Source organism: Chryseobacterium foetidum (assembly GCF_025457425.1).
In the GTDB taxonomy this organism is placed as follows: Bacteria; Bacteroidota; Bacteroidia; order Flavobacteriales; family Weeksellaceae; genus Chryseobacterium; species Chryseobacterium foetidum.
Map to the genome: position 1 here is coordinate 921,272 of NZ_JAMXIA010000001.1, position 57,671 is coordinate 978,942.

Consider the following 57,671-nt stretch of genomic DNA (forward strand, 5'->3'; position numbering starts at 1 on the left):
GGTTTACATTCCGAAAGATATTGCGAAGTCTAAAAAATATCCTTTCCTGATGCAGCGTACCTGCTACAGCGTCGCTCCGTACGGAGAAAATGAATACAAAAGAAGCCTCGGCCCCAACAAATATCTGATGAATGATAAATATATTTTCGTTTATCAGGATGTTCGCGGAAGGTATATGAGCGAAGGTACATTCACGAACATGACTCCGCAGGTGGAGAGAAAAACCAAAAAAGATGTCGACGAAAGCACAGATACCTACGACACCATCGAATACCTCATCAAAAATATCAAAAACAACAACGGAAAAGTGGGACAGTTCGGGACTTCCTATCCCGGATTTTATACTGCTGTCGGCACTTTGTCTCAGCATCCCGCTTTGGTAGCTTCTTCGCCTCAGGCACCGATTTCAGATTTCTGGAATGATGATTTCCTGCACAACGGTAGATTTATGTTGGGCTATTTCAAAACATTTCCCGTGTTTGGAGTTCAGAAAACAAAGCCTGAAAATAAAGCGTGGTACACGGATTCGATGATTAAATCTACTTCGGAAGATGGTTTGAAATTTTACCGTGACATGGGAACTTTGAAGGATGGCTATGAGAAATATTACAAAAACAATTTCTTCATGACCGAAATTATGGAGCACACCAACTATGATGAATTCTGGCAAAAACGAAACCTTCTCCCCCATCTGAAAAATGTGAACCACGCTGTAATGACCGTCGGTGGCTGGTTTGATGCCGAGGATCTTTCAGGACCATTGAATATTTACAAAACGATTGAAAAAACCAGTCCGAAAGCCAAAAACACGATTGTGATGGGACCGTTTTCTCATGGCGGTTGGGGAAGAGAAGAGGGAAAACATTTTCACAATCAAATCTATTTTGGGGACAGCATTGCGACGTATTATCAGAAAAATCTGGAGACGAAATTCTTCAGTCATTACCTGAAAGGCGACACCAAAAAAGATGCAGGCCTACCTGAAGCAATGATGTACGACACGGGCTCGAAAGAGTGGAGAGAATTTTCAGAATATCCTCCGAAGAATACTCAGAAAATCAATTTTTATTTAGCAGATAAATCTTTAAAAAACACTGCCGGACAGGGATCTTCAGAATATTACAGCGATCCTAATAATCCTGTTTTAAGTTCTGATAATCTGAAAGATTTTAACGGATTTACACCAAGAAATTACATGTCGGAAGACCAGAGATTTGCTGTCGGCCGGCCTGATGTTCTGACTTTCACAACAGATATTTTAACCGAAGATCTGACTTTTGCCGGAGAAATTTTAGCAAAATTAAATATCGCTTCAACTTCTACAGATGCTGATTTTGCGGTAAAACTGATTGATGTTTATCCTGAAGATTTCAAACCGAAAGAGAAAAAAGACGGCGTGATTTACGGAAATTATCATCAAATGGTTAGAAGTGAAATAATGCCTGCGAGATTCAGAAATTCAAGAGAAAAAGCGGAAGCCTTACAGCCAAATCAGAAAACTGCTGTGAATTTCAGATTGCAGGATGTGGTTCATACTTTTAAGAAGGGACATAAAATTCAGATACAGATTTCCTCAACGTGGTTTCCTCTGTTTGCTGTAAACCCGCAGAAGTTTATGGATAATCCAAATTTTGCAAGTAAAGAAGATTACACGAAGGCTTTTATTAAAGTTTTTGAAGATTCTGCGATTGAGGTGCAGGTGTTGAAATAATTTTTTCTCACGCAGATTGAGCAAATTTAGCAGATAATCTAATCTGCGTCATCTGTTTAATCTGCGTGAAAATTTTTATTTAATTATTGGAAACCATAATACCTCGCACCAAGTAAAACAGGATTTTCTGCCTCAACAGATTTCAATCCGAAACCTTCGTAGCTTGGGTTTATTGAATGTTCCAGTTGTTTTCTGTGAAGTTTCTCGTAAGTTTCAAAATCGATGGCCAATCTGTTTTTTAAAGTTTCAAAAAGATTCCATTTTGAAACGACGTTTTTCCAGTTTGCGGAAACTTTTCCGGCAAATACTTTAGATTTTGAGCCGCTACCATACCCAAGAAAACCAATTTCCTGTCCGGCTAAATCTTCATTTTCATTGAATGAAGTTTGTAATGCAGACAGCAACGCCATAAAAATAGAAGCCGTGTACATATTTCCGATTTCAGATGAGGCACGCTGGGATTTTTCAATTTTTTCGTTGATGAATTTGATATAGTCTTCAGACTTTGCTACCTCTTTTTGTTCGTCAGGATTGCTGTATGATAGTCCGTTTTCTAAGCTGTAAATTTCAGTAAAAACCCTTTTCCCATGGAAGGCATAAGGCAAGTGGAAAATGAGATATTTCCAGTTCTCATAAGGTTTTTCTATTCCGGTAATTTCTTTGTAATGTTGGTACGCCTCCCTGATTCTGTCCTGATAACATTGGTTGGAATACTGTCCGTCAAATACAGGTTCATCAGTAAAAATTTCAATTTTGTCGGGGAAATTTTCGGGAGCGTTGGTTAAGTCTTCTTTTTTAAAATGTCTGCGGGGTTTAAAGAAATCAAAAACTGATTCTGTGGCAACACCCCAGTTATTTTCAATTTCGATAAGATCGGGATTTGACGAGACTAAAAGTGCTACAGCACCGCCACCTTGAGTGTATTCTCCTGATGAAGCCAATTCGTATTTTGCATAATCGCTTGCAATAACGACTGCTTTTTTATCAGAGTTTACCCTAACAAAATCAAGGGAATTGTGAAGTGCATCTACGGCTCCGATGCATGCGAAAGTCATATCTACAACGTCACAGTTTTTAAAACATCTTTCGCCAAACTCCTCAGCCAAAACGTTTTCAACCATTTGCATGGCATAACTTGCGGTAGGCTTAGCGGCATCGATTGCGCTTTCGGTTCCCAAATAAATTCTTGAAATTTCTTTGGGATTTATATTGTAATCTCTGACTAATTTTGATAATGCTTCTGCTGCGAAGGTTGCTGCATCTTCGTGCACATCGGGAAATCCCATTTTATGAAGTCCTAAACCTTTCTCCAATTTTGCCGGTTCTATGCCTCTTTTTTCGGCTAAATCTTTAATTTCCAAGTACAGAGAAGGCACATAATAGCTCGCTGCTTCAATTCCAAAACTCATAATTTTTTAAATTTTAAACTAATTTAGGGAAGATAATGCAACCATAATGTTAAAAACATGATGATTTTTGTTAGCTCTTAAAAATTATGAAACAACAATACTAAATTCTAAACTGAACTTTATATAAAAATTATATCCGAAAGTTATTTACATTTTAAGATTTTTTTAAAATAAACTATAGAATTAAATGTATAGTTTTACGAAAAACAGGCAGACATGGAAGACATCTCCGAATTAATTAACCATTTTAATTTTACTCAAACAAAAAGATCTAAACAATACCTATTTTCTTTCTTCGGGCAAAAGTCTTTTAATAAAAAACAGACACTTTATACCCAGCAAAAACTTCAATTGTTTATTGACAACTCTCACATTACCGAAAATTATAAAATCAGAGAAAACAATGTGGCTGCAATTCAAAAATTATTAGATGAAATAGATGTTAACAAATATACTTATCTAAACAGCTTTACGTACAGAGAATACTTCAAAGAAATAAATACAAACCTCTCACTCCTGATTGATTTTTTTTATCATTTCGGATTAGTTTTGAGAAATTTTTCAAAAAATGAATTTTGCCCCGAATATATTCAGGAAATTGAAAAAACCGTAATTTTTATCAACTCACTGCATATCAATGAATATTATAAAAAAGAACTCGATTTTAAACAAAGAAAAAAAATTTTATCTGATATCACACCAAAAATACACGACGGAGATTTCAATGTCTTTTGGGATTTTTTCTATATGTTTGACGTATTCTCAAGCATTGCTAAAGGAATTAAATTCAACAATCTGATATTTCCTCAATTTAACGGGAAGAGGTCATTTACAATTAATAATTTCTATCATCTTAATCTTAAAAACGCTGTCAGAAACACACTGATTGCTGACGATAAAAATATAATTGTGTTCACGGGAGCCAATATGTCTGGTAAATCCACTACAATGAAATCTATTAGTACAATTGTGCTGCTCGCTCATCTGGGAATTGCCGTGCCCGCACAATACTGTAATATTCCGTTTTACGAAAGTATATTTCTTTATTTTTCTGTAAATGACAATCTTACAAAAGGTTACAGCCATTTCGTTCAGGAAATAATGAATGTAAAGAAAGTTTTAATGGAACTTAAATCAAAAAAATGCTTTGTAGTTTTTGATGAATTATTCAGCGGAACCAATATTAATGATGCTTCACAAATTACAGTCAGTACAATGAATGGTTTGTCTAAGTTTAAAGATTCTCTGTTTATTTTTTCCACTCATTTAAATATTATTGAAGACAAATTATCTTTAAATGAAAACATTTTTTTACTGAATTTAGAATGCCGTTTAGATAACAGTGAGTTGGTTTTTACTTATAAATTAAAGGAAGGATGGTCTAAACTTGAGGTAGGAAAAATTCTATTTAATAATTACGGTTTAACTGAACTTTTGAACACATGAAATGAGAAAATAAAATTGCAAAAGAGAAAATAATCAAACTTCCACAAAAAAAGCCGACATCATCTGCCGGCTTTCTAAGTAAATTTTAAAAAATTTATTTAAAATCTTCAATTGCTTTATTAATCGCATCGATTTGTTTGTTGATGCTTGAAGCGTTTTGAGGGTTTTGTTTTAAAACTTCCATTTTTTTGTTGAGACCGTCTTTCAGCATCTGGGAAATCATCATTTTTACCTGAGGATTGTCGCCCATCTGTCCTTTTGCCTGACCTAAAATTTTGGTAATGCTTTCAGTAGCCTTTAGATTGTCTGAACTCATAATCCAGTTGTAGCCTTCTTCAGCATTTTTCCCCAATTCAGGATTCTGGAATTTGATGAAAGGATAGAACGCCACCAACTGTCCCAAATGATGCATCTGCGAAGTCACTTTATTCTTTACTATGATTGGAAGCATCTGAGTCAGCATTTCTTCCGAAGCACCTTCCAAATCAATTTTTTCAGCGTACGAAGCCGCTTTCGAAGGATCGATTGCCAGGATTGCACCTACAGAATTCCCTTTTACAGCATTTGAAACGGCATTTACACCTTTCTCAAAAAGCGGAATGTATTTTTTATCTTTTGTTTTCGCCAAAGCTGCAATAGCTGCTGCCTGAACCAAAGTTTTTGGATCGTTTGAAGCCAGCTTTTCAACTTCAGCACCCATTGCTTTCATCTGCTCAGGATTTGAAAGATCTACCAGTTCCAAAGCCTTCATTCTCACTCTGAAATACGGATCTTTGATTGCAGCTGCCAACAATTTTGTAGCAGCAGGATTTTTACCAACCTGATCTTTAATTCCGTTTAAAGCTGAATATCTGCTTTTAAATTCTTTAGAACCTGTGAACTGCAGAAGGTTTTGCTCAGGTGTTTTCTTATCGCTAATGTCTGCCACTAAAATTCCATCTGCATTAGGATTAACCAAATCCGGAGTTTTGGAAGCATCAAAATCAAATGTATTTTTAGCAGTTGCTTTTACCCAAACCTGCTGTCTTTTTGGCTTCCCGTTATCGTAAACATCGATGGTTAAAGGAAATTCAAAAGGCTGATCCTGAGATTGAGTGATGGTAACCGAAACCTGCTTTTTTACAGGCTCATAAGATGTTGTGTAGGAAATTTTCGGGTGACCGCTTCCGAAATACCACTGATTGAAGAACCAGTTTAGATCTCTTCCTGAAACTTTTTCAAAAGATAATCTTAACTGATGTGCTTCGGCATTTTTATACTCGTACGTTTTAAGATAATCTGTAATTCCCGCAAAGAAAGCATCGTCGCCAAGATAATTTCTCAGCATGTGAAGAATTCCTCCACCTTTTTGATAAGTTACCAAATCAAAAACGTCTTCTCTTGATTTATAATCAAATCTAACTAAATCTTTTTTGAAATCTGACGGATTGTGAATGTACATATTCACATCGGTCATCTGGTGGTAATCTGCCTGATCCTTTCCGTATTTGTACTCATTCCAAAGGTATTCTGAGTAGTTCGCAAAAGATTCGTTTACAGTAAGATTGCTCCAGCTTTCTGCAGTAACCAAATCCCCGAACCAATGGTGGAAAAGTTCGTGAGCGATGGTATCTTCCCAGCTGTTTTCGTCAATTAACTGTCCGGGCTTCTGAAGAACAGCGCTTCCGTGAAGGGTTGCCGTAGTGTTTTCCATGGCGCCGCTTACATAATCTCTTCCTGAAATCTGAGCATATTTTGCCCAAGGGTAATCGTAGCCTAATTTTTTAGAGAAAAACTCCATCATTTCCGGCGTGTTTCCGTAGATCTGTTTTGCGTAAGGTTCGTATTCTTTTTCGATGTAGTAATCAACAGGAATATTTCTCCATTTATCTTTTACAACGGCATATTCACCAACTCCCATGAAGAAAAGGTAGGTAGAATGCGGTTTATCCATTACCCAGTGGTCTGTTCTTAAACCATTTCCGGATTTCTCAGAACCTTTCATAATTCCGTTGGAAAGGGTTACGTATTTCTCAGGAACCGTCATGAAGATTTCCTGAGTTGTTTTCTGATTGGATTTATCAATAGTCGGAAACCATGCAGAAGAAGATTCAGTTTCTCCCTGAGTCCAGATTTGCGTTGGCTTGTCAGCATCTTTTCCCTGTGCGTTGATAAAATAAAGACCTTTTGCATCGCTGATGGCAGCACTTCCCTCCTGCTTTACCTCGTTCGGACGTGATGTATATTTAATGTACACCGTATAATCCTGATTTTTCTGATATGTTTTATCTAAAGTAATTTTAAGAACATCATTTTTATAATCAAATTTTAACGGAGATTTTTTACCATTCTGATCTAAAGCCACTTCGTGAATAAGCATTGATTTTGCATCAAGAGTCAGTTCGTTGGTTGGGTAAAAATAAGGAGATGCGGTAAGCCATTCTTCGCCGTTCATCTGCTCTTTTTGGTAGTCGAAATTGACTTTCAGTTTTGTATGTTTCAGTTCAGTTACTTTGGCGTGTGTTGCTCTGTACACTTCCTGTCTGCCTGAAGTTTCGGTTTGTGCAAATGCATCTGCCGAAAATAGAATCCCTCCCAAAAGAGCGACTGATAAAATGGCTTTTTTCATTATAGATCTAAAATTATTTTTTTGTTAAAATGGTAAAAATATCATTCACCAATGTTTCGTAATCTCCTTTTTTGAACTGTTCTTTTGTTTTTTCGAAAGCTTTTTTCAGTTCGCTTTCAGGGTTTTCTTCGTCGATAATTTCAACGGATGATATTCCTTTAATCTGCGAAAGCAACAATTTAATGTTTTCTGCATCCACATTTTCTTCCAAGGTGATTTTGATTGATTTCATACTCGATAAGTAGTAAAATCAAGGATTTAGTTACAAAAAAAGTGAAGTTTTCAGCTCCACTTTTATATTCTTTTAAAATTTAATTTATATCGCCACCGGAGCTTTAATTCCCGGATGCGGATCGTAATTTTCCAAGGTAAAATCTTCAAAATTAAAACTGAAAATATCTTTAATTTCAGGATTTAATTTCATTGTAGGTAAAGGTCTTATCTCTCTTGAAAGCTGTTTCTGAACCTGCTCAAAATGGTTATTGTAAATATGAACGTCCCCAAAAGAGTGTACATAATCTCCGACTTCCAAATCACAAACCTGCGCTACCATCATTAAAAGTAAAGCATAACTTGCAATGTTGAATGGAACTCCCAGAAAAACATCTGCACTTCTTTGATACAACTGCAAAGACAGTTTGCCATCAGCTACATAAAACTGAAACAGAGCGTGACAGGGAGCCAAAGCCATATTCGGGATTTCAGCGGCATTCCATGCAGAAACGATTAATCTTCTGGAATCGGGATTTTTTTTGATTTGGTCGATTACTTCTGAAAACTGATCGACTACTTTTCCGTCTGCACCGTTCCAGCTTCTCCATTGTGCACCGTAAATAGGACCGAGGTCGCCGTTTTCATCAGCCCATTCGTTCCAGATGGTAACTCCATTGTCTGTAAGATATTTGATGTTGGTATCACCTTTCAGAAACCACAGTAATTCGTAAATGATAGATTTCAAATGAACTTTTTTCGTTGTTACCAAAGGAAATCCTTGTGACAGATCGTAACGCAGCTGGTATCCGAAAACGCTTCGTGTTCCCGTGCCTGTTCTGTCGGTTTTATCGGTTCCGTTATCTAAAATATGCTGAAGTAATTCGTGATAGTTTTGCATTTCTGAAGAAAAATATTGGGCTCAAATTTATGAAAAATCACGCAGAAAGTCCGCGTGATATTAATTTAAAAAACAGATTCCTTTTATTTATTTCATCTGAAAATCTTTATCGCCACACTGCCACAAAAGAAACGAATATTCTTTAGCAACTTGCACAAACTGCTCATCAACAGTACTTCCCCCAAAATGCCCGGCTTTGTAATCTACATAAAGCAATACGGGATTATTTGAACCATTATCAGCCTGCATTTTAGCAGCAAATTTTGCGGGAATATAGCTTTCCACACGGGAATCATTGAAACCAGTTGTGATTAACTGTGCAGGATATTTCGTTCCTTTTTTAATATGATGAAAGGCATCCATTTCCCAAAGGGCTTTGAATTCCGTCTCATCATTCACTGTCCCGAATTCAGGAATGTTGGCTGGACCATTGGGTGAAAATTCCATTCTCAAAGCATTTAGGCAACCTACTTTCGGGATGGCAACTTTGTAGAGATCAGGACGCTCTGTAATGGCTCTTCCTATTAAAATTCCACCAGCGCTGGCTCCCGAAATTCCGAATTTATCTGATGAGGAGTATTTATTTTTAATTAAATATTCTGCGCAGGCATTAAAATCTTTCCATGTATTGGGTTTAGTCTCTTTTTTACCGGCAAGATACCAGTCCTGTCCCTTTTCACCACCGCCGCGGATGTGTGCAAAAGCCATCACCACTCCCCGATTCAGTAAAGGTAAATATCTCGTCGAAAAATAAGGTGTAGAAGAACTTCCGTAAGCACCGTAACCCTGCATGAATGCGATATTGCTGCCATCTTTTTTCAGTTTGGTTTTATCATACATAATGCTCAGCGGAACCATTGCACCATCGTGGGAAGGAACTTCAATGTCCTCAAAAACAATATTTTCAAGATTAGGAAAATTGATATTCATGTTGAAAGGTCCTTTTGAAAATTCCTTTTTGTCTATATCGTAGGTGTAAAAATTCAGCGGCATATTCCAGCCGAGATTGATTAAAGTGATTTCATTGGAATTTTTTGAAAGTGCCGCAGCTTCTACATTTCCTTTTAAAGGTGTTGAAATTTTTGTGGTTTGTCCGGTCTTTAGATTACAATAATAGGGCTCAACCACCAATTCATTTTTAGTTTTAAAATAAACGAGATAATCTTTCGATTGCGTCACTGAAGAGATTTTCCAGTCTTTGTCACCAGAGGCGATTTCTTTGGCGTTGCTGAAATCAGGTTTAGAAAGCGAGGTTTTGATTAAGCGGAATTTTGAATTTCCTTTTGTTGTTAAAAGATAAACATCATTTCCCTGAACGAAAAAATCCCATATCTCATCTGCTTTTGAACAGAAAGGCTTCCATTTTATTCTTTCATTATTCATCTCCGAAGCAGGCGCAAAATACAAATCTCTGTAATTTTCAACCGTTGATTTTCCTAAAAATATATAGGGAGAATTTTTAAAAGTATAAAAGTCAGGATATTCTGCAGGCAAAATATTGAGCTCAGGATACTTTTTTGAACTCGCCAGTAATAAATCTTTGGCATTATCTGTGCCTGTCACGTGAAGTTTTGTATTGGAATTCAGCCAAACTTCAGGGTCGTGCGTATCATAACTTTTAGCTTCACTGTAAATGATTTCAGTGGAACTTCCATCTGCAAAATTTCCGATGCTGTGCGGGATTGTATCGGGCAGAAACTTTCCTGTTGCCACATCCATCACCTTCACGTCGCCCAATTCTGAGCCTACTTCGCTAAGGTTAAAAATTACTCTTTTGCCATCGTCACTCACACTCACTTTATAATCCATCACTTTTCCGGGAATATAATTCTGTGGGTCGAATAAAAGAATTTCCTTTCCGTTTTTACCCTCTTTATAGTAAAATTTGATAACTGATTCTTCAGGCAAACGTTTTTTAAAAAAATATCTGCCGCCTTCCAATGCCTCGGGGGCATATTTCACAGACACTACTTTATCTAAATCTTTTAGTTCCTGCACAATTTTATTCTGATTCGGAATTTTTGAAAGCTCATTATTGGTAAAGTTTTCCTGAATTTTGAACCATTCCAGAACTTTTGGGTTTTTGATATCTTCAAGCCAGCGGTAGGAATCTTCAATTTTTGTCCCGAAATACGTGTCGGAAACCAGTTCTTTTTTAGTTTCAGGATATTTGAGCTGACCGAAGGACAAAATGCTGATGAGCAAAACGCTCAGAGTAACAGATTTTTTCATGATAATTAGTTTTTTGTTAATGATTAAATAGAAAAAACATCAACCTACACAAATATAAGAATTTGACAGTCAGACTTGTTAAAAATTTTAATCTTATCCGCCTTCTTCTTTAACGGATAAATATTTAACCTTAAAAACAGAGCGGTTACGCAACATACCATTTATTTTATTTAAGACTTTTTATAAATGATTCGTGAAATAAAAAAACAGGCTTCAATGAAACCTGTTTTCTATTTTAAATTTTAAATTAAATCTTAAACTGCAGTGTAACCGCCGTCAACAAGATAATAACCGCCAGTCATGAAAGAAGATTTGTCGGAACTCAGGAAGAGAACCAATTCTGCAACTTCCTCCGGTTTTCCTAATCTTCCCATCGGATGTTTGGCAATTAGAGCATCTTTCATATCGCCACTTGCACTTTCCAAAAGCGGAGTTTCGATGTAAGCGGGACCAACAGCGTTACAGCGTATGTTTTTCTGTCCGTATTCTGCGCCGATGTTTTTGGTTAAGCCTACCACAGCGTGTTTTGAAGTGGTGTATGCGGAAGAGAGCTGTGCGGCAACCGTTCCGTGAATGGAAGCGATATTGACGATTACGCCACCACCATTTTTCTCCATCTGCTGAAGCTGATATTTGCATCCGTAGAAAACACCGTCAAGATTTACATTCAGAACTTTTTTCCAGCTTTCGAGACTGTAATCTCCGGTCAGTGCCTGTTCGCCACCGATTCCGGCGTTGTTGCAGGCGATATCCAGTCTTCCGTAAATTTCAGCCGTTTTGCTGATCAGAGCTTCGACCTGTTCAGAATTTGAAGTGTCTGCCTTTACAAACGAAGCCTCGCCACCGTTTGATTTTATTTTTTCAACCGCCTGATTTCCGTGCTCTTCATTGATGTCTGAAACGACCACTTTTGCTCCTTCTTTTGCATACAACTCTGCAATGGCAAGGCCGATACCTGAACCGGCACCTGTTACCAATGCTACTTTATTGTCTAAAATTCCCATTGTAATAAATTTTGATTGATTTTTGAATAATTTGAATACTTAAATTTACGATAATTTCAGTTCATTGTTTCATTTTAAAACATTAAACTTTTATTAAAATTACGTTCCAAGTTTTATTCAAAAAAGATTCCGAAATCTATCAATATTTTGATTTTCAGGAATATTAAATAGTGGCCTAAAAAATTTGTAAAATTTTCTGAGCGACGTTATTCAAACTGATGGTTTCTGATTCCGTTTTTCCATCCAAGACTTTTGCCAAGGGTGAATCGGGAGAAATACAGAAAATTTTGCTGCCGTTGAAGTCGATGTTCGAAAGAGAAACCGAAATGTAGAAAAGACCTTTATCCGTTTTTACCAAAGCTCCTTTTTCTGCTTTTAAAGAAGGTTTGGCAGACAAATTTTTAAGAAAATCTCTCTGTTTTAAGACTTCATTCAGCTGAATCTGGAGATTGTTGATTTCCTGCTGGAGCATTTCTCTTCCTGTTTCGTATTTGTCACCCATTGAACTTTTGGTATCGTTGCTTGAAGCGCGGGTTTCGGCAATTAGATTTTCCAAAGTCAGGATTTTTTCTGAGATTTTATCTTTTAGAATGTTTAGTATTTCTTCTTTTTTCACCTTGAAAGCAATCGTTAAATTTATAAATGAAATATGATTTAAAAAAGGATGATGATCAAAGTTTTTAAAATATTAAATTTCGGCTGAAGCCAACTCTGACATCATAAAACAAAAGCGGGCTGAAGCCCGCTCCTATTGATATTTTAATTATTTATCTGATCTTACTTTTCAAAAACCGCAAAGTCCGAAACTTTAAAATTAAAATCTTTTCCATCACTGAAATCTCTTTTTGTCTTATCAAAAACATTTTTGAAAGTACCACTTAGATTTTCATCCTGAATAGAGAAATTCACCGGCTCTTTTGAGAAATTTAAAACTACTAAAACCTCATCTTTATCATTCTTTCTAATATATGCCAAGATTTTATCACCCGCGGTTGTGTTGAGAAGATAGGTGGAAACTGCAGAATCTCCTCCTCGCAGCGCTGGGTTTGATGATTTTAAATTTAATAATGTTTTATAGAAATCAGCCATTTCATATTTTCCATTCCACTCGATGACATCTTTTTCAAAAAACTCCAGTCTCTTCATGTTGGGAAGTTCCTGACCGGAATATAAAAGCGGAATACCGTTCCATGTTGCAGAAAAAACGGCCATTGGTTTGGTGATGTCGCCGTACTTTTCGAATTCGGTACCATTCCATGAATTTTCGTCATGATTCGTTGTAAACCACGCTCTCATCGATGCATCGCCGATTGCAGAATACTGTCTGAGCAAATCCGTCAGTTCACTGATAGGCTCATTTTTTTTATAGTAATCTTCAGATTTGTGCATCCACTTCCACGAGTAACTTGCGTCGAAAACTTTTCCGTAATCCGGATTTTCCAGTTCGTCGTACTCGCCGATGAAGAAAAGTGGTTTTATTTTTTCCACTTCCGGTCTTGCCTCTTCCCAGAAATCTACTTCTACCCAAGAAGCAAGATCACATCTGAAACCATCGATGCCTGTTTCTTTTACCCAGAATTTCATTGCATTGATCATTTCCTTTCTCATCTCCTTGTTTTTATAATCAAGCTCGATGATATCATCCATTCCTGAGGCAATGTGAAATTTGCCATCCGGATCTTTTAAATAAAATTCGGGATGGTTTTTTGTCCAGACGTGATCCCAGCCGGTGTGATTGGCTACCCAGTCGATGATTACTTTAAAACCTAAACGGTGAGCTTCGTTGACCATGTGTTTGAAATCATCCATGTTACCAAATTCAGGATTGATGGATGTATAATCCGCTGCTGCATACTGACTGCCAAGGCTGCCTTTTTTATTTTGCTGAGCAATAGGGGTGATGGGCATAAACCACAGAGTTTTCACGCCCATATTTTTGAGGCGCGGCATTTCTTTTTCGAAGGCTCTGAAGGTTCCTTCTTTGGTGTACTGCCTTAAATTAACTTCGTAAATATTGGTCGTATGTTTCCAGTCTTGAGGTAAATTCATATTCTGAGTTATTTTTTGAGTGCCGCACGATAGCAATGTGCAACCAATCGTGAATGACAAAAGATATTTTTTCATCCTTATTCTTATTTCAACAAAAATAGGAATTGCTTCTTTAAGAAACGGTATTCCGCTGTGAAATTAATCTATGTTTTGCATTTTAAATAAAAGAAAAACCCCAAACTTTCGTCTGAGGTTCTGTATTTTAAAAAAAAATTATCTTTCGTCGTCCTGATCATCTTCATCGAACACATCGTCATTGTAGTCGTCTTCGTCTTCATCATCGAAGTTGTCATCGTCTTCGTCTGCAAAATTTCCTGTGGCCCCGAAGTCGTCATCGAAACCGAAATCATCATCCATTATTGGTTTTGCTGCTTTTTTCTTGCCTCCACCCACTGCATTTTTCACAGGTGCTTTCAGCGGAGCATTTCCAAATCTGTAAGCAGTAAGCGGATAATTTACCCCTTTTGTTTCTTCATTGATCTCTACCAACTCGCAGAAAAACTCCCAAAGATCAAGAAGACCGTACTGGAACTGGGCTTTATCGCCAATTTCTGCGAAGGCTTCGTCGATATAAATATCAGACATAATTTCGCCGTCACCATCATCACTCATATCTTCCAACGGAACACTTTTAATGACTGTACCGTCGCTCTCCAGCATATTGAATGCAGAAAGCTCGTCACCCTGCAAATTGAAAGCACTTTTGATACCCAAATGTAAGTTCCAAAGCGTTTGTTTTCCCTTAACCTCGACGTCTCTGAAGACATCTTCTTTTGCATCTAAAATTACACGAATCTTGTAAACCATACCAACTTGAATTTCTTTTTTTTCTTTTACTACTTAATCTATTTCTGTTGCAAATATAAAATAAATGAAAGTGGACAAAAAAATTTTTCAGAATTTTTTAAAAGATTTTTTTTTCATACATTTTGAGCCGCATTACTTCCCTTTTTCAAGCATAAAACTGAATTTTGTGCCTTCAAGATAGACACTTTCTACAGTGATATTTTCGTTGTGTGCTTCTAAAATATGTTTTACGATCGCCAAACCGAGTCCGGAACCGCCCTGTCTTCTGCTGCGGCTGGTCTCTACACGGTAAAATCTCTCGAAAATACGGGGAAGAAGTTCGGCTTTTATACCCATTCCGTTGTCGATCACTTCTACGAGTACTTTATTTTTGACCATGCTCGTTTTTACGATGACCCTTGCCTCCTGACGGTTGGCGTAATGAATGGCATTTGAAATTAAATTGATAAAAACCTGTGATATTTTCCCTTTATCTGCATCCACAAAAATCTGCGTCTGCGGAGTCTGAATCTGAAGCGTCGTGTTGTGTTTTTCGGCTTCGAGGTCGAGTAAGTCGAAAATTTCTTTAATTAAAAGATTAATGTCGAATCTTGACACTGAAAGATTAATCTCGCCCGCTTCGAGCCTGTTGATCATATCAAGATCTTTTACAATCGCAATAAGTCTTTCTACCGACTGATCAATTCGCTCCAGATATTTATCCCGAATGGCAAGATTTTCCACACCGCCGTCCAGCAAAGTTTCCACATAACCCTGAATGGAAAAAAGCGGAGTTTTCAGCTCATGAGATACGTTTCCGATGTAATCTTTTCTGTAGCTCTCCATTTCTTTCATCAGATCTATTTCGCTCACTTTTTTTTGATTTAAATCTGAAAATCTTTCACCCAATTCTTTCAATGTAAGATTATCCTGATCATCATACACCATTTCATCAGGAAGAATTTTAGAAATATTCCTGATTTGTTTTTTGGCATAGGAATTAAAAAGCAATTCCAAAACGGTATAGTTAATGAGAAACATGATGATGATGCTCACCGCAATTCCTAAATTGAAAACCGAGGAGTTGGCGTAAACATCCTTTACAGAATCAAATAAAATAACAAGGATAAACATCACCAGTGTGATGAGAAATGAGGAGACGAGTGTGAGTCTGTAAAACTTCAATTTTACAAAATTTTAATTGTTTAGAAATTAAAGGTAATGAATTTAACCCTGAACTATCAGTTTATAACCAATTCCTTTTAAAGTCTGAATCGTATTGATTCCTAATTTTTCTCTAAGTCTTCTGATGTGCACATCGATCGTTCTTTCACCTACAATCACATCATTACCCCACACTTTCTCAAGAATCTCTTCTCTTTTGAAAACTTTTTCGGTGTTGGAAGCCAAAAGATAAAGAAGATCAAATTCTTTTTTAGGAAGCAGAAACTGCTGTCCGCCTTTTGACACTCTGAAATTGTCTTTATCGATAATTAAATCCCCTATTTCTATCTGCTTTGAAGTATCAGAAACCTGAGAGGTCAGTTGCAGCAAGGCATTAACTTTAGAAATAAGAATTTTCGGTTTGATCAGCTTCACGATGTAATCGTTTGCACCTGCCTGAAATCCTGCGAGCTGAGAGAACTCTTCGCTTCTTGCTGATAAAAAGACGATCAGCGTTTTCTGAAGTTCTTTAATTTTGCGAAGTTCCTGACAGGTTTCAATACCGTCTTTCTCGGGCATCATCACATCAAGAAGAATAAGATCCGGAACAATTTCCTTTGCCTTATCAATTCCTTCGTTACCGTTTGTAGCGGTGTAGATATCGTAACCTTCTTTTTCCAGATTGTAAGAAAGTATCTCCAGGATATCCATTTCATCGTCAATTAAGAGGATCTTTTTTGAGTTCATTTTTGAATTTTGCTGGTCAAAGTTAATCATTTTTAAATCACATGTTAATGTTGGTGTCATCGTTCACATAAAGTTAACAATAATTATCGAATGGTAACATTTCGTTAAAGAAAATTTAAATTTAACTAAACCAAAGCAGGCATAATTGTTTAGTTCCTTTGCACCGAAGAAATTAGTAAAAAAGAAATGAACTTTAGAAAAATCAGTATTGCAGTTTTGTTTTTAACATCAACAGGAGCTGTAATGTATGCTCAGGAAAGCAAATCAGACACCGTAAAATCTGAAAAGAAAATTGATGGTGTTGTTATCCAGGGAACTACAAGAAAAGGTGCAGAATCAAACATTATCGGTCTGCAGAAAAAATCCGTAGAAGTAATAGAGCGTGTAGGATCTGTGCAGTTGGAAAAACAAGGTGTAGGCGATGCGTCTGTAGCGGTAACGAAAGCGACCGGTTCCCAGAAGCAGGAAGGCAGCGGCCAGATTTTCATCAGAGGTCTTGGTGACAGAAACAACTCTACAACGATCAACGGACTTCAGGTTCCTTCAAATGATCCTTTATACAAAAACATCGATTTGAGTATCATCAAAACTGATATGATCGATTTCATTGGTTTGGAAAAAGTGTACAACCCAAGACTTTGGGGAGATATGTCTGGTGCCAACGTAGACATCGTAACTAAAGTTTATACAGGAAAGCCATATTTTAAAGTTAATTTAGGATCTTCTGTAAACTTTAATGCAGTTCAGAAAAACAATTATTTTCTGCAGGACGGGCCAAATTATTTTGGAACCAAAATGCTTGAAAAGCCTTCTAAAAATGCTGTTTTGAACAGAGGTTATGTTTTCAAAACATCCTTACAAAACCAGGAAATTAATAATCCGATAAATTCTAATTTAAGTTTTGATTTTGGAACTAATTTTAAAATTGGTGAACAAGGTAAACTAAGCATCTTCGGATACGCAGGATTTGATAACAGCTACGATTACTTTCAGGGAATTACAGGTGGATCTTTTGATACTACCACCGGACCTAACAGAATCTACAACAATTCTGAAGAATTTAAATACACAACCAACAGTACAGGCTTACTTAATGTAAATTATAAAATTAACAGTAATCACAACATTAATATCTCTTCCAACTATATTCATACTACTGAACAGAAACTGGGGAATTACAATGGTTACAACAGAGATTACTATGATGTAGATGTTGCTCAGGAGAGATTTACGACTCAGCTGAGAAGAGCAACTTACAAGACAAATGACTTACTTGTCAATCAGCTTAGAGGGGAGCACAAAATTACTGAACCTTTAAAAATCAGCTGGAACTTAGGTTATAACAGACTGGACAGCAGAAGACCAGACAGACAGCAGAATGTAACTATTCTGGATAAGGTTCAGAACTACAGCTTTTTTGCAAGCTCAAATCCTGGAGCAAACAATAGATACTATGACAGATTATTGGAGAATGATTTCACAGGTGACGTACATGCTGACTATAAACTGGGAGAAAACACGAAAGTCACATTAGGTTACAGCGGAAGATATAAAGACAGTGATTTTAAAGCTACTCAGTATAATTTCAGAGTTTTACCTCTTCAGGGAACTTACTTTGTAGATCCAAACAACTATGATTCATTTTTCAACAATACCAACTATCAGGCAGGTGGATTCTTTGATATTGTAACCTTCAGAGGAGACATTAAATCAAGTCAAAACGCATTTGTACCTCAGGCATTTACTTCAGAAATAATGAATAATGCAGGGTATGTAAACGTAGATTACAAATTCTCAGAAAAATTCACTGCACAGGTTGGTGTACGTTATGATAACCTGAAACAGGAGATTCTTTACAACACAACATTGTATCCTGACGGAGGTAAAGTCAATAAAGATTATTCTAAAATTTTACCAGCTTTCAACTTAAAATACAGCCTAAACGACCAGCATAACTTAAGATTAGCCGGATCAAAAACATACACTACTCCGTTGCTATTGGAAGTCGCTCCATTTGAATATGAAGATATCGACGAGTCCAGCTTAGGTAACCGTGATGCTTATCTCGCAGACAACTACAATGTTGATTTGAAATGGGAATGGTTTCCAAAAAAGAATGAGCTGATCTCAGTAACTGCTTTTGGTAAATACATACAAAATCCATTGGCAAGAATCGTAATCGCATCATCTTCAAACAGCGTTTCTTTCCTGAATATTGGTGATACCGGAAGAGTCTTAGGTTTAGAAGCGGAAATCAGAAAAGATATTTATGATTCTGGTAAAACGAGATTATACACATTCGTCAACGGAACCTATCTGAATACAGAGCAGGATCTTGACGAAGATAAAGTAAGAAGAGAAAACACGAAGTTCGCTATAACTTTGAATGATGGTGTTACCAAAGACAAAATTCAGGGAGCCTCAGAATTCCTTGCAAATGCTAATTTAGGGCTTGAGCAAAAATGGGGTAACAAAAACACTGCTGATTTGGTAGTTTCTTACTCTTATATTTCAGATAATATCTACGCAATCGGTACTCAAAACAAAGGAAATTTAGTTGATAAAGCTTTCAGTACTCTAGATACCACTTTGAAAATAAAACTAGCCAACGGAATGGGCTTCTCTCTTTCAGGCAGAAATTTACTAAACCCTTATTTCACGAGAGTACAGGATAATAAAGTTGGAGAACAAATTTCAAGAAAATACAAAAGAGGTGCTGGTATTGGAGCAAGCGTTTCTTATGAATTCTAAAAAATCTAAATAAAAATTTAAAAATATTGTAAAATGAAAAAGAACACTTTAAAATTATTAGCTGCAGCATTCATTATGTCTACAACAGCAGTAGTATTTCACTCTTGTAGTGATAGCAGTGATGATGAAGAATTAATCATCAATCCAGCAACCGGTATTGCATCAGACCCAGCTAACTTCAAAGGAGAAGTTAAATCTGGAGAAAACATTACTTTGGATGCAACCAAACTTTATAAACTGACAGGTTCTGTATTCGTAAGAGCTGGAGGCACCTTAACTATCCCTGCTGGAACAAGAATCGAAGCTAACGGAGGTACATCAGCATACATCGTTGTTGAACAAGGTGCAAAAATATTTGCTAACGGTACTGCTACAAACCCTGTAGTATTCACTTCACCAAACCCTACACCTGGAAGTTGGGGAGGTTTAGTAATCTGCGGTAAAGCTCCTATCAATAGAGGAACTACTGCTACTTCTGAAGTGGGAGAATCAATCTACGGTGGAACTGTTGCTAACGATAACTCTGGTAGCCTAAAATTCGTAAGAATTGAATACGCAGGAGCGATCTTCACAGGTGTTAAAGAATTCAACGGTCTTTCTCTTTTCGGAGTAGGTAACGGAACTATAATCGATAACGTTTCTTTAGTAAACGGATCTGATGACGGTATAGAATTTTTTGGTGGAACAGTAAACGTATCAAACATCGTTTCTATCAATAACGAAGATGATGCTTTTGACTGGACTGAAGGATGGAATGGTACAGCTACAAACATCTACACAAAGAGAAGAGCAGACGGAGTTGGAAACAGAGGTATTGAAGCTGACAACAATGCTGATAACAAAGATGCGAACCCAAGATCTAACCCTACAATTAAAAACGCAACCTTCATCGGTGGATCTGCTGGAGAATCAGACGGTATGAAACTTAGAGAAGGTACTTATGCAACAATTGATAATGTAGTATTGTCTAACTGGACTACAGGTATAAACGTAGAACACAATCAATCAGTTGCTTATTTCAACGGACAAAACAAAATTACAAGAGTAAAATTTGACAATGTAGCTACAAAAGCTTCTGTGAAAGCTACTACAGGAAGTGCAGCAGCTACTTTATTGCCAAACACATACACTGAAGATGCATCTGCAACAGGTGCCGGTAACGGAACAACTGCTCCTACATGGGCTGCAGGATGGGCTGGAATTCAATAAGAAAAATTAGTTTCTTCATATCAATTGAGAAAACCTCTTCAGATTTTTTTCTGAAGAGGTTTCTTTTTTATTCTTCAATCGTTCTGAAAGTTAGATTGATTCTCGGATTTTTCACTTTTGTTGTTGGCGGAAGGCGGTGCAGCCAGTTTTCCTGCGTAGTCCCTTTCATTACGAGCAGACTTCCGTTTTCCAGGAAAATATCGATTGTTTCTTTGGTGGTTTTATGTTTAAATAAAAACTTTCTTTCGGCACCAAAACTTAATGATGCGATAGCACCGTGTTTCTTCAAATCCTTTTCGCCGTCGCTATGATAGGCCATTCCTTCGCTGCCGTCGTGATATAAATTGAGTAAACAGGAGTTGTAGGTTTCCCCTGAAACTTCTTCACATTTTTGTTTTAATTCCAATAATTCAGGAGTCCAGATTTTGGCGTATTTTGTCCGTTTGGAGTAAGTGTATTCAAATTCTTTTTCTCCAAACCAGGCCACTTTTCTTTTCGTTAAAATCAATTTCCCAAAAATAACTGCTTCATCATTTTCCCACGGAATTTGGTTTAATAAATATTCGTAATATTTCAAGCATTCATCTTGCGTAAATATTTTCCCGTAATATTCTGTAATTCCATCTTGCGGAAGAATATTGACTGGAAATTTTGGTGTTTCGTCGAAAAGATTGAGCATTTTTTTAGTTTTATTAAATCTTAAATACAGTTATTTTCAAACTTAAAAACTTAAATCATTAAGGTTTAATAAGTTATTAAGTATTTTTAAGGAAATACCTAAAGATATTCATTAAGGAGAGTGCTTAATTCAAATTTATTTGATCTTATTAAATCTTAACCTCTAAAATTTCTTAATGGTTCAGTGATTCGAAAAACGAAATTCAATGGTAAACCTTAGCACTCTCCCACCCGATCATTAGCTGCTTTCTGTCGCTTCCCCACATGTAACCGCCAATTTTACCACTCGACTGTATCACACGGTGACAGGGAATTAAAAACGCCACCGGATTGCTTCCAATCGCTGTTCCAACGGCTCTTGACGCATTGGGATTTCCAACATCGTGAGCCAGATTTCCGTAGGTAGACAATTTTCCCATTGGAATTTTAAGCAGACTTTCCCAGACTTTTAACTGAAAATCAGTTCCTTTTAAATGAAGTTTAATTTGATTTAAATTGTTCCAATCTTCATTAAAAATAGACAAAGCATCTCTCTGCAAATCATCTTTTTTTTCAACAAATTCTGCATTTGGAAATCTCAGTTTTAAATCTGAAAAAGCTTTCGTCTGATCATCATCAAAAGCGATATAACAAACTCCTTTTTCTGTGGAAGCCGAAATTAAATTCCCAAAAAGACTTTCTGAGAAACTGTAGTTGATTTTTAAATTTTTCCCGCCGTTTTTATATTCTGCAGGCGACATCCCTTCAATTTTTACAAACAGATCGTGTAGACGACTCGTACTCGACAGTCCGGTTTCCAAAGTCGTATCAAAAAGATTTGTTTTTTCTTCTTTTAAAAGATTTTTAGCATGACTTAAACTGATGAACTGCAAAAATTTCTTCGGACTCGTCCCTGCCCAATCCGTAAACATTTTCTGAAAATGCGCCGGACTCAAACCCACAAATTCAGCCACCTCATCCAGATTTGGCTGAAGCTGAAAATGATTCTGGATATAATCTATTGCCTTTACAATTCTCTGATAATCTAAAATATTTTGGGCAGACATGTTTTTTTTATTTAAAACAAATTTCAGAAGAAAAATCGGAAGAAAAAATCCGTTTCATGTGGAATTTCAAATCTCAAACATCCAATTTCAAATCTTCAAAAATCCCTACCTTTGCAAAAACAAAAAATATGTCATTAAAAGCTGTGCTGTTCGATATGGATGGCGTGATTGTAGACACAGAACCGCTGCACAGAAAAGCCTATTTTAAAACCTTCGATCAGCTTGAAGTTGCTGTTTCAGAGGAATTATACACTTCATTTACAGGCGCTTCCACCAAAAGAGTTTTTGAGACCATCATTAATCATTTTGATCTGTCGGGAACTCACGAGGAAATGTCAGTTATCAAGCGGGCTCATTTTAAAGATTATTTTTACAATGATGAGGAATTTGATCTGATTACCGGAGTACGAAAGTTGATTGAACACTATTACGACAACGGAATTACCTTAATTTTGGCATCCTCAGCAACAATGACCACCATCGACATGGTTTTTGAAAAATTCGGACTGGAAAAATATTTCAGCGGAAAAATAAGCGGAGCCGATTTAAAGGAATCAAAACCTCATCCTGAAATCTTTTTGAAAGCAGCAGAAATGGCAGGTCAGCCTATCGAAAACTGCATGGTAATCGAAGATTCCACCAACGGAATTCTGGCCGCTCACAGAGCAGGAATTTTCTGCGCAGCTTACAAAAGTTTTCATACGCACAATCAGGATTACAGTTTGGCGAATATTATTGTTTCGGATTATGCTGAACTGGAAGTTGGTAAGATTTCGAAATTCTTTTAAAAATAAATACAAAAGTTCTCAGAATTTTGAGCTTCTAATGTATGCATTTCCTGCATTGGCGATGCTGGACAAATCGAAGCCGAAACTTCAATTAAATACAAATTTCAACCGAAGCACAAAACGTAAATTAGTTACGTTACGCCCGCTATTTCCAGATCCTTCCAATGTTTGGTTTTTACAAAGTTTATGTTAGCTATGGTTATTTTTCGCTGTTATAGATGTCCGGATTCCCAATTTTGCCAACTATTATTTGGTTTTTGTGTGGGTTTCCAATTTGTTACTTTTTTAGTTGTCAAAATCTTTGCAATCATTTGGTAAGTTTCTTGTTGGCTTGGTGGATTTGTTTTATCGTAAGCACTTACAAAATGAAACTCGTCAATTGTCATAAGTTTTGGAATGTCTTTAGGAATATGTTTCCGAATTTCCTCTTCAGTCGCACTGATTAGCTCTGGATTTGTTTCGTGTAAATATCTGATAAAGTCTCCAAAACCAATTAGGTTTTTAGGATTGTCATAATCTCGTATATCAATTCCTAATTTTTCATAATTATTATGGTTATTGTCAAATTGAACAGCATTGTCTCGGATTTTTATTTCTTTGATATTTTGTCCAATTAGTTCAAATGTTTCCATTTCTTCGCCATCTTTGTTTTCAATCCTTTCAAATTCTGTTGGGTCAATTAGAATTATATTATTTGAATTTGTAATATAATTTCGTTCAGGATATTTGTAAATTGGATAATCAATACAGTTTCCAATATAATTTAATTCTATTTCCGCAGAAGTTCCTCGATTTTGATAACCGCTTTTTTCAAAAACTACAATCCATCTTGTTGAATCTGCGTATAAATGAATTCTGTTTCCTGCTGTCTCACAGTAACCATGTTCAAGGTCAAGAAAAAAGTTGTATTTGATATCTTCTGGTTGTCCATTTGGATAATATTTACTGGGTTCTCCGTTAAAAGCAAAGTCCAACTGCTCTAAAATTTCAGTCTCGTTAAATATCATTGTTTTTTTGTCATTTTGTTTATTTTTCACTGTTCCCAAACAAGAGATTAAAAAAAGTAATATTATTATGGGTAGTCGTTTCATATAATTACAGCTAACTTCTTTATACACAAACAAACTTTTAAAAAAACATCCTAAAGCGAGTAGATTGACGAAGTTTATTTACCATTATTTATTTCAAATATAATTATATTTCACAGATAAGTAACATATTTTCCACTAAAATATGAGCCCAATAGTATCAATAAAAAATAGCCATCAAATTGACGGCTACTGTATTTTTAACAGTGAAAAATCACTGATCTTTTTGGATCAGATTAATACCCAAGAATCTTCAAAATATCCTCAGGCTCCTGTCTTTCCCTGAAAATTTCATACTGAAACTCACCATTTTCACCTTTCTGAATCAGAATATGTCTTGGCTGAGGCATCAGACAGTGGTGAACACCGCCATAACCTCCAATTGTTTCCTGATATGCTCCAGTGTGGAAAAAGCCAATGTACAGAGGTTTTGTGTCGCTGAAAACAGGCAGATAAATAGCGTTGGTATGCTGTTCAGAATTATAATAATCATCAGAATCACAAGTCAGACCGCCTAAGAAAACCCTTTCGTAAGTATCATCCCAACGGTTGAGCGGAAGCATGATAAAGTGTCTTGAAATCGCCCATGTATCGGGAAGTGTGGTCATGAAAGAAGAATCGATCATGTTCCACTTTTCTCTGTCGTTCTGGCGTTTTTGAGATATAATTTTATAAATATTCGCACCGCTTTCTCCTACAGTGAAACTTCCGAATTCTGTATAAATATTCGGTTCTTCCACACCCTCTTCTTCACAGAATTTTTTGATTTGCGATGCAATTTCCTCCACCATGTACTGGTAATCGTAATCGAACTGTAAAGATGTTTTGATTGGGAAACCACCACCGATGTTCAATGAATTAACTTCGGGCGCAATCTTCTTCAAACGTGCATAAACACGAAGACATTTGTATAATTCATTCCAGTAATACGCGGTGTCTTTGATTCCTGTATTAATGAAGAAATGAAGCATTTTCAGCCTTGCATTCGGGTGTTCGGCAATTTTCTGACTATAATAAGGGATAATATCTTTGTATCCGATCCCCAATCTTGAGGTATAAAATTCAAATTTTGGTTCTTCTTCAGAAGCAATTCTGATTCCGATATCGAAAGTAGTGTCGATGCTTTCCGTTAATTTATCAAGCTCACGGTAATTATCTAAGATCGGCGTGATGTTTTCAAAACCGCTGTTGATCATATCTGAAATTTTCGCCAGATAATCGTCTGTTTTAAAGCCGTTGCAGATTACTTCGATGCTTTTATCCACTTTACCTTCGTTGTAAAGAGATTTTACGATGTCCATATCGTAAGCAGAGGAAGTTTCGATGGAAATATCGTTTTTCAGGGCTTCTTCAATGACGAATTTGAAGTGACTCGATTTTGTGCAGTAGCAGTATCTGTAGTTTTTTTTGTAGTCGATTTTCTCAAAAGCTTCTTTAAACCAGCCTTTTGCTTTCTGTATATTCTGAGAAATCTTCGGGAGGTAACTTACCTTAAGAGGCGTTCCAAACTTCTCAACAACTTCCATCAGAGGAATGTCGTGAAAAGACAAATTGTTCTCAGAAACATTGAATTCTTCGGTTGGGAAGTACAATGTCTGATCAATAAGTTCCGAGTACTTTATTTTCATTTTCTAGCAAGTGAATTAAGAATGCAAAATTGCTAAAAAAGATTGATTTTTTAGTTTTAAATTTTCTTAAAGTTTACGCAGATTTAAAATTAGCAGCATCGAAAATTTCTATGTTGAAATTACAGATAATCTTTTCCCACAAAGACCAGCAAATCTCCTTTTTCATATTCTATAGCAACTTCGTCTTCAACGGCAAAATTTCTGGTTCCGATTCTTGAGGTAATGCTCAGATTTTCATCATCTAAAGTCCAGTTGAGTCCCTTTGTATTCACGTTTTCCGCTGTGGGAAAAGGATACAGGGAAACCAGTTTATTTTTGACATTTTTCAGAATGAAATTTTTGGGAATGAAAAAATATTCAGAAAACGCGTCATAAAATGTTATGTTTAAATTTTCTTTAAAGCCGAAAGCTACCGTTAGATTTCCAAGAAAATGATCCTGTTCGCCACCGCTTCCGCCAAAAACATCAATATTCTTAAAACCTTTCTCAGCAATAATTTCCAAAGCTTTGTGAAAATCTGTTTTTTCCTGATCTGGCGTGTAAATGAATTTATCTTTATAAATATTTTCGTCAAATCCGGAATGGGAATCAAAATCCCCTGAAATAAAATCTAAATTCTCAAACGGAAAATTTAAATCTTTCAGATAATGAAAAGCACCGTCGGTGCAGGCAATTAGGGTGTAAATATCCAAATCTGGAAGCGATTTCGGAGCGTCTCCATTGATGAAGAGAAGGCATTTTCCTCTCCCTAAATCCCTCTCCAAAGGAAAGGGACTTTCACTACTATTGTAATCAGAATTACTTGACATATTTTTTAATCTCTTCATCAACATCCATTTTGCAGAGCACAATTTTTTTTGAAAAACTTTGTTTTTTTACTTGACGCTTTTCCTTGGCTCTTTTTACTTTTTCCTTGGCTCTTTTTTATCAGCCTCTTTCACTCGGATTCCAATATTCTTCAGTTTCGTTGTTAATTTTTGAGATGTATCTTGCCAAAACAAATAGGTAATCTGACAGTCTGTTTAAGTATTTAATCAATTCCGGACGCACTTCTTCAGATTCATTTAGGAAAACCAAAGAACGTTCTGCTCTTCTGCAAATGGTTCTTGCTGCATGTAAAAATGTCGCTGACTTTCCGCCGCCTGGGAGGATGAAAAATTGAAGTGGCTCGAGTTTTTCTTCAAAAGCGTCCATCCAGTTTTCGAGTTCTTCGATTTCGGTGTCTGAAATGATGATTGGAAGTCGGGATTTTCCGTTGGCGAGCATGAGTTTGTCAACCGGAGTTGCTGCTTCTGAACCTACGGTAAAAAGATCAAACTGAATTTTTTTGAGTTGTTTTAAAACTTCCTCATCTGTAATATGACTTTTTGAAATTCCTATAAATGAGTTGAGTTCATCGATATTTCCGTAGCTGTCTACTCTTGCGCTGGCTTTTGAAACTCTCGTTCCGCCGTACAGTGCAGTTTGTCCTTTATCTCCTGTCTTGGTGTAGATTTTCATTGTTGTTGAGGTTTAAGTTTCGAAAATAATAAAACTGCGAAAACTATTCTAAATAATTACCTGTTTAAATTTCATCAAAATTATTTTTCTGATCCTTCCTTCGACAAGCTCAGGATGACATGGGAGTTCATTTTGATGAAATTTTCGAGACATTTTTCCGCCCTATAGGGTTGGGGAAAAGAAAAATGTATCGAAAATTTTGTTTTTAATAATTTTAAACAGTCTCTAGGATTTTTCAGATTTAAATGATCATTAAAATTCAGAGAAATCTGAGTTCAGCAACTCATTTCTTTTCGCACGACTAAAGTAGTTCTTTTTACAAAAATTTGAAAATGAAATTCTAATGTTCTGAAAAAGCGAACTCCCCTAGCCCTGATAGAAGCGGCATCCTTTTTTTGTGCCGGACGTAACGAAGTGGAGACCGGCACAAAAAAAGATACAGCGGATAGCAGGATTAAGCTCCTAAAAAATAATCGGGATTCGGGATTCGAGGTTCGAGATTCGGGATTCGGGATGCGAGATTCGGGATGCGGGATGCGAGGTACGTGATTCAAGATTCGGGATTGTACTAATTACCTATTACTCATTACCTATTACTCATGAATAATTGCCCATAAAAAAGACCAACCTGTGAAAGATTGGTCAGATTCAAAATTATCTTTTATGACAACATTCAGCAGCTGAATTTCTGTTATCAACTTCACAATAACGTGAGGAAATTTATTTTATTTTGTGGCAATTTTAAATATTTTTAAAACTTAAAAATCCTACTGACAAACTGTTGTCATAACCCCGGCTTACCTTTGTCTTAACATTAACAAACAAAACAAATACGTTATGACAACTACAGCAACAGCAACAACACAGTTTATCTCATCAGCACAGCTTTTGGAGCACTGGCAGGGACACAGAAACCTGACAAGAAGAGTGATTGAAATGTTCCCCGAGAAAGAATTATTCGAATTTTCAGTGGGCGGAATGAGACCTTTTGCGAAACTGGCAGTGGAATTAATCAGCATCGCCGGTCCGGCTCTGAAGGGAATCGTGGAAGGACAAGTGGAAGAATTTTCTGAAGAAGCTTTTCAGCCAAAAACCAAGGAGGAAATTTTGGCAAAATGGGATTCTGAGACGGAAGTGATCAATCATTATTTCAACCAAATTTCTGAGGAGAGATTTCAGGAAACATTTAATTTATTTGGTCAGTATGAGTTTCCGGTGTATCAGAATATTCTGTATTTTGTGGATAATGAGGTGCATCACCGTGGACAGGGATTTGTTTATCTGAGAGCGCTGGGAATTGAGCCCCCGTTTTTCTGGGAAAGATTTTAGGGTTGCCCCACAGATCGCACAGATTTACACAGATGATTGGGGTTAAGTTTTGCAAATATTTTCTCCCGCAGAATTCGTAGATGAAGCAGATTGATTTAAAATCTGTGAGTATCTGTGGAATCTGTGGGAGGTTTTTTTGACACATGAGTCACATGAGTTTTCAGTTGACAGCTATGAAAACATTTTAGAACACATGAGTTTAAAAATCGAAGATTTTCATTTACTGTCTGTAGAAATCGCTGGAATCTGTGGGAGATTTTTTTTGCGCACGGATTACACGGATTTACACAGATGATTGAGGTTAAATCTTGTAAAGAATTTTTCTCCCGCAGATTTTGTAGATGAAGCAGATTGATTTAAAGTCTGTGAGTATCTGTGGAATCTGTGGGAGGTTTTTTTGACACATAAGTCACATGAGTTTTCAGTTGACAGCTATGAAAACATTTTAGAACACATGAGTTTAAAAATCGAAGATTTTCATTTACTGTCTGTAGAAATCGCTGGAATCTGTGAGAGTATTTTGCGCACGGATTACACGGATTTACACGGATGTTTCTGGATAAATCTTTGTGAAAGAATTTTTTTTCCCGCGGATTTTGCAGATGGAGCAGATTTAAAATCTGTGAAGATCTGTGGAATCTGTGGGAGATTTTTAGCGCCACGAATGCACGAATATATCTGTGAGATTACAGGTTTTTTGAAACTTTTGTGATCAGTTCCTGCATGGTTGTTTTGAGGAATTCTGGTTCGATGATTTGGGCGTAATCGAAAAATGTGATCAGCCAGCGTGGAAATCCTTCGTCGATCCATTCGGTTTCGAAGGTCATTTCGGTGCCGTTTTCGGTTTCTTTTTCTTCAGTTAAGCCGTAATAAATTTTGGAATTGTTCAGGTGACCGATAATTTTTTTATCCACCAAAAGTCGGACAATGGTTTTTTTTCCGTTTGGGCTCTGGCGGTAGTCGTTGATTTGTCCGTACTCCTGCAGATAAGGATTCTGGGTTTTGGTAATGCTTAAAATCCGGTCGATTCTGAACTGTCTGAAATCATTTCTCAACGTGCAGTACGCAATCATATACCAATAGCTGAATTCAAAAAATACACCTACCACTTCGAGGGTTCTTGTTGAGATTTTGTCGTCAACAGTTTTGTATTCAATTGAAATCTGCTGTTTTTCTGCAATACTTTCTAAGATTGTCGGAATAATATTTTTTATCGTGTCTTCCTTCTTCGGATTGTAATTGTAAATACCAATCTGATTTTCAATATTCTGAATTAAGTTTTTATCTGAATTTCTTAAAACCGAACGCACTTTTTCCATAGCGGTCTGATAATGATTTCCTAAACTTTCGTGCGAAAATTTCTGCATCAGTTTTTCGGCAGTGATAAAACTCAAAACTTCTTCTTTGGTAAACATCACGGGCGGAAGTTTGTAGCCATCCATCAGAGAATAGCCGCTCCCCGCTTCGCCAACAATCGGAATCCCGGCGTTTTCCAAGGTTTTTACATCACGGTAAATTGTTCTTACACTCACTTCAAATTTCACAGCCAAATCCTGTGCTCTTACAATCGGTTTTGACTGTAACTGCGTGAGAATTGCGGTGACGCGGTCGAGTTTTTTGAGGTAATGGTCGTTCATTTTGAAATCTTCACAAATTTACTTTAATCTGAATCAAATTTAAACTTAGAAATGCTGAAATTTTAAACCATTAAGATTGGGTTAAGCTGTTAAGTCTTGATTAAGGAAATATCTCAAGATATTCATTAAGCAGACGGCTTAATTTAGAATTATGTAAAGCTAACAAAACTTATCAACTGAGATTCTTATTTTATTTTCGGCTATTGAATATAGTTCGGTATTTATAAAATCTATAAGCCATAAATAATGTACCCAGACCGCCAATCAAACCAATATAAATCAGAAAGCTTTCTTTTCTCTCATATTCATTTTTACTAATTAGAATTTGATCATCTTTTTCAACTTGAATTAAATCAATATTGATATTCTCGGTTTTGTTGTTGCTTTTTTGATAATACACTTTAACCCTTTCACCGATTTTTATCTTTTTAAGCAAATCATCATATTCTTTTGACATCCTGTAAACTCCTAAGTTTTCATCGAGGCCATTTAAAGACAAATAAAAAACATTTGATTTGCGACCTTTGCTACCATAATGAATACCTATCCCTTTGTCAGTAATTACATTTTCATATTGAGCATATTTTGTTAAGTCAAGATTCTGTTTTCCATAACCGATGTAACCAAGAAAAAAATATAAGATTGACGTTGATGCAAATAGAATTGAATTTAATAAATGTTTAGTTTTTTTATTCATAGGTTATTTCAGTTTCGATTTGTGGCTTAAAATATATTATGAGAATAGTATAAATCATTGCTACATTGTTAAACCGTTACATTGGTACATTAATTTTTGAAAGTATTCATCAGTTTATCCAGATTGAGACTTCTCGCGGACGCATCAAAAATCTCACGGTAAGTTCCATTCAATTGCACCAATTCATCATGCGTTCCGCTTTCAACGACGTGGCCTTTTTTCATCACATAAATTTTATCCGAATCTAAAATCTGGGAAAGTGAATGTGAAATAATCACCACCGTTCTTCCTTCTTTAATCGCATCTAAAGAATTTTTAATCTGTTCAGTCGCAATCGCATCCAAGCTTGCTGTAGGTTCATCAAGAAATATAATCGGTGGATTTTTGAGGAATAATCGTGCTATCGCAATTCTCTGTTGCTGTCCGCCTGAAAGTTGGGTGGCGTCATGCTGGTATTTTTCAGGTAAATCTATAATCTGCTCGTGGAGATAGGCCTTTTTGGCAGCTTCTTCGATTTCCTCAAAACTCGCATTCATATTTCCATAGCGAATGTTGTCTTCGATACTTCCCTGAAAAATATGATTTTTCTGTAAGACTAAACCTAAATCGTTTCTGAGATAAGCGTTTTCAAAATTATTTAAATCTACTTGATCCAAAATAATTTCGCCGGAATCGGGAAGGTAAAATTTACATAAAAGATTGATAATGGTAGATTTTCCGGCTCCACTGAGGCCGACCAATGCTGTTGTTTTTCCGTTTTCGATGATCATTGAAACATTGTGCAACGCTTTTGTACCGTTGGGATAGGTGAAATCGATATTTCTGAGTTCAAAATTTCCTTTGATTTTATTTTCAACGAAAGTTCCGTTCGGCTCAGTCTCTCCGTCGGCATTTAAAATTTCAAAATATCCTTCTGCATAAATCATCGCATCATTCATATCATCATAAATTCTGTGAAGCTGTCTGATCGGCGACGAAACGTTATTGAACAACATAATATGAAGCATAATCGCTCCCAAAGTCATCTGCTGATTTAAAACGAGATAAACCGTCAGTAAAATAATCAAAACCACACCAATCTGCTCAATAAATGTTTTCAAACCTTCGTAAATGAAGCTGGTTTTTCGTGTGTACATCTGGCTTTCCATCAGTTGCATCTGGAGGTCGTACTGTTTCTTACCTTCAAATTTTTCACGGACAAAACTTTTAATTACCAAAATGGAATTAATTAGATTTAAAAGTCCCGAAGTTTTCTGCTCACGCTGATTTCGGAGCTGTCTTCTTACGCCACCCAGTTTTTTCGCCTGCATTGAAGTGACATAAAAATAAATCGGAACAATAATCGTGGAAACCAGACCGACATACACATTCTGCATGTACATAATCACCAATGCAATAATGGCATTGGAAAACATCGGCAAAATATCGATGAAAAAGTTCTGAACGAGTTTCGTTAAACTCTCAATTCCACGGTCGATTCTGGTCTGTAATTTTCCGGAAGCATGGTTTTCGTCACTGAAATAGGCAACTTTGTAGGTTAGAATTTTATCAATAGCAGACTGCGCCAAAACTGAACTCACATTAATTCTGATTTTCTCACCGTAAAATTTCTGTCCGAAACTGATAAAAATATTGGCAATTTCTTTTCCTAAAAGTATGGCAGAAATAATTAAAAGCACATGAATTCCTTCCGACATCGGACTGGGAAGTTTAGTCAATTTTTCCACTTCATCAACCGTATATTTCAAAACCACCGCATTGACCTGCGCCGTGATTGCTCCCAGAAAAGTGAGAAACAATGTCCAATAAATCATCAGACGGTAAGGTTTGATAAAAGGTTTTAATTGTCTGTAAATCCCGAAAATACTGAGTGCTCGTGTGAAAGGTTTTGCCATGAATTGGTTTTAAGTGAAAAACGTACCGTTTCTGTGAGAAAAGGTACGTTTTATTATATTTTTTGGCAAGTAACAACTGAATTTAATGCACATTTTTAAAAAGTGAAAAAAGTTTTCTATATTTTTAGTCATATTCTCCTCTGTAAATGAATTCCATTTCATTATTTTTACACTCAGGGCAAAGATTATTTTTCTTCATTAATCTAAATTCCCAAGCGTCAAAGTATTCTTCTAAATTACCTTCGTAAAATAGTGGGTCGGTATAAAAGATGTAATTTTTATGATTACTTTTCTTTCTTATATTTACCATTTCTATCACAGATGAATTATTTCTTAGTGCCGGAACGTGACATTTTCCTTCTTCAGCCTCATCCATAGATGCCCCAAAATTTATTCTTTCATTTTTATAACTACAAATGTTACATTTTGCTGCTAAGAGTGTTCCCATTATTAAGCATCACTTTTCAAACTAATAACTAACTCCTTCATTTTGACTTTGTACTAAATTTTAATTTAATAGATAAAATACAATCATAGGTTTTTAACATTATAAACCATAATGATTTTTTTATTCAAAATAAAGTTTTTTTATTGGCTAATATTTAGATAAAAATTCACAAGAAAATTTTCGGAAAAACTTTTATATGAATCGTACAAACTTGAACTTAAATGCTTTTCTAAGTAACCAGAAATGAAATTTACTTTTTTTTCTAAGTATTTTATATTATGAGCAACATTGAGACTGGGTATAATGTCTGATTTTGCAAACTCCAGATCGATCAGTGAATTTATAAGTTGAGACTTTATATACATTAAATTTTTTTCGTAAATCCATTCATAACTAACTTCATTTGACGGTTGAGAAAGATCAATTTTTATTTCTTTAAATTTAAAATTTGATTTAACTACATTAGTAATTCTATCGATTTGCTTCTTCCTAAATTCATCTTTTAATACTTTAACTTCGGCGTCATGTATTTTTTGATTAATTGTTTTTTTATCAATTAAATTATTTTTTTTAATACACTCAATACAAAAAATTTCGTCGTTAACTAGTCCCATATCTATTTGTTCAAAAATGGTGTTTGTTTTTTTACAAAAACAGCATTCAATACCATCAAATGGTTCTGTATAAATTTTTTCGTAATACATTTCTTCCATAATAAAACTTGCGTTCGTAAGGTTTAACAAAAATCCTCAAATTTTAAATTTATTTTGGCATATTTTAGATTTAGATGATACGGAATTCTTTAAACAAGATATTAGAGATAGTTTAAAAAGTTCGTGAAATCGTTTTTTACCCCTAAAAAACATAAGTCGTCAAATAATGCAACTCAGATTTGCTGGCGGCTTTGGAATCTGCTTCTGCCTGTTCTAATGAATAGTTTGAATTGATTTCTTTCTTTTGGAAGACGAACGAATTATTGGCGTTTTTATCAACTACCTCATTGAAGATATGTTGAATATCTGAATTTCCTAATGATGCAAAACTGATATCTTCGAAACCGTAAAGTAATCTCAAATCATCGAACTGAGTAAAATTATCATTCACAAACCCTTGAAGCTGTGATTTTGAATCGAAATTTCCTGCCCAGATGTTGTAAGCATAAGTTTTCTTGCTCGGCTTGTCGAAAATACTTTGGTAAACGAAATTTTCTCCCAAATAAGCTTCTCTTACCTGCGGATCGTTTGCCAGTTCTTCGGGAAGACCTTCTTTCAGAATCTTTCCTTCAAACATAATGTAAGTTTTGTTGGTAATCGCCAAAGTCTGTTGTACGTTGTGGTCGGTAATCAGAATTCCGATGTTTTTGTCGGTTAAGCTTCGTACAATTTTCTGAATATCTTCTACAGCAATCGGGTCTACTCCGGCAAAAGGCTCATCCAAAAGAATAAAGCTCGGGTCGGTCGCGAGACACCTTGCAATCTCGGTTCTACGTCTTTCACCACCGGAAAGTAAGTCTCCACGGTTTTTACGAACGTGCTGCAGAGAAAATTCTTCAATCAGCTCATCACATTTAACTTGCTGTTGCTTTTTTGAAAGTTTTGTAAGCTGTAAAACACCCATAATGTTATCTTCTACAGACAATTTTCTGAAGATGGAAGCTTCCTGAGCCAGATATCCGATTCCCTTTTGGGCACGGCGGTACATGGCATCGGTCGTGATTTCCTGTTTATCGAGGAAAATTTTCCCTGAAGTGGGTTTAACTAATCCTACAATCATGTAAAATGAAGTGGTTTTTCCGGCACCGTTCGGACCGAGCAAACCTACAATTTCTCCCTGCTGAACCTGTACAGAAACGCCTTTTACTACTTTTTTGGGACCGTATTCTTTGATTAAGTTTTCTCCTCGTAAAATCATAAAGGCAAAGATAAAGTTTTTTTGAATTGAAATGACAGTCTGTTCTCTGGGGAAAATAAATTGACAATATCAAAGCAACGGGATTACAATTTGGTTATGATTATGAAATGATCCTTTATTTTTAAACATATTAAAATTTCTGCCTAAAAAATCAATATCATCGGTTTAGTTTAAAAATTTTTAACGTACCAAACAGTAACAAGCCACCAATTATCAGATATAAACCCGATGCTGACAAAACTGCAAAAATCTCGTCCTGCGTGGAATAACTGCTCCATGCCGAAACTCTGTCACTGAAAACACTAAGGTTTCCAAGAAAAGTAAATATTAAAAAAAGAATAACTACAACCGGAATTGCCAACTTTTTAAAATTTAATTTGTTTGCTGCAAAAAGGATTACGGGTATTATAATTGTACAAGTTGCTGAATAAGAAAGCACTTCCGACCAATAAGAACAATCCATGCACGATGAGGAGACCTCATCAGAAAATGAAAGCATAGAAAGACAGGAAGTCGCGAACAGGAAAACGAAAAAGATAACTGTTGTTGTAATATAATGTTTTATACTCATTGCTTAACCGGTTTTTGGGATTTTTCAAAAATAAACATCACCTACAACATACGAATCTTTGCTCATAATTTTGTACTCCTGGTGATTTTCAGATTTCTCCAGAATTATTTTGAACTTCTTTTTCTGAATGAAATTCATCAGTTCCTTTACTTTGTGTTACAATTTTTCCACTACTTTTTTTAATAAGATCTTTTTTTATCGTACTTTCCTTGTTTTCTGTACTCATTTCGACCATCTTACCGTCAACATTTTTCATTAGATAGCTTCTACAGACAGATTTTTCATCGCACCCAAACTTTGCGTGGCATTCATTCCAATACTCTGGCTTCTGTTCATACCAATGGTGTCAGACTGATCTCTACCTACCGTGGTTGTCATATTTTCTGCAACATTAATAAACGTATTCTTACACTTCAAAGTCATCGTCTCTGGTGCCGTAATATTGATATTGCTTCCCGTTGTATCCAGATGAATTTCATTACCACTTTAATCTGTATTAATAACTTTCATCTTCCATAAAAACCACTTTATGCCCACTTCTGGTCATAATAGATTTCACTCTGTTATCAGCAAAACCGCCTAAAGCAGTGGCCCCCATGGAACATCCCGCCCATGACGAAAGGCCTGTCCGGATGATTGTGGACAAAATCGACCATCACCTGATCACCAACTTCGGGAATGGCTACGTAACCTCTGTTTTGGGTTACCGGATCTGTTCCGCCCGCATCGGGGCTCATCATTCTGATGAAATTGGTGGTGTCATTCATCTGCCAGTCAAATCTCACCTGCACTCTTCCCTGCCCTTCAGGATCGGTGTTTGAAATCACTGTGGCAATCTGAGGCTGGGCAACAGGAACTGTGAAGTCGGGTTTTGGTAAAAATCCTGTATCGGCTGCAATGCCCTGAAAACTTCCGCTGTAATGACCAATGGTGTCGATTTCATGCGTGGTTTCAGTAACCATTATTTTGGTGAAATAAGATGTTTATTTGTATCCTATTTTTGAACTAATACCATATAGCCTAGATATAAAAAAGAAATTATTAATAAGTTAGAAACAGTATCTCTTTATTTTATAAGAGTTCCTGCTGAAACTAATTTTGCTTTTGTAAATTTCTATATCAAATTTTTCAATCATTTTTCTATTTTCTATTTTTAATTGAATTGTCTCTATTTTGTCCATTCCACGAATTTAATAGAATCAAAAGACTAGAAAATACTGTTTTACGTAGTTTATAATTTTCTAAATTTCTATTTGATTGTTTAAAACATTCCATTGCCATAATATGAGTAAAGAAAATCTCTCTATTGGGAGCTCTATAGAAAACAGTTCATTAGAATCTTTAGATTTAAGCTTATCAGTAAACAAAATTTCAATTGACGTATTTATTTTTTTTCGACTAGTATTTGTTGTATAAAAATCTTACTGTTTTTTTGATACTGCAAACACTAATATTCCTAATACATAACCTGAAACAACCCCAAAAAGGGCTCCTACCATAATACAAATATCTTTAGTCCACCAATCATAAATTGAATTTAGTACGCAAAAAAATATTATGGAAAGTACTGAAGTACCTATAATTGAAACTGACAGAAAAAAAGTTCTAAAACCTTTACTAACTGATTTTTGTTGGTAACCTATCAAAACTGAGGCAGAAATTATACCCGCACTTATAAGCCCTATTAATATCAAAATAAAAAGCAAACAAATAATAACTCCCACAATTATTGCTATACAGAAAAATATGGCTCCCATTAAAAGCAACACTACGAGAAAATCATCATCATTATTAAACGAATCAATTATGAAAAAAGTCTGATATAAGTATTGATTTAAAAATTTCAATAATCGTACTATTTTTTTGCTTTTACTTCTTCAAGCTGTTTTTTTACATCATCTGGAAACCAAGGTAACACAGGATCATTTTTATATTGTCCATATACAACATCCGGAGACAAAAGTTCTTCGGGAAGATTGAGTTTTTTTAGTTCTGTTTTGAAATCTGACTCTGACTCAAAACCAGTTACTTCTTCTGTTTCAATATTAATAAGAAACCAAATTCTTGGGATTTTATCTTTTTCATCAAAATCTAATTTTTCCCCTTGATAACCATATATAAACTTTCCTGATACATTAAATTTTTCAATGGGATCAAAACTATTCAAAACTATATTCTTATTATGAAAAGTTTCAATTTTTGGAGTCGCTATATAAGTTTCCATCATCCAATTTCTTGAACCTTGTAATTGTTGCATTTTATAGGGTTTAATTAATGGAACTACCGAGTAATCCCAACCTTCGGAGGACCAATAAAAAATATCAACATTGGCTTTTTCATATGACTGATCCGGAAATAATATATCTTTCATTTTTTTTGTTTTATTACAGTTTGTCATACACATTGAACTCATCAATAGTATAAAAAATAATAAACTATTTTTTTTCATAAATTCTTATTTTAACGTGTTCAATCGATCCATTTCTTTTTAGCTTCTTTTAATTTCTCTCCAATATCTTTCATACCTTTTTCAATGGCTTCTAATTTTTCCTCATCCGTTTTTCCAAGCCATTCAATTTCTCCTTTGCTATAATTATTATTCCAGTTTCCTTTTACTTTCATTAAATCATTGCCTCCAGCAATGTCATGGTAAATGAAGCCCGAAATAATACTTACAACATCATTATCTATGCTTCTTGAACCCTCTTTTGATGCATTCAAATCATATAATAGAGATTATTTTCCTTGTTTCACTTTTACATCTTCTAATTGTTTTTTTATATTTTCTGGAAACCAAGGCAAAATAGGATTTTGTTTATATTGTTCATATACTTCATCAGGATTTAGAAATTCTTCAGGAAGATTGAGATTTTTTAGTTCTATATTAAGTTCTTTTTCTGAATTAAATTTAGATAATGAAACTTCTTTAGTTCCTTTTTTTACATCAATGATGAACCAAAACGGAGGAACAATTACTTCACGATTTTCAAAGTTTCGAATCTCTACAATTTTATGACCATAAATGTAACTACTTGATAAATTAAAATTTTCAATTGGACTAATACTAATTTCATTAAACTTATTGAAACCTGTTGAAATTTGCCACATATCATTGCCTTGCAGTTTTATTAATTGAAATGGTTTAATTAATGGAATCATAGTGTAATCCCAGCCACTATCAGCCCAATAAAACTTATCTATTTTAGCATCTTCATAAGGTCTTTCGGGGAAGAATTTATTTTTCATTTTGTCTGTTTTATTACAACTGAATAAAATTGTTGTAAGTGTTAATAAAAAGATCTTTTTCATTCGTTTATTTTATAATATCTATGACTTTATTTATCAGCCCTTCCATATCACTTCGGATATTATCTCCGACACTTTCAAGATAACCTTTCGGTTTCTCGTTTAATCGGTCTTGTAATTGTTTTTCAGAATAAGTGTTCGTCCAATCACCTTTTACTTTTAACAAATCATTCCCTCCCGCAATATCGTGATATAGAAACCCAGTAATGATACTTACCACATCATATTCAATGCTTCGTGATCCGTCTTCTGACGCCCGCAAATCAAAAGTATCTTCAAATTTATGCTGAATCCTCACATTCCCATTCTTGCCTACACTAACTATAGTTATTACACCAATACTTCTAAGCAACCAAGTTAGTTCATTAGCAGCCACTTTCCAAGTATCTCTGTATTTAGCACTAAAAGGATTTTTAAACTGATCCAACATTTCTCCTTTGGCTCTTTTTCCTCCTAGTTGTATTGCTCTTAATGGAAGATCAATAATTTCAAAAGATTCTTTTCTATATTTAGGATGATTAACAATTTTTTGAGCAATTTCTTTTTCATATTCAACAAATGCAGGATCTTCATTAATTTTTTTAATCAACCTTTTACTCTTGCTGATATCCACTTCGCCACTTTGCAGCATAGAATAAATTCCGGCTTCAAAAAGACTGTTAATATTTCCATCTGTAAGCCCAATAGATTCCGCCAATTTTCTTCTTGCACCATGTGCCCAGCCGGAGCCGTCATATTCTTTGACGCCTTTTGCCCAATCTACAATATTAGTATACCAATGGGGTTCAACTTTCAGTTCTTCTTTAGCTTGGTCTACCCATTTTTTAATCCCTGCAGTATTGGCAATGCTGGTTTTTATCATTAATGCTTTGCCTTTACCTTCTACGAAAGCTTTTTCTTCTTTTCTCTTTTGATCTGAACCCGCGCCTGAAGAGTAATCTAGCCGATAAAACAAATCTTTTCCAGTTTCTTTTACTCTATCCCAAATCGTTTGATCCTGGTACTGATCCCAATCTGAAAGCGTTCCTTTATTAAACATAAACCCAACGGGAGCAAAATGCGCCTGCAATTCCATATTATGAACTTTTTCAAAAGCGATTAATGCATTGAGCTTAAGACGGTACAATTCACTTTTCATGTAAAGAGATTTTTTTGTCCCTTCTGCTTTTGAAATAGCCTGATCTAAAATCGTGTGAAACCAATCTGGTAAAACCTGGCTGATTATAGGGATTTTATATTTTGCAGGTTCATATTTTTTAGAAGGATTGGAAATGACAGAATCACGATAGGTTTTATACTGATAATATGTTTTCCAGTATGTTTTAACGCATTGTCTAAATGTTGGCGCATTTTCATTGATGCTCCCATCAGGATTAAAGGCTTTATCCAGAAGTCTTTTGGGGAAATGATAACCTTCTTCTTCGAAGAATCCTTCCGGAGCATCTTTCTTTACAAACATCCAACTTGCAAACTGCAGATTATCTTTTTCGTTACAAGCATTTTTCACAAAGGGAATATCTCCCATTCTCGTTACAAACAAAGCTCTATCATTGGGAAAAGTGAATTGAACTGCTCGATCAATGAGACCTCCCCAAGAATTATCTCCCAAGAGCTCGTTCATCTTTTCATAAATACCTTGATTTTGATATAATTTTTCTTTGGTAAAAATATCACCAATCCATTCTAAAACCCATTCTTTGATAAAATCTTCAAAGTAATAATTTTTGAATTGCGTATAATCTTCGCCATAAAGTCCTTGTGGCTGATGAGTACCTAAAAACATGATATTGATTGGAATCTCTTCCCAACCTATTTCATAAGCATAATAAATAATTCCAAGAGCTGTCCCTGCAGCAATGGCAGCGCCTTGACTGTGTCCTACAACAGTAACTGGCTTGTAATTTGGAGAATAACTAGCAATTCCTGGGTTTTGCTCTTTCTGATTTTCTATAACTGATTTTTCTTTGATATTCCATTTTCTTTTAGCCCAGACATAACCTTGTGCAATACCATGTTCTACCCTGTGTGCACCTGATGACTGTAAACCATGTGAACCATTAATGAAATGAGCATTTCCCTGAGCATGAAAATACTCTTTGAAAATCTGAGAATATCTTTTTTTTGTGACATTATCATACCCTTCCCAATATCCTTCAAACTTTTCTTTTACAGCGAAAATCCAACGATAATTTTCAGTTGACTCATAATTAGGATCACTATACAAAGTACCTCCTCCTTGTCGATTATCCATCTCTAACTCATCATTAGTATAGATATCAATATTATCTGTTATCTGCTTTTCATTCATATTTGCACCTCGAACTGGATTTTGAGCGAGGTCATCAGGAACTTTATCCATAACAACATTTAAATACGAACCAGGGTTTTTCTTAGGAGTACTTAAATAGCCATTGCAAAAAATAATATCACCGCTTAAAATTGGTACTATATAGTTGAGAATAGGAGGTTTGGGTGGATCTTCGTTTAAACCATAACTTACCCCGCTTTCTTTCCCTACCTGTATTACTTTAGAACCAATATTTTCAATGTTATCTTTAGAATATCTTTTATAATTTCCGTCTACAACTTTCGTGATATTTCCCTTTACAATTCTCGTTCTGCTCATGGGGATAACTGTTTAGAAATTATTACTCTTTTCAGAGCTATTATTTTTTACAATTTTATCAGAATGCTGCTCATTCGTTCCTGCACTTTGGGTTACAATTTTTCCGTCACTCACCTCACTTCTCTCCATCTTCGTCTCACTATGCACATCACCCTCAATCATTTCCGTCAGTTTTCCCGTAATAAACATACTCGTATCTCCCAATACAGAAGTCATTTTCATAGCACCCACACTTTGCGTAGCATTCATTCCAATACTTTGGCTTCTGTTCATGCCAATGGTGTCAGACTGATCTCTACCTACCGTGGTTGTCATATTTTCCGCAACATTAATAAACATATTCTTACAATTCAAAGTCATCGTCTCCGGTGCCGTAATATTGATATTGCTTCCCGTCGTATCCAGATGAATTTCATTACCGCTTTTATCTGTAATAATAATACTTTCATCTTCCGTAAAGACCACTTTATGTCCACTTCTCGTCATAATAGATTTCACTCTGTTATCAGCAAAAACGCCTAAAGCAGTGCCCCCATGGAACATCCCGCCCATGACGAAAGGCCTGTCCGGATGATTGTGGACAAAATTGACCATCACCTGATCACCAACTTCGGGAATGGCTACGTAACCTCTGTTTTGCACAACTTGGTTCATTCCGGCTGCGTAGGGACTCAGCAAACGTTTCGGAAAAATTGAATTTTGTTTGAGTTATTAAGAAACTGTTCACTTTTGAAAATAAAATCCACTGTTTCTGTTATTCAATAAATATTTTGGATTGTGCTTGAAGGTCTTTAATCTGATTAAAAATAAACGATTTATATTCTGCCTGTTCTTCTTTTTCTTCGATATAATTTATGGCTCTTCCCACTTCTTCACCCTCGATGTATTTTACTTTTACTGTAATATTGTCTTTAAAATATTTATTAAAAATTAATTACACATGCAAAACACTATTCTCGTCTTGTACAATCTTGCCAACTTCTACTCCCTTTCCTTTTTTTCTTCTGAACAAAAGCATAAAAATGCATACAAAACGAATAAAAAAAATAAATCCTAAAATAGCGAACAATATAATAACTTCTATCATAACACAATTATTTCTGTTTTTTTATTTCTTCTAATTGCTTTTTAATATCCTCTGGAAACCAAAGTAAAACAGGGTTTTGTTTATATTGTTCATATACTTCATCAGGATTCAGGAAAGTTTCTGGAAGATTAAGTTCTTTTAGTTTTGCTTGAAAATCCGATTCTTTGTCTAATTTAACCAAAGCAGAATCTTCAATTTTGACTCCTTTTCTAAGATCAATTATACACCTATATTTTAGTACATCTTTGTCACCTCTTGCTTCATCAACAATACCACGGTATAAATGCCTGCAATTATGAATTCTACTTAGGTTTGTCCACTTTTTGTAAATAAATAGTATCGGGTATTTTATATATAAAGTAATTAATATTTGGATTTTTATTCTGTCTATATTGCGGAATTAATTGAGCTGAATTAATTGTATCAGAACTATAACCGCTTTTACTAAAAATTAATTTTCTTGGTTTTTGTATTGTAAGTATGTTTAAAGAAGAGTCAGAAATTTTGAAATATCCGTTTTTATCTGTTAAAACAGATTTAATAACTTTATTATTTAGTGAACATTTAACAGACACATTCTCCAATATCACCCCATTATTTTTATCCAGCACAATGCCACTATAATAATCGACAATTTCTCTCTCACTCTCTGAATTTTTGGTAGAACATGATAATAGTAATGAGAGGAAAAACAATAAACTTAAAATCTCGATTTTGCTAAGCCAAACGATGCTTAGCGAATCCTCTTTTGATAGAACAACTCTATCATGATAGTCCATCGGTACCTGTTCGTCAGCATATTTCATCAGATCAATTTCTTCATTACCTTTGGGATACTTTGTGCCTGGCAGTGGATACTGCTGAATCCAGGTGGGTTCGGATGTACTTTTATGTGTATAACTATAACTGCGTCCCCCATAAGTCAATAGCAATTGGTGCCCAATCTCATGGGCTGCGGTTTCTTTAAAATCTAAATCACTGTCTTTAGAATCAGTATAAAACCATCCCTTGGTAAGATAGACAATGGTATTTTTATTATAAGATTTCCAATCAGAATAAAATGTGTAACCAGTTTTATAGTACAGTTCTCTGTGTAGCTCCCAATTGTGGGAACGATTAAAAGTTGTATTTTCTTTATTTGTGAAATAAATAATTTTAGGAGCAACCATGCCCTTGTCATCTTGAACAGCATTAACTAATATTTCCCATTTTTCACCATGAATATCTGTTCCTTTATAAAAAGTTTTCTTATCAGTTCTGCTCCAATATGTGTTGATACCTTCCAGTGCCATATTTTTCAACTCTTCCCAATTTCTTGTTCTATTTTTTATAGGACTTTTTTTAAAATAATTTATTGCCTCTTGAGAAATTTTTTCCCATGGACAAGTCTCAAGCCAGCGCGTTTCATCTCTCATTCCCGATAAGCTAGAAGAGCATTCTAATCCTTCTTCTCCGCCGTCTTTTAAGTTAACACGCAATGTCGTATCAATCTTTTTTTTATTTTTATCAATTTTTACGTCAACCCATTCCACCTCACTATACCTTGTAGAAAACTCAACTTCTTTTGATTTTTCTTTACCATTTTTACTGGCAGTAATAACCGCTTTCAATTTTTTATTGTTGAACTTTGAACTGTCATAAACATTGTTATTGTCAAAACCATCCCAAAAAATAACATAGGAACCAATTTTTGTGTAATCTGAAGCTGATGTTTTGTAGTTATTGAATACACTTTTTCCAATCCCAAACCTTCACAGGATTAGAAAAATCATACTCCGGCTTCCTATTTTTTATGTCCTCTGAAAGCTTAAGAATTCTTCGTGCCGTCACAACAATCTCAGGTAAATTGGTAATCTGAAATAATATACTTCCGCCTTCGTTTAATATTTTAAATTCTAAAGAATCTATATTTCCGAGCATTAACGAGTAGTTAAAAGCAAAATTGGCGTTTTCATAACCCCCTTCAAAATCCAATATTCCAAAAGGTACCAACGTTGAATGATCACTATCTTTTTTAAGTGAAAAAGAAATTTCAAAATCTTCATTTAAATCATTACCTAATCTTCATACATTTATTTAAAAACCAAGGCGGTTTAATTACATTTTTATTCTTGGAGGATCTTTACGATAAGACTTCATAATTTGACCATTGTCACCTTTCAAAACAAAGCCTTGGGTGTAAGGCTTTTCTTCATCTTTTACAACCCATTCAATTACATAGACATAAATTTTCTTCTCGTCATCATAAGAACGCTTCAAAGAACCAGACTTACTTAAATTTCCGTTATTTTCTTTACTGAAGAGAATTACGTCAGCTATTGAAAATGAATAATTGACATCCTTATTCTCCTGATTTATTATTTTTCCTTCTCGATTGTATTTTTTCCAAACGCCGGTTTCGATATCATCAAAATATCTTTCATACTGTACTAAAATACCATCCTTGTTAAAAATATAAAAATCAGCGAACCCATCTGGAAATTTCTCAGTCTGCAAATATTCAATGACATATTTGGGGTTATAATCTCCTCCAAAGTGCTGATCATCCAACATATAGTTCTGTTCTACTAAAACATTTTCTTTGGTTTTATAACCTGTATAATCAGGGTTTGCTTTTAGCTTCTTTTCGTACTCAGGAATATTGAAAATTTTCACAGTCATCTTTTTTTCGTTAATTTTAGTAACTCCTTTTCCTGACTCTGTCAAATCTTGACTTTTTGAATTACAAGATAAAGTCAACATTATTATGCTGAAAAGATAGTAGTATGCTTTCATTTATATTTGTTTTTTTATTAAATCCCACTGCCATTTATAGGTTTGTTTTCCTACTAAATTTGTAACATCGTCATTATAATCCATTATGTTATCAGTTTCGCATTGTTTAAAAATATACTTACTATAATCATCAAATGTATGGCTTAGACCTATAGCATGGAGAAGTTCATGAGACGCTGTACACGAAGCAGCAGATTTATTCATTGTAATTTTCTTTTGAGTTAGGGCGAGATTAAAGACAATAACACTACTCTTAATTGAATTAGATTTTACAGGCGATTTCGGGAGCTCATGAGAATATCCTAAAATATAGCCGCCACCACAATCATTTGTTTCACAAACATCTGTAACATAGAATATTTTATAGGAATCGTCATAGAAAGTACCATTTTTTACTCCATTAGAATTATGGGAGTTTTTTAATTCAGTATTCAAATACTGAAACATTTCGTCGACATTCTGATTGAATTTATCCACAACATTAACTGTGGATGGAATAGAAATTCTTGTTTTTTGTACTTTCAAATTAACATAGCTCTGTTTAAATATTTTTTTCAAAAAAGAAGTTTCATCAGCAATAATAACACTATTTCGACCTTTGAATACTTGAACTAATGTAACTTTGATTTTCCTTTGATTGGATGTGCTGTTTTTTACAACTATTAACTTTCCCACATCTTCTCCTATCCCATCTTTAAATGCTTGTATGATTATTTCCTGGTCTGTAACAAACTCATTTGTACAAGTAATTTCCAAACACTGATCTATTGTATGTTTGCCTGCAGAAGTTGGTATAGGCTTGAGTAATTTGGCAGTAAAATAATTGGTGTCATATTCTAATTCAAAACTTTCAGGTTGCTCCTCAGTCTCTATTTTTAGCTGAAGTATTGCCTTATTATTTGGTAGTAAAGAAAGATATGGAATTATGTAATAATAGGGATACTTCCCATTTTTCTTCCATGTAACAATCATTTTTCTAAATTCCGAGGTTACCAACTTATCATATTCTGAAGTTAAGTTGTGAAAGTTTGGATTACAATAATCAAATCCATATTTCGTTTTCGGATAAGTATAGTTTCCCATTATATCTCTATACCATTTTTTGTCACCACTCTGTCCTGTGTCTCCCGTTCTAATCCAATCAAACCCATATTCACCATTCCACTTGTTATGCGGTCTGAACTGCACAAGACATTTCGCTTTAATTTCTCCCGCTGCAGGTTTTGAAGGATTTTGGAAACTTATACCATTTGTTTCCCCCTTTTCGGTAATCAATTCTATCGCGTTATCAATAATACTACTTTCAGAAAAAATGCTATAATCTTTCCCAATAACTTCTGTTATCTTACCTTTTACAATTCTAGTCCTGCTCATAGTTTTTAGTAATTTTTACTGCGTTCACCACTGTTATTCTGAACTTCGTTTTGAGCATGTTTGCTTATCGAGCCATGTGAACTCGTTTCAATTCCCTTTTCAGAATTAATCACAGTTTTACCCTGCTTAACTTCACTATGCACGTCACCCTCAATCATTTCCGTCAGTTTTCCCGTAATAAACATACTCGTATTTCCCAACACAGAAGTCATTTTCATCGCACCCACACTTTGCGTAGCATTCATTCCAATACTCTGACTTCTGTTCATGCCAATGGTGTCAGACTGATCTCTACCTACCGTCGTTGTCATATTTTCCGCAACATTAATAAACATATTCTTACAATTCAAAGTCATCGTCTCCGGTGCCGTAATATTGATATTGCTTCCCGTCGTATCCAGATGAATTTCATTACCGCTTTTATCTGTAATAATAATACTTTCATCTTCAGTAAAAACCACTTTATGTCCACTTCTCGTCATAATAGATTTCACTCTGTTATCAGCAAAACCGCCTAAAGCAGTGCCCCCATGGAACATTCCGCCCATTACAAATGGCCTGTCCGGATGATTGTGTACAAAATTGACCATCACCTGGTCACCGACTTCGGGAATGGCTACATAACCTCTGTTTTGGGTTACCTGATCTGTTCCGCCAGCATCGGGACTCATCATTCTGATGAAATTGGTGGTGTCATTCATCTGCCAGTCAAATCTCACCTGCACTCGTCCCTGCCCTTCAGGATCGGTGTTTGAAATCACTGTGGCAATCTGGGGCTGGGCAACAGGAACCGTGAAATCGGGTTTTGGTAAAAATCCTGTATCGGCTGCAATGCCCTGAAAACTTCCACTGTAATGACCAATGGTGTCAATCTCATGCGTTGTTTCAGTGATCATTATTTTGGTGAAATAAGAGCTTTCGTTACTGTCGATCTTTCTCATCTGAATATCTGCGATGCAGCCCGGATGAAGAAAAGGCACCGTTGTTTTTGCCGAAACTGAAAATACATTTACAGCCTCACTTCCTGAAGTACTTCTCTGTGAATATTCCACATCCAGATTCGTCGAGGCTTTGATTGGAGCTACCTGTAAGGCTGGTGTTTTGAAGATAGAATCATTGTGCTGATAGGCCGTTTTTGCCAAATCACCAACGTGCTGCACCGGCGTTGCACCAGAAGTCAATTTTTCATTCTTACTGCTGTTGTAGCCGTAGTACTGTGGTTTTGTATGCAATGCTTTTAATTCTACTTCCACATCTTGAGCGCTGCTTCCGTAAATGAGTTTTACCGGAGAATTCTGAGGTGGCAGCTTTCCGAAATGTAGAACTTCGCCATCGTAATAAAACTGTTCACCATAAGCTTCTGCCATTCTTGCAAGATAATTGTAATGGGTTTCGTTGTACTGGCTACTGTAGACAATCTGCGAATAATCATTGGTATCGATTCTCACATCAAATTTGCTTTTGTCTAAACCCTGTTGAATAACCTCATCAGCGATAATTCCAATGCTTGCAGACTTTCCGCCTCCAAAACTCTGAATATGAGGTGCGCCATCCAGTAAAATTGTCGGACTGAAACCTTTCAGCACAATATTCCCTAAACTCATCTGTTCCTGACTGAAAGAAACTCCTGTTATCACGCCAACAAACGTTCTCTCAGGGCTGTTCTGAACATCTTTGTAAGAAATTACAGCCGTTAATCTTTTTCCTAAAAACTCATTGGCATCTTCCAAAGTGTGCGTCTGTCTTCCTCCTAAAGCGTCATGAGCAAGCGTAATTTTAAATTCATGGTGGCGGTTGGCACTTTGCTTCAGGCTGAAATGCTTGTAATAACGGATCACTTTACCGTCAATAACCAGAGAAAGTTTTACAAGACGGTTGATACCGGTATGCTGATGGGCAGATATATTTTCGGCGTTCTGGGACGGACGGAAACCGCTCCCGCTTCTGTTTTCCGGATTTGTAGTCATAATAATGTGATTGTGTGATAATAAAGGTAATTATTTTTAGCAACTCCTAAAAATTATGCAGCGACAATTTTCAGTTTTAAAAAAGATTTAACATAATTATTAATTTTTAGACAAAAAAGACTGCCTTTTTTAAAAATGACAGTCTTCGTTCCCTTAATAACTATAAAACTCTGATGATTTCTTTTTTAAGCTGACGGCCAAAGACCTTCATAAGCAGAATTACCATAATTGATCTGCTCTGCACTGATAACGAAGCTGATGTACATCGAATTTTCATCTGTACCGTCAAAATCCACTTCGTGCTGGATTACGTATCCGTTTTCCCAGTTTAAAGTGATTAATGTTCCTTCCTCGTGAGATTTGTTGAAAGTAATTTCTCCTGTTGTCGGCTTGTACTTTCCGTTAAGCAAAGATTCTAAAATATCAGACTTTTCTGTAGCTTCTACAGTTACTCTGATTAAAGCGTTGGAAGGATCTGATGCTACTCTACCTGAAACGTCTGTTGATCTCGAAACGCTGTAGTTCAGCTTTAATAATTTCTGTCCTTCGCCTCCGTTGAATTTTAAGATTCCTCTTGAATTAAGTGCCATAATGTAAATTTTTTAAAATTAATATTTTGTGATCTGTTGTTTTTGGTATTCCAAAGATAGAACCACATTTTTGAAAATTCATCCTAAAAAACAATTATCTCAGATTTTGTAGTAGTTCTACGATTTTGTGTAGTAGTTCTACGATTGCAATTCAAAATTTAAGGTTTAAGATTTAAAATTCAAGATGCGAGGTTCGGGGTTCGAGATTCGAGATTCAAGGTGCGGGATTCAAGGTGCAGGATTCGAGGTTTGGGATTCGAGGTTTGGGATGCGGGATTGAAATGTATGCTATAGTGAAGAACGGAGGTATTTTTCAGTTTTGTGAAGATTTGGATTGATTGAAAATAATTTAACATAAAAAAAGGCTGTCAAAATCAATTGACAGCCCTGCTTTTGTATACATTAATACTGAAAAGATGGGTTTTCTAGCTTGTTGGCCAAAGACCTTCGTAAGCAGAATTTCCATAGTTAATTTTCTCTGCACTCACCACAAAGCTGATGTACATCGAATTTTCATCTGTTGCATCAAAATCCACTTCATGCTGAATCACATAACCGTTTTCCCAGTTTAAGGTAATTAAAGTTCCTTCTTCGTGAGATTTGTTGAAAGTAATTTCCCCGCTCGTTGGTTTGTATTTTCCATTAAGCAAAGATTCGAGAATGTCAGATTTCTCTGTTGCTTCCACTGTTACTTTGATGATTGCGTTGGATGGGTCTGAAGCTACTCTACCGGATACGTCCGTTGATCTCGAAACGCTGTAGTTCAGCTTTAATAGTTTTTGTCCTTCGCCACCGTTGAATTTTAAGATTCCTCTTGAATTAAGTGCCATAACGTAAAATTTTTTTAAATGAAACTTGTGATTTTTATTTTTCGTATTCCAAAGGTAGAACGTCCTGAAAAGATTTTCAAATATTTTGGAACAAATTTGAAAAAGTGTAGTAATTCTACGATTTGATGTCGTAGAACTACGATTAATTTGAACTGTTTTTGGAAGATTCTCTCACCGATCTTCCCAAAATTTTATTCTTTTTTAACAGGAAATCAGGCATTAAATCTATTGGAAGTCTCAGAAAACCGTCACCCTCTTCCTGTAATTGTCTTTCCAGCTCAGGATTCCATTCAGTAAGCTGAGAGTATTCTATTTTCAGTTCTTCCGCAACAATTTTCAGATTGAAACCTGCATTGATTTCCGCTTCTGTAAGTGATGAAATCGTTTTTCCGCTTCCGCTGCCATCCAGAAACACTTTTTTCATTCGTGAATTGTTGTAATCTGTAAGAACTGAGTTCAATTCTCCGGTTGCGAAACATGCGTTCAGATATTTTTTAACGTGATTCACCGTTTCTGCCGGAAGATATTTAGCAAAAACATGATACTGAGTAGAACCTGCATTTCTCATGGCTTTGGCAATGTTTCCCTCCCCACAGTTGTACGCAGCAACTACCGTTACCCAATTGTTGTACTTTCTGTAAAGATCTGAAAGCGAAATCGCTGCTGTTTTTGTACTTCGGTATAAATCATTCCGCTGTGCTTCAGTAAGACCATACTGATTGGCGTGTGCAGTCATAAACTGCCAAACTCCCACTGCTCCGACACTTGAAGTGATGTTTCTGTTGAAATTGGATTCAATCAAAGCTAAATTTCGCAAATGTCTCGGCAATCCTTTTTCCACCATTGAATATTCGATGAATTCAACAATCTCTTTATTGGAACTGATGATATTCTGATATTTTCTTACACTGCTCTCAGAAGTATCCGAAGCATTTAAAAACTGCGAAAAACCCGATTGCGAAAAGCCTGCAGTGAAAATTACAGTTAATAAAATTTTAAATCCCGTTTTCATCGGATGTGCGTTTTCAAAATAATTTAATTAACTGTCCAGACTGTTTTTTCTTCTTCAGAATTCCAGTCTACATTGAGGGTTTGTCCGGCTTTTACCTCTTCTCTTACGATCATTTTTGAAATCGGTCTTGCGAGTTGAGATCTGATGACTCCGGAAATCTGTCTTGCCCCATATTTGCTGCTGAAACCACCTAAAGCCAGACCTTTCACCGCTTCATCAGAAATTTCCAGACTCATTCCCAATCTTAATAAAGAATTGTGAAGTGATTTAAGCTGAATATTGAAAATTCTTTCTGCCATCGATTCTGTAATCGGTGCAAACGGAATAATCTCAGTAATCCTTGCCAAAAATTCGGGTCTGAAACGTCCTGAATTCGACATGATCTGCATCAGGGATTTTGATTCAGGAATTTTGCCTTCTTCAAACTGTTTTACGATTTCTTCGCTTCCGATATTTGAAGTAAATAAGATCAAAGCGTTGCTGAAATCGCCTTCCTTCCCAAGTTTATCATGTACTTTTCCTTCGTCCATAATCTGAAGGAAAACATCAAAAACAGAGTGATGCGCTTTTTCAATTTCATCAAATAAAACAACTGTATAAGGTTGCTGTCTGATTTTATTGACCAACATTCCACCTTCTTCATAACCAACGTAGCCCGGAGGCGCACCGTATAAAAGTGCCGCAGAATGTTCTTCTTTAAATTCAGACATATCAAAACGAACCATCGCTTTTTCGTCATTAAAAAGAAGTTCTGCCATCGATTTTGCGAGCTCGGTTTTTCCCGTTCCGGTCGGGCCTAAAAGGAAGAATGAACCGATGGGCTGCCCTGGTTTGTTTAATCCGCTTCGGTTTTCAACGATGGCATCTGAAAGGATTTTCAATGCATGATCCTGACCAACGACCCTGTTCATCAGAAGGCCTTCCATATTCAGAAGTTTTTCTTTTTCCTGAGCCTGAATTTTGCCAATCGGAATGCTGGTTTTTGCAGCCATAACCGCGGCCAGTTCAAGACGGCCTACTTTTTCTCTTTTTACAGCGGCATGCTCAAGAAGTTCGGCAAACGTCTGCTCAATAATCTTCTGAATTTCCTCCACCGCCATGGAATTGTCAATCTGTGGCTGCTCACTCAATGAACCCCACAAGATCGGACTTATTTTATCTCTCAGTAAATTGTAATTCCAGATTAATTCATCAGCTTTATCTTTTTCGTCAATGTATTCTTCCGTTAAAATCTGATCGTAGACTATTTTCCAGCTTTCCAGTTCTTTTTCTGAAAGCTCGTCCAGCATTTTGATGGCGGCCATTGTTCTGTCTAAAAGATCAATTGCGGCATCAGGAAGTTTTTTACCTTTAGAATAGCGTTTTGCCAAACGTACACATTCGGGAAGTGCTGTTTTTTCAACTTCAATTCCGTGGTGTTTTTTGTAACCGTCCAGAAGAACGTCGATCATTTTAACACAGGTCTTTTCATCCGGTTCCAAAACGGTTAAAACTTCAAATCTTCTATTAAAGGCTTGTTCCGGTTCTATGATTTTTCTGTATTCCTCCTGAGTGGTTGCTCCGATAACGGTAATTTCCCCACGCGCCAGTTCAGGTTTCAGAATATTTCCGATATTTCCAATGCTTCCTTTTGGATCGAGAAGTGAGTGAATTTCATCAATAAATAAAACTGCTTTTTCAATTTTCTTGCATTCATTGATTACTTTCTTCAGTCTGTCTTCAATTTCACCTTTATAGGACGTTCCAGCCAGCAAAGCTCCGGTATCCAGCTCTAAAAGTGTTGCATTTTTAAGCATTTCAGGAACATTTCCTTTGATGATTTCCGTTGCGAAACCTTCTACCAAAGCTGTTTTACCAACACCGGGCTCACCAATGATGATGACGTTAGGTTTTGTTCTTCTGCAAAGAATCTCAACCAACATTCTGAGTTCCTTATCACGACCGATAATGTTTTCAATTTCACCGTTTCGGGCCTGTGCTGTTCGGTCAACACAATAATTTTTAATGGATGGAAACGCATTTTCAGAATGACTGCTGCCATTTAATAAAGAAGAAAAATCTCCGTTATCAATCGTTTCGTAAGGGGTATCTTTTCGGTACAAATTAAAGATTTCATGCTCTCTCAAAGGAAGAGACTTTAATTGCTGAAGCGAAAATGAAACTTCAGGTTTTACGATTGCGGTAAGAATGCAGATTGGGGAAATTTCATCAAGACCTAATTTAAGTCTTATATCGTCTGCCTCTTCAAGAAGCCGGTCTACAGAATCGCCTTCCTTTACTTCAGACGGCAAATGAGAAGTTTTGGGATATTCTTCAAGACGCACATCTGCCCATTCATAAAAATATCCGGGATCTTTATCAATGTTTTTTAAAAATTCATTCAGACCAATATCTTTGTGCATTAAAGCCTGCAGAATATGAGGCCCGTCGTAAGTTGCGTTGTAATTTTCTCTGGCGATAGACTGCGCAATATGAAACAATTGTTTTACAGTCTCGTTGGTAACAAGTACTCCCATTTATTTTCGAAATTAATATTTGTGACGTTAAAATTTGGTTGAACTAAAATAAGTTTTTTTCGCCAACCCATGAAATTTAATTTTAAATATTTCATTTAGAGTCTGTTTAAAAATTATTAAAATAGTTTGATTATATTGATTTTAAATGGTTTGATTAATTGAGTCTTCGACAGGCTCAGACTGACAAATCTAATACTAACCGCTTAATTTAACGGTGTCACTCTGAGCTCGTCGAAGAGTTTTTGAACCAGAATACTTATTTGATAAAAATTTAAACAAGCTCTAAATTAATAATCTCACTTTGCTGAAAATTTTTCTATTTTTACTGTAACCAAAAAGCAAATTTTTATGCAAAACAATCAACAGCTTACCGAACTTCTCGCCCTCGATCTGGGAACTTCAATTATCAACAGACTTCCGTACGCAAAGGAGGTTTTTAAATGGCAGGACATCGATCTCCTTCCCCATTCCTCTGAAGACACCATGCTTTGCGAAATTTATGAAAGAAATGGAAGAAACTGGCGTACCACCAATAATAACCTGATCGGATATTTATTTGCCGGCGAAGAATTGGAAAGGGTTAAAAACCAGTTAAAAGAGGTAAAGAAATTCTCTGCAATGATTCCTGATTTTCAGTTTAACAAAGACAGTATGCTCGATTTCGGACTTTCGCTGCCTTCCTTATTTAATATTGATGTAAAAGGAGATCTGAAAAACGCAAAAGATTTCACAATCAAAGTGAGCAATGTAACCAAATCCCGCATCACTAATATCGATGTTCCAGGAATTGAGATTTTGAGAAAATATTCTCAGTTTACGCAGGATGAATCTAAAGCTTACAGAAAAAATGTGAAGTTTAATTTTCTGAGCACCGCCCTTTTTTATGCTGAAAGTGTAGAAATTAATTTAGAAAAAGACAGCGGAGTAAATCTTGACGTAAGTTTCAGCACTCAAAATATTGAAGTTCAGACTAATGTAAATACAGATACAAAAAAGAACTTTGTTTTAAAATATACCGGAAATCAGTCTCCTTTTGCTGCAAAATTTGTAAGAGGGAAAGATTTTGATATTCTTTAAATATTTTCTAAAATTCCCGCAGATTTTACTGATTAAGCGGATGAAAAATTTAAAATCTGCTGTATCTGCAAAATCTGCGAGAATATTTTATATTATTTATTCAAAAGCATCGCTGCTTCTTTGGCGAAATAGGTAAAAATCATATCTGCGCCGGCTCTTTTGAAGCAGGTGAGGCTTTCGATGATGGTTTTATCATTATCCAGCCAGCCGTTTTGGGCAGCGGCTTTTACCATGGCATATTCTCCGCTAACGTTGTAGACTGCGATGGGAAGATCAATTGCCTCACGCACTTTGGCAACAATATCCAGATAAGGAAGTCCGGGTTTAATCATGATGATATCGGCACCTTCATCCACATCCTTGAAAACTTCATTCAAAGCTTCCCTTGAATTATGAAAATCCATCTGATAAGTTTTTTTGTCCTTTGGAATTTCGCCCATTTCTTTGGGAGCACTGTCCAGAGCACTTCTGAAAGGACCGTAGAATGAACTCGCATATTTGGCAGCATAGCTTAAAATCCCTACATCATGAAAACCATTTTCCTCCAATGCTTCCCTGATGGTGAGCACTCTGCCATCCATCATATCACTCGGCGCAACAATATCTGCACCGGCTTCAGCATGTGAAACTGACATTCTGGCCAAAGCATCGTTGGTGGCATCGTTGACTATTTTTCCATTCTCAATAATCCCGTCGTGGCCGTAGATAGAATAAGGATCCAGGGCTACATCAGGCATTACAATCATTTGCGGAACGGCATCTTTTATTGCCTTTATGGTTTGCTGCATCAATCCATCTTTGTTCCAGGCTTCTTTTCCTGTATTGTCTTTAAGATGATCAGAAACTTTCATATAAAGATTTACTGCTTTCACTCCAAGTGAAAAAAGTTCTTTACATTCTTTTACCGTAAGATCAAGGCTTCGTCTGAAAATCCCCGGCATTGAAGCGATCGGTTCCTCTTTATTCTCTCCCTCCATCACAAAAACCGGCATTACAAAGTCATTTACCGAAAGGTGGCTTTCTCTTACCAGACTTCGCACAGCTTCAGTAGATCTGAGCCTTCTGTTTCTTGAATATATCATTTTTTGGAATACTTTTTGAAATATTGATACAAATTTAATACATCTGACTCAAAAAGATGTTGCACAGTAAAAAGTTATTTAATACTTTTGTTAATAGTTTATATGCAAAAATGCGTTTAATGAGAAAAATTTTACTTTTAATTATATTCACAGGCAGCTTTTTAGGGTTTTCAAATCAATTGAAAGCTCAACTGAGAGAGCCTTCCTCCGTATCTCAAAAATCTGATGACGGAATTTTGACGGCATATCCAAATCCGGCAAAAGACTTTTTGATGGTAAAAGCCAAGGATGCCAACTTAAAAATCAAAAACGTTACTTTTTACTCGATTATGGGAACACAGGTTGCCAGCTATAATATTAATGCCAACAAGGGCGAAATCAATATTGGAAATCTCAGACCCGGAAAATACATGATTCGCTACATTCTGAGCGACAACACTCAGAAAGTAACGCAAATCGTTAAACAATAAAACATACTCAATCCTGATAATCATCAGGATTTTTTTTTGCCCTTTATTCTGAGTTAATTATTCCGTAACTTTCGGCTACTAATTTATTTCTAAAAATTTCTCATGTTAAAAGCTGAGCATATTATAAAGACCTACGATTCGGGAAAAAAAATAGCACTGGACGATTTCAGTATCTCGGTTCCCAAAGGCAGTATTTACGGACTTCTAGGTCCCAACGGTGCAGGAAAAACATCATTTATCCGAATCATCAATCAGATTACCAAAGCAGATTCTGGCGACATTCATATTGATGGGGAGAAACTCAATCCATCACACATCAGAAACATAGGCTATATGCCTGAAGAGCGTGGTTTGTACAAAAACATGAGCATCGGAGACCAGATTCTCTATTTTGGTGAGCTAAAGGGAATGTCTAAAAATGATGCGCTTTCTGAAGCTAAGAAATGGTTTGAAAAACTTCACATCGACCAGTGGTGGAAGAAAAAACTAACAGAACTATCCAAAGGAATGGCTCAGAAAATCCAGTTTGTGGTGACGGTTTTGCACAGACCCAATCTTTTGATTTTGGATGAACCGTTTTCAGGTTTCGATCCGGTGAATGCCAATTTAATTAAAGATCAAATCATAGATTTAAAGAACAATGGGACAACCATCATTCTTTCCACCCACAGAATGGAAAGCGTGGAAGAAATGTGTGATTACGTGGCTTTGATCAATAATTCAAAAAAGATTATTGACGGAAGGGTTTTTGAGGTTCGTGAGAAATTCAAGAAGAATATTTTCTCTGTAAAACTTTCTGAAGTGAATCAGGAAAATTTCAATGTGTTTAAAGAAAAATTTGATGTTTTAAATCTGAAAAGCGAATACAGCCTGACAACATTTGACATTAAAAACGAAATTTCACAAAACGAACTCATCACCGAAGTTTTAAAAACCGGAAACATCAGGACTTTTGAGGAAAAAATCCCAAGCATGAATGAGGTATTCATTAGTGCAGTCTCGAATAATGGATGATAAGTGATAAATGATGATTGATAAACGATCAAAGATCAGACATCCAGCATCAAACTTCCAGCACCCAACCTTTTAATAAAAATCTATGAACAATATAATCTTAATAACCAAAAGAGAATTTCTTACACAGGTGAAGAAAAAATCTTTTGTTGTGCTTACTCTTCTTGCTCCAATCCTTCTTTTGGCTTTTGGAGCAGTCATCGGTCTGATGTTTAAAGCCAATGAATCCCACACGAAAATTGAGGTGGTAGACAACAGCGGATTATTTAAAAATGCCCTAAAATCAGACGATAAAATCAATTATAACTTTATTACCGAGGCAAATCCGGCAAAGAAAGTGGAGTCTTTAAAGAAAAGTGAAGCGACTGACGGAATTTTAATCTTACCTCAGCTCAACGGATCTGATTATGCAGGTTTTGAAAAAAACACACAGCTTTTGCTCAACACAAAAATTGGTTTTGACACCAAAAAAATGATTGCCTCAGACATCAATGAAGTTCTA

50 protein-coding genes and 2 pseudogenes (2 of these 52 running past the window's edge) are annotated in these 57,671 nt (G+C 35.7%); 10 read left to right on the forward strand and 42 right to left on the reverse strand.

The window, feature by feature from the left end; translation table 11 throughout:
• Window positions 1–1,711 carry the 3' portion of a CocE/NonD family hydrolase gene (locus tag NG809_RS04410; protein WP_262148409.1) on the forward strand. The gene continues 146 nt to the left of window position 1, outside the view, so 1,711 of the gene's 1,857 nt are visible here — the last part of the coding sequence; its start codon lies off the left edge, out of view; its stop codon occupies window positions 1,709–1,711.
• Window positions 1,712–1,794: 83 nt separating this feature from the next.
• Here the strand turns inward: NG809_RS04410 and NG809_RS04415 are convergent, their stop codons facing one another.
• Entirely contained in the window at window positions 1,795–3,120 is a 1,326-nt protein-coding gene (locus tag NG809_RS04415; RefSeq protein ID WP_262148411.1) for a hydroxymethylglutaryl-CoA synthase family protein, read from the reverse strand.
• A gap of 216 nt (window positions 3,121–3,336) precedes the next feature.
• Here NG809_RS04415 and NG809_RS04420 point away from each other — a divergent pair, with 216 nt between their 5' ends.
• Complete coding sequence (locus NG809_RS04420; RefSeq protein WP_262148413.1) at window positions 3,337–4,566, forward strand: MutS-related protein; 1,230 nt, start codon at window positions 3,337–3,339, stop codon at window positions 4,564–4,566.
• 94 nt (window positions 4,567–4,660) lie between these two features.
• Here the strand turns inward: NG809_RS04420 and NG809_RS04425 are convergent, their stop codons facing one another.
• The 10 genes from NG809_RS04425 to NG809_RS04470 form a co-directional block, all read right to left on the reverse strand.
• On the reverse strand, window positions 4,661–7,174 hold the full coding sequence (locus NG809_RS04425) for a M1 family metallopeptidase (protein WP_262148415.1): 2,514 nt from the start codon (window positions 7,172–7,174) through the stop codon (window positions 4,661–4,663).
• Between the two features lie 13 nt (window positions 7,175–7,187).
• Window positions 7,188–7,406 carry a hypothetical protein gene (locus NG809_RS04430; protein ID WP_262148416.1) on the reverse strand — a complete coding sequence of 73 codons (219 nt, stop codon included), beginning with the start codon at window positions 7,404–7,406 and terminating at the stop codon, window positions 7,188–7,190.
• Window positions 7,407–7,490: 84 nt separating this feature from the next.
• Entirely contained in the window at window positions 7,491–8,285 is a 795-nt protein-coding gene (locus tag NG809_RS04435) for a thymidylate synthase (RefSeq protein ID WP_262148417.1), read from the reverse strand.
• Window positions 8,286–8,372: 87 nt separating this feature from the next.
• Entirely contained in the window at window positions 8,373–10,517 is a 2,145-nt protein-coding gene (locus NG809_RS04440) for a prolyl oligopeptidase family serine peptidase (RefSeq protein ID WP_262148419.1), read from the reverse strand.
• 254 nt (window positions 10,518–10,771) lie between these two features.
• Window positions 10,772–11,521, reverse strand: coding sequence for an SDR family NAD(P)-dependent oxidoreductase (locus tag NG809_RS04445; protein WP_262148421.1), 750 nt, complete (start codon window positions 11,519–11,521; stop codon window positions 10,772–10,774).
• 175 nt (window positions 11,522–11,696) lie between these two features.
• On the reverse strand, window positions 11,697–12,137 hold the full coding sequence (locus tag NG809_RS04450; RefSeq protein ID WP_262148423.1) for a hypothetical protein: 441 nt from the start codon (window positions 12,135–12,137) through the stop codon (window positions 11,697–11,699).
• A 161-nt stretch (window positions 12,138–12,298) separates the two neighbouring features.
• Window positions 12,299–13,570: an alpha-amylase family glycosyl hydrolase gene (locus NG809_RS04455; RefSeq protein ID WP_262148425.1), complete on the reverse strand. Its 1,272-nt coding sequence runs from the start codon at window positions 13,568–13,570 to the stop codon at window positions 12,299–12,301.
• Window positions 13,571–13,783: 213 nt separating this feature from the next.
• A complete protein-coding gene (locus NG809_RS04460) occupies window positions 13,784–14,377 on the reverse strand; it encodes a plasmid pRiA4b ORF-3 family protein (protein ID WP_262148427.1) in 594 nt (197 codons plus the stop codon).
• Window positions 14,378–14,509: 132 nt separating this feature from the next.
• Complete coding sequence (locus NG809_RS04465; RefSeq protein ID WP_262148429.1) at window positions 14,510–15,541, reverse strand: sensor histidine kinase; 1,032 nt, start codon at window positions 15,539–15,541, stop codon at window positions 14,510–14,512.
• Window positions 15,542–15,583: 42 nt separating this feature from the next.
• Window positions 15,584–16,267 (reverse strand): response regulator, encoded by a 684-nt coding sequence (locus NG809_RS04470; RefSeq protein WP_056082442.1) that lies wholly within the window; start codon window positions 16,265–16,267, stop codon window positions 15,584–15,586.
• Between the two features lie 186 nt (window positions 16,268–16,453).
• Between NG809_RS04470 and NG809_RS04475 the strand changes: the two genes are divergently transcribed.
• Together NG809_RS04475 and NG809_RS04480 are read left to right on the forward strand one after the other, a co-directional pair.
• The gene (locus NG809_RS04475; RefSeq protein WP_262148433.1) at window positions 16,454–19,018 is read left to right on the forward strand and encodes a TonB-dependent receptor domain-containing protein; all 2,565 of its coding nucleotides are present in this window, start codon (window positions 16,454–16,456) and stop codon (window positions 19,016–19,018) included.
• Window positions 19,019–19,051: 33 nt separating this feature from the next.
• Window positions 19,052–20,227, forward strand: a complete 1,176-nt coding sequence (locus NG809_RS04480; protein ID WP_262148435.1) for a hypothetical protein — start codon at window positions 19,052–19,054, stop codon at window positions 20,225–20,227.
• 67 nt (window positions 20,228–20,294) lie between these two features.
• Here the strand turns inward: NG809_RS04480 and NG809_RS04485 are convergent, their stop codons facing one another.
• Together NG809_RS04485 and NG809_RS04490 are read right to left on the reverse strand one after the other, a co-directional pair.
• Window positions 20,295–20,906 (reverse strand): alpha-ketoglutarate-dependent dioxygenase AlkB family protein, encoded by a 612-nt coding sequence (locus tag NG809_RS04485; RefSeq protein WP_262148437.1) that lies wholly within the window; start codon window positions 20,904–20,906, stop codon window positions 20,295–20,297.
• A 202-nt stretch (window positions 20,907–21,108) separates the two neighbouring features.
• On the reverse strand, window positions 21,109–21,951 hold the full coding sequence (locus NG809_RS04490) for a bifunctional helix-turn-helix domain-containing protein/methylated-DNA--[protein]-cysteine S-methyltransferase (RefSeq protein ID WP_262148439.1): 843 nt from the start codon (window positions 21,949–21,951) through the stop codon (window positions 21,109–21,111).
• 128 nt (window positions 21,952–22,079) lie between these two features.
• On the opposite strand from NG809_RS04490, the gene NG809_RS04495 reads away from it, so the two are divergent.
• Window positions 22,080–22,739, forward strand: coding sequence for an HAD family hydrolase (locus NG809_RS04495; RefSeq protein WP_262148440.1), 660 nt, complete (start codon window positions 22,080–22,082; stop codon window positions 22,737–22,739).
• 212 nt (window positions 22,740–22,951) lie between these two features.
• On the opposite strand, the gene NG809_RS04500 is transcribed toward NG809_RS04495, so the two are convergent.
• From NG809_RS04500 to NG809_RS04515, 4 genes are all read right to left on the reverse strand, one after another.
• The gene (locus NG809_RS04500) at window positions 22,952–23,857 is read right to left on the reverse strand and encodes a DUF7003 family protein (RefSeq protein ID WP_262148442.1); all 906 of its coding nucleotides are present in this window, start codon (window positions 23,855–23,857) and stop codon (window positions 22,952–22,954) included.
• Between the two features lie 206 nt (window positions 23,858–24,063).
• Entirely contained in the window at window positions 24,064–25,455 is a 1,392-nt protein-coding gene (locus NG809_RS04505) for a type III PLP-dependent enzyme domain-containing protein (protein WP_262148445.1), read from the reverse strand.
• Between the two features lie 119 nt (window positions 25,456–25,574).
• Window positions 25,575–26,282, reverse strand: a complete 708-nt coding sequence (locus tag NG809_RS04510) for a thiamine diphosphokinase (protein ID WP_262148446.1) — start codon at window positions 26,280–26,282, stop codon at window positions 25,575–25,577.
• A 100-nt stretch (window positions 26,283–26,382) separates the two neighbouring features.
• Complete coding sequence (locus tag NG809_RS04515; protein ID WP_262148447.1) at window positions 26,383–26,955, reverse strand: cob(I)yrinic acid a,c-diamide adenosyltransferase; 573 nt, start codon at window positions 26,953–26,955, stop codon at window positions 26,383–26,385.
• 837 nt (window positions 26,956–27,792) lie between these two features.
• Here NG809_RS04515 and NG809_RS04520 point away from each other — a divergent pair.
• Window positions 27,793–28,284: a DinB family protein gene (locus NG809_RS04520; protein WP_262148448.1), complete on the forward strand. Its 492-nt coding sequence runs from the start codon at window positions 27,793–27,795 to the stop codon at window positions 28,282–28,284.
• A 686-nt stretch (window positions 28,285–28,970) separates the two neighbouring features.
• On the opposite strand, the gene NG809_RS04525 is transcribed toward NG809_RS04520, so the two are convergent.
• From NG809_RS04525 to NG809_RS04640, 24 genes and pseudogenes are all read right to left on the reverse strand, one after another.
• Window positions 28,971–29,921 (reverse strand): helix-turn-helix transcriptional regulator, encoded by a 951-nt coding sequence (locus NG809_RS04525; RefSeq protein WP_262148449.1) that lies wholly within the window; start codon window positions 29,919–29,921, stop codon window positions 28,971–28,973.
• Between the two features lie 190 nt (window positions 29,922–30,111).
• Window positions 30,112–30,618, reverse strand: coding sequence for a hypothetical protein (locus NG809_RS04530; protein WP_262148451.1), 507 nt, complete (start codon window positions 30,616–30,618; stop codon window positions 30,112–30,114).
• Window positions 30,619–30,707: 89 nt separating this feature from the next.
• The gene (locus NG809_RS04535; protein WP_262152556.1) at window positions 30,708–32,432 is read right to left on the reverse strand and encodes an ABC transporter ATP-binding protein; all 1,725 of its coding nucleotides are present in this window, start codon (window positions 32,430–32,432) and stop codon (window positions 30,708–30,710) included.
• A gap of 205 nt (window positions 32,433–32,637) precedes the next feature.
• Complete coding sequence (locus NG809_RS04540) at window positions 32,638–32,961, reverse strand: hypothetical protein (protein WP_262148453.1); 324 nt, start codon at window positions 32,959–32,961, stop codon at window positions 32,638–32,640.
• 140 nt (window positions 32,962–33,101) lie between these two features.
• Window positions 33,102–33,674, reverse strand: a complete 573-nt coding sequence (locus NG809_RS04545; RefSeq protein ID WP_262148455.1) for a hypothetical protein — start codon at window positions 33,672–33,674, stop codon at window positions 33,102–33,104.
• 472 nt (window positions 33,675–34,146) lie between these two features.
• Window positions 34,147–34,872 (reverse strand): annotated as a pseudogene (gene lptB / locus NG809_RS04550) (LPS export ABC transporter ATP-binding protein); the annotation flags it as partial.
• A 157-nt stretch (window positions 34,873–35,029) separates the two neighbouring features.
• Window positions 35,030–35,443 carry a hypothetical protein gene (locus tag NG809_RS04555; RefSeq protein WP_262148459.1) on the reverse strand — a complete coding sequence of 138 codons (414 nt, stop codon included), beginning with the start codon at window positions 35,441–35,443 and terminating at the stop codon, window positions 35,030–35,032.
• Window positions 35,444–35,531: 88 nt separating this feature from the next.
• Window positions 35,532–36,426: pseudogene (locus NG809_RS18455) on the reverse strand (phage baseplate assembly protein V); the annotation flags it as partial.
• Window positions 36,427–36,864: 438 nt separating this feature from the next.
• Window positions 36,865–37,290: a hypothetical protein gene (locus NG809_RS04565; protein ID WP_262148461.1), complete on the reverse strand. Its 426-nt coding sequence runs from the start codon at window positions 37,288–37,290 to the stop codon at window positions 36,865–36,867.
• Between the two features lie 8 nt (window positions 37,291–37,298).
• A complete protein-coding gene (locus NG809_RS04570) occupies window positions 37,299–37,814 on the reverse strand; it encodes a hypothetical protein (protein ID WP_262148462.1) in 516 nt (171 codons plus the stop codon).
• Window positions 37,815–37,912: 98 nt separating this feature from the next.
• A complete protein-coding gene (locus NG809_RS04575; protein ID WP_262148464.1) occupies window positions 37,913–38,164 on the reverse strand; it encodes a hypothetical protein in 252 nt (83 codons plus the stop codon).
• A gap of 15 nt (window positions 38,165–38,179) precedes the next feature.
• Window positions 38,180–38,689, reverse strand: a complete 510-nt coding sequence (locus NG809_RS04580; RefSeq protein ID WP_262148466.1) for a hypothetical protein — start codon at window positions 38,687–38,689, stop codon at window positions 38,180–38,182.
• 67 nt (window positions 38,690–38,756) lie between these two features.
• Window positions 38,757–41,375: a lipase family protein gene (locus NG809_RS04585; protein WP_262148467.1), complete on the reverse strand. Its 2,619-nt coding sequence runs from the start codon at window positions 41,373–41,375 to the stop codon at window positions 38,757–38,759.
• A gap of 12 nt (window positions 41,376–41,387) precedes the next feature.
• A complete protein-coding gene (locus NG809_RS04590; RefSeq protein WP_262148470.1) occupies window positions 41,388–42,029 on the reverse strand; it encodes a bacteriophage T4 gp5 trimerisation domain-containing protein in 642 nt (213 codons plus the stop codon).
• Window positions 42,030–42,469: 440 nt separating this feature from the next.
• Window positions 42,470–42,643, reverse strand: a complete 174-nt coding sequence (locus tag NG809_RS04595; RefSeq protein WP_262148472.1) for a hypothetical protein — start codon at window positions 42,641–42,643, stop codon at window positions 42,470–42,472.
• A 121-nt stretch (window positions 42,644–42,764) separates the two neighbouring features.
• Window positions 42,765–44,072, reverse strand: a complete 1,308-nt coding sequence (locus NG809_RS04600) for a carboxypeptidase-like regulatory domain-containing protein (RefSeq protein WP_262148473.1) — start codon at window positions 44,070–44,072, stop codon at window positions 42,765–42,767.
• A gap of 109 nt (window positions 44,073–44,181) precedes the next feature.
• Entirely contained in the window at window positions 44,182–44,382 is a 201-nt protein-coding gene (locus NG809_RS04605; protein ID WP_262148475.1) for a hypothetical protein, read from the reverse strand.
• Window positions 44,383–44,559: 177 nt separating this feature from the next.
• Complete coding sequence (locus NG809_RS04610; protein WP_262148477.1) at window positions 44,560–45,237, reverse strand: hypothetical protein; 678 nt, start codon at window positions 45,235–45,237, stop codon at window positions 44,560–44,562.
• Window positions 45,238–46,611 carry a zinc metalloprotease gene (locus NG809_RS04615; protein ID WP_262148478.1) on the reverse strand — a complete coding sequence of 458 codons (1,374 nt, stop codon included), beginning with the start codon at window positions 46,609–46,611 and terminating at the stop codon, window positions 45,238–45,240.
• Window positions 46,612–46,616: 5 nt separating this feature from the next.
• Window positions 46,617–48,578, reverse strand: a complete 1,962-nt coding sequence (locus NG809_RS04620; RefSeq protein WP_262148480.1) for a type VI secretion system Vgr family protein — start codon at window positions 48,576–48,578, stop codon at window positions 46,617–46,619.
• Window positions 48,579–48,763: 185 nt separating this feature from the next.
• Entirely contained in the window at window positions 48,764–49,168 is a 405-nt protein-coding gene (gene tssD, locus NG809_RS04625; protein ID WP_056035938.1) for a type VI secretion system tube protein TssD, read from the reverse strand.
• A 425-nt stretch (window positions 49,169–49,593) separates the two neighbouring features.
• Window positions 49,594–49,998, reverse strand: coding sequence for a type VI secretion system tube protein TssD (gene tssD, locus NG809_RS04630; RefSeq protein WP_262148483.1), 405 nt, complete (start codon window positions 49,996–49,998; stop codon window positions 49,594–49,596).
• A gap of 142 nt (window positions 49,999–50,140) precedes the next feature.
• The gene (locus tag NG809_RS04635; RefSeq protein WP_262148484.1) at window positions 50,141–51,010 is read right to left on the reverse strand and encodes a lytic transglycosylase domain-containing protein; all 870 of its coding nucleotides are present in this window, start codon (window positions 51,008–51,010) and stop codon (window positions 50,141–50,143) included.
• Between the two features lie 23 nt (window positions 51,011–51,033).
• Entirely contained in the window at window positions 51,034–53,526 is a 2,493-nt protein-coding gene (locus NG809_RS04640) for an ATP-dependent Clp protease ATP-binding subunit (RefSeq protein WP_262148486.1), read from the reverse strand.
• A gap of 348 nt (window positions 53,527–53,874) precedes the next feature.
• On the opposite strand from NG809_RS04640, the gene NG809_RS04645 reads away from it, so the two are divergent.
• A complete protein-coding gene (locus NG809_RS04645; protein WP_262148488.1) occupies window positions 53,875–54,603 on the forward strand; it encodes a hypothetical protein in 729 nt (242 codons plus the stop codon).
• Window positions 54,604–54,695: 92 nt separating this feature from the next.
• On the opposite strand, the gene hemB is transcribed toward NG809_RS04645, so the two are convergent.
• The gene (gene hemB / locus NG809_RS04650) at window positions 54,696–55,685 is read right to left on the reverse strand and encodes a porphobilinogen synthase (RefSeq protein WP_262148490.1); all 990 of its coding nucleotides are present in this window, start codon (window positions 55,683–55,685) and stop codon (window positions 54,696–54,698) included.
• 119 nt (window positions 55,686–55,804) lie between these two features.
• Between hemB and NG809_RS04655 the strand changes: the two genes are divergently transcribed.
• The 3 genes from NG809_RS04655 to NG809_RS04665 form a co-directional block, all read left to right on the forward strand.
• Window positions 55,805–56,155, forward strand: a complete 351-nt coding sequence (locus NG809_RS04655; RefSeq protein WP_262148492.1) for a T9SS type A sorting domain-containing protein — start codon at window positions 55,805–55,807, stop codon at window positions 56,153–56,155.
• A gap of 102 nt (window positions 56,156–56,257) precedes the next feature.
• Window positions 56,258–57,169, forward strand: a complete 912-nt coding sequence (locus tag NG809_RS04660; protein WP_262148494.1) for an ABC transporter ATP-binding protein — start codon at window positions 56,258–56,260, stop codon at window positions 57,167–57,169.
• Between the two features lie 85 nt (window positions 57,170–57,254).
• Window positions 57,255–57,671, forward strand: the start of a protein-coding gene (locus tag NG809_RS04665; protein WP_262148495.1) for an ABC transporter permease. Its footprint extends 894 nt past the window's final position; 417 of the gene's 1,311 nt are visible here — the first part of the coding sequence; the start codon lies at window positions 57,255–57,257; its stop codon lies off the right edge, out of view.

Bases quoted from the DNA above. Each gene is read 5' to 3' on its own strand.
- NG809_RS04495 (WP_262148440.1), top strand. From the start codon at position 22,080: ATGTCATTAAAAGCTGTGCTGTTCGATATGGATGGCGTGATTGTAGAC.
- NG809_RS04640 (WP_262148486.1), bottom strand. From the start codon at position 53,526: ATGGGAGTACTTGTTACCAACGAGACTGTAAAACAATTGTTTCATATT.
- hemB (WP_262148490.1), bottom strand. From the start codon at position 55,685: ATGATATATTCAAGAAACAGAAGGCTCAGATCTACTGAAGCTGTGCGA.
- NG809_RS04635 (WP_262148484.1), bottom strand. From the start codon at position 51,010: ATGAAAACGGGATTTAAAATTTTATTAACTGTAATTTTCACTGCAGGC.
- NG809_RS04555 (WP_262148459.1), bottom strand. From the start codon at position 35,443: ATGAGTATAAAACATTATATTACAACAACAGTTATCTTTTTCGTTTTC.
- NG809_RS04660 (WP_262148494.1), top strand. From the start codon at position 56,258: ATGTTAAAAGCTGAGCATATTATAAAGACCTACGATTCGGGAAAAAAA.
- NG809_RS04490 (WP_262148439.1), bottom strand. From the start codon at position 21,951: ATGTCTGCCCAAAATATTTTAGATTATCAGAGAATTGTAAAGGCAATA.
- NG809_RS04455 (WP_262148425.1), bottom strand. From the start codon at position 13,570: ATGAATTTACCTCAAGACTGGAAACATACGACCAATATTTACGAAGTT.
- NG809_RS04590 (WP_262148470.1), bottom strand. From the start codon at position 42,029: ATGAACCAAGTTGTGCAAAACAGAGGTTACGTAGCCATTCCCGAAGTT.
- NG809_RS04605 (WP_262148475.1), bottom strand. From the start codon at position 44,382: ATGCTCGGAAATATAGATTCTTTAGAATTTAAAATATTAAACGAAGGC.
- tssD (WP_262148483.1), bottom strand. From the start codon at position 49,998: ATGGCACTTAATTCAAGAGGAATCTTAAAATTCAACGGTGGCGAAGGA.
- NG809_RS04540 (WP_262148453.1), bottom strand. From the start codon at position 32,961: ATGGGAACACTCTTAGCAGCAAAATGTAACATTTGTAGTTATAAAAAT.
- NG809_RS04530 (WP_262148451.1), bottom strand. From the start codon at position 30,618: ATGAATAAAAAAACTAAACATTTATTAAATTCAATTCTATTTGCATCA.
- NG809_RS04440 (WP_262148419.1), bottom strand. From the start codon at position 10,517: ATGAAAAAATCTGTTACTCTGAGCGTTTTGCTCATCAGCATTTTGTCC.
- NG809_RS04505 (WP_262148445.1), bottom strand. From the start codon at position 25,455: ATGAAAATAAAGTACTCGGAACTTATTGATCAGACATTGTACTTCCCA.
- NG809_RS04580 (WP_262148466.1), bottom strand. From the start codon at position 38,689: ATGAAAAATAAATTCTTCCCCGAAAGACCTTATGAAGATGCTAAAATA.
- NG809_RS04610 (WP_262148477.1), bottom strand. From the start codon at position 45,237: ATGAAAGCATACTACTATCTTTTCAGCATAATAATGTTGACTTTATCT.
- NG809_RS04510 (WP_262148446.1), bottom strand. From the start codon at position 26,282: ATGAAGAGATTAAAAAATATGTCAAGTAATTCTGATTACAATAGTAGT.
- NG809_RS04425 (WP_262148415.1), bottom strand. From the start codon at position 7,174: ATGAAAAAAGCCATTTTATCAGTCGCTCTTTTGGGAGGGATTCTATTT.
- NG809_RS04445 (WP_262148421.1), bottom strand. From the start codon at position 11,521: ATGGGAATTTTAGACAATAAAGTAGCATTGGTAACAGGTGCCGGTTCA.
- NG809_RS04645 (WP_262148488.1), top strand. From the start codon at position 53,875: ATGCAAAACAATCAACAGCTTACCGAACTTCTCGCCCTCGATCTGGGA.
- NG809_RS04430 (WP_262148416.1), bottom strand. From the start codon at position 7,406: ATGAAATCAATCAAAATCACCTTGGAAGAAAATGTGGATGCAGAAAAC.
- NG809_RS04415 (WP_262148411.1), bottom strand. From the start codon at position 3,120: ATGAGTTTTGGAATTGAAGCAGCGAGCTATTATGTGCCTTCTCTGTAC.
- NG809_RS04585 (WP_262148467.1), bottom strand. From the start codon at position 41,375: ATGAGCAGAACGAGAATTGTAAAGGGAAATATCACGAAAGTTGTAGAC.
- NG809_RS04420 (WP_262148413.1), top strand. From the start codon at position 3,337: ATGGAAGACATCTCCGAATTAATTAACCATTTTAATTTTACTCAAACA.
- NG809_RS04655 (WP_262148492.1), top strand. From the start codon at position 55,805: ATGAGAAAAATTTTACTTTTAATTATATTCACAGGCAGCTTTTTAGGG.
- tssD (WP_056035938.1), bottom strand. From the start codon at position 49,168: ATGGCACTTAATTCAAGAGGAATCTTAAAATTCAACGGAGGCGAAGGA.
- NG809_RS04480 (WP_262148435.1), top strand. From the start codon at position 19,052: ATGAAAAAGAACACTTTAAAATTATTAGCTGCAGCATTCATTATGTCT.
- NG809_RS04475 (WP_262148433.1), top strand. From the start codon at position 16,454: ATGAACTTTAGAAAAATCAGTATTGCAGTTTTGTTTTTAACATCAACA.
- NG809_RS04485 (WP_262148437.1), bottom strand. From the start codon at position 20,906: ATGCTCAATCTTTTCGACGAAACACCAAAATTTCCAGTCAATATTCTT.
- NG809_RS04545 (WP_262148455.1), bottom strand. From the start codon at position 33,674: ATGGAAGAAATGTATTACGAAAAAATTTATACAGAACCATTTGATGGT.
- NG809_RS04470 (WP_056082442.1), bottom strand. From the start codon at position 16,267: ATGAACTCAAAAAAGATCCTCTTAATTGACGATGAAATGGATATCCTG.
- NG809_RS04535 (WP_262152556.1), bottom strand. From the start codon at position 32,432: ATGATTTATTGGACATTGTTTCTCACTTTTCTGGGAGCAATCACGGCG.
- NG809_RS04520 (WP_262148448.1), top strand. From the start codon at position 27,793: ATGACAACTACAGCAACAGCAACAACACAGTTTATCTCATCAGCACAG.
- NG809_RS04570 (WP_262148462.1), bottom strand. From the start codon at position 37,814: ATGAAAGATATATTATTTCCGGATCAGTCATATGAAAAAGCCAATGTT.
- NG809_RS04615 (WP_262148478.1), bottom strand. From the start codon at position 46,611: ATGAGCAGGACTAGAATTGTAAAAGGTAAGATAACAGAAGTTATTGGG.
- NG809_RS04525 (WP_262148449.1), bottom strand. From the start codon at position 29,921: ATGAACGACCATTACCTCAAAAAACTCGACCGCGTCACCGCAATTCTC.
- NG809_RS04620 (WP_262148480.1), bottom strand. From the start codon at position 48,578: ATGACTACAAATCCGGAAAACAGAAGCGGGAGCGGTTTCCGTCCGTCC.
- NG809_RS04460 (WP_262148427.1), bottom strand. From the start codon at position 14,377: ATGGTTTACAAGATTCGTGTAATTTTAGATGCAAAAGAAGATGTCTTC.
- NG809_RS04515 (WP_262148447.1), bottom strand. From the start codon at position 26,955: ATGAAAATCTACACCAAGACAGGAGATAAAGGACAAACTGCACTGTAC.
- NG809_RS04435 (WP_262148417.1), bottom strand. From the start codon at position 8,285: ATGCAAAACTATCACGAATTACTTCAGCATATTTTAGATAACGGAACC.